This is a genomic window from Planococcus sp. SSTMD024 (assembly GCF_041320495.1).
Lineage (GTDB): Bacteria > Bacillota > Bacilli > Bacillales_A > Planococcaceae > Planococcus.
Map to the genome: position 1 here is coordinate 230,687 of NZ_JBGGNS010000021.1, position 57,671 is coordinate 288,357.

Consider the following 57,671-nt stretch of genomic DNA (forward strand, 5'->3'; position numbering starts at 1 on the left):
GGGACATCGCGCAGCCCAAACCTTGCCATTCCAACCATTTCACCCCTGGAATTGTGTCTAACACAGGGACACAACCAGCCTACATCATCGTCGCAAACCACAATCCGAGCGTCGTTCCGATATAGTTGCCGATCACATAGCCAATCGTCCCAACCACCAAAATCGGTCCGATCAGTTCGCGCCAGCCTTTCGCAATCGCCATCGCAGCGGCTGTTGTCGGGCCACCGACGTTTGCGTTAACGACCAATAAAATCTCTTCCAGATCGTATTTCAACAATTTCCCCGCCGTCAGCGATACCGTCAAGTTGACGATCACGATGACTGCGACAAAGACGAGCAACAGTGGCGCGTTCTGGACAATCAACGGAATCGACGCCGGGATGCCGATGACCACGAAGAACAAATAAATCAGGAAGGTCCCGATTTCCTGGCTACCGTTGATGCCGTCAAAATAACGCGGGAACAACGCGAGCGCCAGGAATGTCAAAGTCGTCAGCACCAAATACTGGTCGCCGATCAAGCCACTGAGCAAGTTCCAACCGAATGCGACTTCTTCACCGGATGGAATGATGCCCGCGAAAAATTCGGCAATCTTCGTCGCGACCACCACAAGGAAAAACGCCGTCCCGATTGACATCGCCATATCTTTCAACGAAATGTCCTGGCGTTTCCAGAAGTTTTCGGCATTGGTTTTGCCGCCATTCGATGCAGCTTCCCGCTCCACTTGAGTTACATGCGGATGCGGGTAAGTTTTCCGGAAAAAGCCGAATGTCGGAATCGCCATCAAGGTAATGAACACGAGCGCCATCATCAAGTTATCCGCCACCACCGCAGCGGACACCAGATCTTCCGGCGCTTCAAATTTCGCGGTCATCGCGGCAAAGTTGACGCCGCCTCCGACATACGAGGCACTCATCATGCCGCCGATGCGGTCGAGAAACGGAATCGTGTCTTTCAATAGGAAAAAGCTGAGGATCGTTCCGGCGACTGTCCCGATCGAACTGATCAGGAAAATCAGCAGCATGCGCCCGCTTTCTTTCCAGATTTTCTTGAAGTTCACGTGGAACAACAACAGCGGAATCGCAAGCGGCACGATAAACGCCCACACCGCGTCATATGCAGGCGACGCCGTTGGGATAATGCCGGTATTCGATAAGATGATAGCAGAAACGAGTGCAATGACGGCACCGGAAAGTTTCCCCGCCCAGCTGTACTTCTGCTCGAGCACAATGCTCATCGCCGCCACGATCACGATGATGCCCCAAAGCGTCAGCAGATCATCTGCCTGGATCAATGAATTCTCCATATGTATGCTCCCTTCACTCGCTGCAGCTCAAGACTTCCTGAATCGTGCGCAAGCTGTGTTTAGATTAAACTCTTCATCTTCCAGTATCCTATTATTGTCAGACTATGTCGAGTAGTCTTGCAATTTCACCTACATTTCTGCGTCACGCAAAAAGCCGCACCGGAAACTCAGGGGTTCCCGGTGCGGCTTTTTTGATTGAATTGTGTGGCACACAGGGACATCGCGCAGCCCAAACCTTGCCATTCCAACAATCTCGCCCCTGGAATTGTGTCCAACACAGGGACACTACACACGTACAACGGACAGCTACAGCTACAGCTCCAAGCCCAGCGCAATCCGAATATGCGCCAGATGATGCTCTTCGTGCCAGGACAGTTTCGCCAAGTTTTCAGCCACGCGAATCTCTCCGTCCGTTTCATGGGTAAAGACGCGGTCCAATTGCGCCCCCGTCACGTAGTTCCCGAGCGCCACGACCCGTTCGTTCAATCCTTCGAGCATGCGGATCGAACTCTCCACCGGCAGCCGGTTGTCCGGAAGCTGCGTCCATTTTTCTTGGTCGAATCCCGGCACGGTCGGGTTGTAATCCGTCAGCGCCAGTTTCAGGCGCTGATACATCGCCACTTGCGAATCCGCGATATGGTGCACCAGCTGCCGCACCGTCCAGCTGCCTTCCCGGTAGGTTTTCGCCAAATCCTCATCGTCCAAAGAATCCACCACTTCGCGAAGACGCACAGTGTAGCTATTGATTTCTCCGAGCCACGTGTCGACGTCTTCAGCCGTTACCTGCTCCGGAACCTCTAATTGCCCAATCGGAAATTTCACATCCATCTGCCCATCCCCTTTTCCATTTTTAGTTATTGAATCTCGTCCTCACGCTCAATATAGCAATGCGGGAGAGCTTTTGTAAACATGCCACGGATATTCCGGCTTCCGCGCAAGACAGCCCGTTGACCCATTCATTCCCTATAATATTCCGCGCTTTCCGTATCCCCCAATTCCACCGGGGTAATCGTGATGCTGCCGCCTTCTTTGATCAGCCCATCCTCGCCAAATTCCGTTCCCGGCTCCAAGGTGACGGTGAAGGCCGGTTTGCTTGGATCCCCTCGCACCACAAGCGTATAAATGCCGAATTGTTCCGTGTTCCGGATGTTGTAATAATACAGCTCACCATCTTTTGCATACACCAACTCGTTATTGTCCGACATGAAATAGTTTTCGGGATTGCCCTGTTCCATCCATTTGCCGATCAGGCTGACCGCGACATTTTGATAGCTGACGTAATCGCTGCTTCTGAAATTATAAATTTGATGGTCGACGGTGCCGTAATCGCTCGTTTTATACGTCAAAGCCGCAATATCTTCGGCGGTCCACTGGATTTTATAGCCTTCATCTTCCACTGCTTTGTATGCCGAACTGCCTTCCAGGACATCCACTTCCCTGCCGAACAAGAGGCCCCTGCGCTCCAGCCGGGCGGTCTCTTTCTTCATCTTCGGGTATTCTTTCAGAATCACTTCATGCTCCCCGTTTTCCGATTCTGCAATCAGCACATTCGCATCGCCCATGTAATAGAAGAACGTCGTATTCGCCGTAGCCAAGCCGATCGCGATCAGCGCGAATCCCCATTTCACATAAGCGTTCGAAACTAGCCAAGCCACCCCGCCCAATACGAAAATGATGATGCCGTAGTTAATCAAATAAAACTGCCATTCATGAATAAGCCAGTAGCCTCTCGGTTCGGCAATCCCGATAAGCAAAGCTTGAAAAATCATCAGCAACATCCCCGCGGCAAGCGACGAACTTCCGAGTATCCTTTTTCTATTCATCTCGCGCCTCCCGCAATTCAAAATGCGCCATGATTTCCTCGTAAAGCGTATCACCCCTAGAAATGGGATCCCACGTCACACCGGAATTCACGCTCCGGAAAGCAAGCGTTTCTGCCTCACTGCCCACGTCGTCCCGCACGGCCGCAAAATAACCGGTTTGCCCGCCGTCAATGAAATCGATGTGCATTTCATCGTAGCCATTCTCAAGATCTTGCGTGGCGGTTCGCGAAATGCTGCCAACGCTCCATCCTTGCCCAAGGCTATCGGTTCTCAAGATGCTGATGTTTTCGGGCCCGCGCCCTCCGTAAACAATGGCAATTTTAGCGGGTGATAGGTACATATTGCTTCGTGAAATACCATCGAGATAATCGCTGATGCGCGCATACCCCAATTCGCGATCGTCCGGTACTGGAATCCAGCTCTCGCCTTCATTCACCGTGACGTAAAGTCCCGTTTCATAAATCACGTAATCCTGTGCCGTGTCGACCGGCAATGTTGTTTCCGCTGCCCCTTGCACGGGGTGGGACATGATTTTATCGACATCCGCCGTCACTTCCGGGAGCGGCGGTGCTTCCGCAACCGCGGGGCTCTTTATCACATACTCCGAATTGATGGTGGCGATGGTGTCCGTGCTCACTTTGAACGCCCCATAACTCAACACGAGCGCAGCCAAGCCAACTAAACCGATTTTCAATACCTTCATAGCATACCCTTTCCAAAAAGTAGTAATTCCATTTTAACATGCTTCCACAGCAGCAAACGCTTAAGCGTTGTTGTTCATGCGATTCAAGAAAAATACTGCGATTCCTAGAGTTCCATTTCTTTCTGATCGTGCGCAAAATCGTGCTAATATAAAAGCAAAATACGATTCGTTCTGCACTTTAACGAAAGGCGGCGATGAGGATGGTCGGGGAAAAGAAGCCACGGTTTGTTCTCGGTTTGATGACAGTCGCATCCATCGTCTCGGTCTCTCTCTTATTGCAAGCCACCGGTAACCCATACCTGAACAGCATCGTCATGCTGCTCGTGTTCTACATCGTCTTGCCCGTCTGGATCTGCAGCCATTACTTCCAAAAACGCGGCGTGACACTGCGCCAAGTCGTCTTTGTCCAAGGCATCGCCCGCTGGCTCTTGCCGATCGCCGGTCTCAGTTTGCTGATCATGGTGTTCTCCACGAGCATCTATTGGCTGTTACTGCGCGGGCTCATGGCAACCGCGCCCGTTCTGGCCGATCTCTTCCTCACGCCGCAGCCGCTCCCCGACGTGTTCTGGTATATAGCGGCAACGGGTTTTATCATCGCCATCATCGCGCCGATCGCAGAGGAGTTCGTCTTCCGCGGCGTCATCTTGAATCAGATGATGGGCCTATTCGGCTCGTGGAAAGGCATCGGCTTCACAAGCTTGATTTTCGCCGTCTTCCATCTCAATTTTTTCGGTGCGTTCCTGTTCGCGGTCATCGCTTCCCTCTTATATGTAAAGACCGGCAATCTGCTGGCGCCGATCTTGCTTCACCTCTTCAACAACACGCTCGCCGTTTACCAGGCATTCGCCAACACTTCGTTTATGGACTGGCTGACGGTGACGAGCGTCAACGAGCTGTACACGAAAGCCGCCCCAAACCTCATCGCTTTGATTGCCAGCACGGTGCTGCTGTTGTTCATTATCAGCTGGATGGCACGAGGCTTGGAAACGGCTGATTAGCCATCAGATAACTGGAATGGCCGATTCTCTAAGAGCACGCCCATCTCTTTTAATGATGAATTAAATAAAAAACGCCCCCGCAGTGCTGAACTGACTCCCGCCTAGGAGGTCAGTTCGTTTTCGGAATGGCGATTGTGTGGTGTATTCTCTTATAAATTGTTTCTAACACAGGGACATTTCGCTACCGAAAGGCTGCAACTACAAGGATTTCAGCACCCGAATTGTGTCTGACACAGGGACACGGCAAAACCCTCAACCTTTCCTCACAAAATAAACCTTCTCCCCCGGCAGCTCCAAACAATTCAACTGCCCGCCGTAAGCCGCGCCCCCGTCAATTCCGATGATCCGATTGTCGCCGAAATAAGGACTGCAATCTTCTGTTCCGCGCATCATGAACGTCGGCGTATGGCCGAAGACCACTTTTTTCTCGCCCGAATACCCTTGGTGGAATTCTTCGCGGATCCACATTAAAACGTAAGGGTCTGTTTCACGAACCGGGACGCCCGGCTGAACGCCGGCGTGCACGAAGATATAGTCATCCGTCTCATAGTAATAAGCCATTTCGTTCAAAAACTCGATATGCTGCCAAAATAGTGCTGTCTCCGGAAGCGCCATGTTCCGGAGGGAAGGATCGTAGCTTTGGAGCGTGGCCCACCCGCCATTTATCGACCAGTTCCCTTTCGCGCCAGGTTCGCCTCTAGCTGCCTCCAGCATCATCTGGTCGTGATTGCCGCGCAGCACAATGGCGCCTTGCCGTTTCAGTTCAATGACCCGCTCGAGCACCCCTTTCGAATCCGGCCCGCGGTCCACATAATCCCCGAGCAAGACCAACTGATCTTCCGCGGCATCGTACTCCACCTTCTCCAGCAGTTCATTAAACAAGTCCAGCTCTCCGTGAATATCGCTGATGGCCAAGATTCGTTTCATCCCGTGCACCTCCTGCTTCCGTTTTCCGAATACCCTTGAATCAAACAACTGTCCCCTCTAAGCGTACTTCCCTGTTGGCAATCAAATTCCTGCAAAAAGAATTCCTGTTCACGTTTACCAGCTTCATCCAATTCTTTACCCTTCGCATGAGCAGCGAAACCATGAATTGTGTCTGACACAGGGACCCTGAAACTCTACATCGCCTTTGCTAAAAGGATCCCGGCTCCCGAATTGTGCCTGACACAGGGACAACAACCACCGAACAACTAGGGGCTTTCGTTGCACCTCTCGGCCAGAACTGTTACTTTTAGAGTGACCGTTATATCTAAGTTTTGGGGGAAACAGATAATGAGCACAAAAAAAGAACAACTACTCGTCGCTGCAGAGCAGCTGTTTTACGAACACGGCTTTCACGCCATTGGCTTGAAGGCGATTGTCCAGGAAGCGGACGTGGCGCTGATGACTTTGTACAATCATTTCAATTCCAAAGACGAATTGATCTTGGAGGTCTTGACCCGCAGGTCGCAAGTCTATATGGACTACCTCGAGCAGGCTAAACATCAGGCACCGGGCTCGGCCGCAGAAAGGCTGGCTGTTGGCCATTTGAATTGGCTAAAACAGACGGCTGCCAATGGCTGCATGTTTTTGCGGGCGAAAGAAGAATTCGCAAGCGAACCGGGCCATCCGATTGTCCAATTGGTCACCTCGCATAAAGAAGAGATAAGAAAACTGTTTTTGGCAAGCGGGCTCACAGCCACTGAAGCGATTCGCTCATCCCTGCTCTTCGAAGGAGCCGTTGCCCAGGCTGAAATTTCTTCATTGGATGAAGTGGAAGATGCCTTGATGGCGTTGGTGCAACATCTATAAGTAAGCGGATCGCTTACTTTTTTTAACTCATAAATAGAGTGAACGCTCTATCCATAAAAAAAGGAATAAAGAATAACATAGAACACGGCTTTATTTTTTTACCCCAAAAGTATAATGACCGTTATATCTAAAAAGGAGTGAACCATTTTGTGGAAAATCGTTTTACCCGGCATCGCCATGATCGGTGTCACGTATGCATTCGCCAGATACAGTTTCGGCTTGTTCCTGCCGGAAATCAGCAGCAGCTTAAACCTGTCTGAAAGCCAGTCAGGGTTGATCGGGTCGGTCGCTTACGCCGCCTATACGCTGGCCTTGGTGACGGCCGCTATATTCATCCACAAAATGAGCGCCCGCCACGTCGTATTGTATTCAGGAGCGACCGCCTTTATCGGCATGCTCGGCATGGCGGCATCACAAGGCTTCTACACACTCGCCATCAGCGCGTTTGTCGCCGGGCTCGGCAGCGGCTGGGTATCGCCTGCGTTCAGCCAAGTCGTCGCGCAATCGCTTGAAAGCCGCGAGCGCGACAAAGGCAATACGTGGATCAATACCGGCACGAGCGTCGGAGTCGTCGCGAGCGGCCCTGTCGCACTGATATTTGCCGAACAGTGGCGCTGGGGCTATGTGCTGTTTGCGCTTCTGGCGTTCTTGACGCTGTGGTGGAATGCCCGCGCAATCAACCGACAGAAACAAGAGCCCACCAACCAATCCACAGGCAGCCAGTTCAACCTAGGCCTGCTCGGCCAAGCACGCTTTATGATTCTCGCCGCGATCGGCATCGGCTTCAGCTCCTCCATCTACTGGACCTTTTCACGGAGCTACCTGACCGAAGCGCAAGATTTCTCGACGAGCGGAAGCATGGTCTTCTGGATCGTCATGGGCGCCGCCGGCATCATCGGCGGCATTGCCGGGGCCATCATTCAACGCCTCGGGCTCGGCTGGTCTTACCGCCTGGGCGTCTTGGTCGCGACCGCCTCCCTCGTCACTTTGACCATTCAGCACTCCGCCGCGATTTTCCTGTCGGCAATCCTGTTCGGGATCTCGTTCATTTTCATGACCGGCTTGTTCATTGTCTGGGGCACGCGCCATTTTCCGGATACGCCATCCGTCGGCGTGAGCTTGTCGTTCTTCTCGCTCGGCATCGGCCAATCGATCGGTTCGGTCGCAGCGGGTGTGTTGATCGACAGCATGTCCTACCCGATTGCTTTCCTGTCCTTCGCGGCGATTGGCCTGCTGTTCATCTTCTGTAAAACGAATGCCCAGCCGGTTTCGAACCAGGAAACCGCTGCGCAGCCGAGTAAATCTGTTTAAGAAATGAACACGAGAAAGATGCCGACGGTGCATCTTTCCCCTGTTTCATTTGGAAGGAATCCATCGCTTTAAAGCGAAGTGATATGAACCATCACTATTCAAGAGGAAGGAGGCATTACATGGAGAACAACCAGTTACTCCGCATGGACAACGTCGGCATCGTCGTTGAATCGCTCGACGCCGCCATCGCATTTTTTAAGGAAATCGGCCTGCAGCTCGAAGGCCGCGGCATGGTCGAAGGCGAATGGGCGGGTCGCGTCACGGGGCTCGGCGACCAGAAAGTCGAAATCGCCATGATGGCGACGCCGGACGGACATAGCCGGATCGAACTGTCGCGCTTTCTCAAACCGCCTGTCATCGCCGATCACCGGACGGCCCCGGTCAATGCGCTCGGTTATTTGCGCGTCATGTTCGCAGTCAAAAATATCGACGACATGGTCGCCCGGCTCACAACACACGGCGCAAAGCTCGCCGGCGAAGTGGTGCAGTACGAAAACGCGTACCGGCTGTGCTATATCCGCGGGCCGGAAGGGATTCTCATTGGCCTTGCGGAACCGCTCGAGAATCAGTAGCACGTGGGCATTTTGTTGTTTTTGGCAATGAAGCGGGTATACATGAAGCAACTAATCATTCGGGAGGAATCCGCCATGAAGAAAATTTGCCTTCCGCTGCTTCTCGCATTCGGCTTATTTGCTGCACTTCCCCTGTCCTTTCATTCGGCAACTGCCGCAAGCCACGGACCGGCAACCGAAAAACAGCTGCCCAAAAACCTCGAGAACCTGATGGACATCGCCCCGGAACATCAATTCACGCTGCGTGAAGGCAGCAAACGCATTGAAGTCGAGCTGCTTCAATGGACGTTGAACGACTACGGATTGAAAACGGAAGTCGACGGCATCTTCGGGCCTCAGACCGACCGGAACGTCCGGCACTACCAGCAAGATAAAGGCCACGTCGTCGATGGCATCGTTGGCATGTATACGTGGGTCGCCATTTACGCCGAACACCAACCACCCCCAGACGGCACCGAACTTCCCACAAGACTGAAGAATTTAATGGCGATCGCACCGGAGCATCAATTCACGCTGCGTGAAGGCAGCCACCGCATTGAAGTAGAACTGCTGCAATGGACATTGAACGACTACGGGTTGAAGACGGAAGTCGATGGCATCTTCGGGCCCGAAACTAATCGGAATGTCCGGCAATACCAGGCGGATAAAGGATTGACCGTCGACGGCATAGTCGGCGTGAATACGTGGACGGCGCTTTACGGGGAACAGTAATTTTCTAAAAAAACACAAAAACCAAAAGACCCGCCCCTCCCTAAACGGATTGGCGGGTCTTTTGGTTGGTTGCAGAACCTGCTTTTTTTGAATGCAGTTCAGCACAAATCATATTCAAATAGCTACACCTCTGCTTTAGCCATTTATCTATTCATCAAAACTCCTCATGCGTCGCCGGATCCATATCAAACAACCTTCCATCCGGGCGGGACAACTCCGAAATCGCCGTCATTTCGCTGTCGCTTAATTCAAAATCGAAAATGGCCAGGTTTTCGCGCTGGCGCTCGGGCGAGGTGGAGCGTGGAATCGATACCGAGCCGATTTGATATTGCCAGCGCAGCACGACTTGCGCGATGGTTTTGTGATGGGCCTCGGCAATCTGGCGGATGGTATCGTTCGTTAGGATGTCCTTCGCCCTCGCGATCGGGCTCCACGACTGCGTTTGGATATGGAGATCCGTATGCACTTTGCGCTGGTGTGCCTGGTTGAAAAACGGATGCAATTCCACTTGGTTTACGCTCGGCGTGACGCCGGTTTCTTTGATGATGCGCTCCAAGTGCTCAGGCAGGAAATTGCTGACGCCAATCGAGCGGACGAGCCCCCATTTCTGTGCATCGATCAAGGCTTGCCACGCTTCCACGTACGTGTCTTGATTCGGCAACGGCCAGTGGATCAAATACAGGTCGAAATAATCTAGTTGGGCGCGGTACAGCGATTCCTGGATCGCCACCAAGGCTTTGTCGTATGTGTGGTAGCGCCCCGGCAACTTGGACGTCACCCACAGTTCGTCGCGGGGAATGCCGCTGCGCCGAATCCCTTCGCCGACCGCTCCTTCGTTTTCGTAATTATACGCCGTGTCAATCAAACGGTATCCCGCGTTGATGCCGCTGCTGACGGCGTTCGCTCCGGCATTGCCCCACAGTCCATATGTACCGAGCCCTGTCACCGGCAAAGTCGTGCCGTCGTTTAATGTCACTTCTGGAATTGCTTTTGCCATCTGCTTCCACTCCTCTCAAGTCTGTTTTCAGATTACTCTTGCATCTTCACGATTTCAAATTATTCGGCTCCCGAAATTCCACCCAATAACAAAAAGGGATCCGCTCCATTATCGAATGGAGCGGATCCCGAATTGTGTCTAACACAGGGGCGTTCAGATGGACCGGCGCCCCTGTATCAAGGTTCCTGCCCACGGAATTGTGCCTGACACAGGGACACTATCTATTCTTCTTCCCTTTTCCTTTCCCCTTCTCCACCACTTCCGCTTCAACGCTCACCGCATCGTAAATGGAGTTCGCGAGGAAACGGTAGCTGTGTTCGGTATGGGCACGGAACGCGAGAGAGTTGGCGAACAAGGTAAACGTCGTCTCTCCCTCTTCAGCCGTGATGGCCATCGTTTGGCCTTGTGCCTGTTCATAGCCAGGCCACCAGCCGGCGAGGTAGAAATCGCCGCTGTCCTGGAAGCTCGCGAGCACGTCTGCGCCTTCAGGGACGCCAGAAATCCACGAACCGGTCGTGACGTAGAGATTTTCTTGCTGCTCATAGCCGGCCGTCAGCGGATGTTCCGCGACATCGGCTTTCACGAGCCCTTCGTGTCTGCTTCCGGTGCTCGTATACGCAAAGCCTGGAAGCAAGCCGCTCTTGCTGACTGCGTTGAGTGCTGGTGCTCCGATTCCGACAAAGGTTTTGCCGGTGACTTGATCTGCATTAAATGAAGATCCATCGCTGACGATGACATCCGCCTCTGCAGCGTCCGTCAGTTCAAAGCCAAGCTGGCGCAACGAGAAGTTCAATTGCGCAGAACCGGTTGCCGCAACGCTCGGCTGCTCCAATACTTCGGTTTCAGCGTTTTTGCCGTTGCCGAATACTTGCGTTTCAAAATAATAATCATCGGCATACGGGCGAAGGTCGTTCGTCGCAACGACGAAATCGCCGGCTTCCGCTTTGCCTTCGCTTTCCGTCAGCACTTCTACTGTCTTGCCGTCAGCAAGCAGCGCGTTGACGACGCGGATTGCATCGTTCGTCGAGTTCTCGAGAATTTGTTTCGGCGGGTTTCCTTTTACGGTGCTTGCCGGAACAACCGCTTCTTCAAGTTCCTGAGTTTTTCCGTCAAACACATTTTCAACACGCACTTCTTCCAGATCAAAGCCTCTCAAATCGGAGAAGTTGACGACGATCGGGTCATACATCGCATCCCAATCAGAGACATTATCGCCTTCATACAACATAGCGTTCGCCAAGCCGCGTTTCGCCTGGTCCATCGGCACGATGAATGTGCCTTTCGGATAGGTCACACCGTCCACCTCGACAGGTTTCACGGTCTTCTCGACTTCCACGCCGTTGCGGATTAAATACTCCGCCATCTCATACGCTTCCAACGCATTCTTCTGGTTCTTGTCATCTGTCGGAATCACGTAATACTCCGGGAAGAAGTTGTCATTGTCCCCGCGATCGCGGCCGATCACTTCACCTGCCGCATTGACGTAATATTCATCGACGGCACGGTTATCTTCCCCGTCCACGCCGCGTTTGAAAATCTCCAATTGCTCTTTGTACAATTGGTCTTTATTGTCGTGCACATAATTCGCCGCACCAAGGCCACTTCCGACAAGTGCGTTATAGCCGTCCTGGCTCAATGTCGGCACTTCGATCGTATGGCCGAGCGCCCCGTGGAGCATCGCATAAATCGCCGTATAGGCCGGCGTCATATCATCCCAACCGGAACCATAGCCGTCTTTGGCAATGAAATAAGACGTCAGCTCGGAATTCGCGATGCCCGCCTGGCCCATCGCATTCGCTTGATCCATCATATTGTTGATCAATAAATCGTATTCAAAGTTCGGGTTATGCGGCGGTGTTGCCGGTTCGATCAAGAACCCGTCCACATAGCCGTGGAAATCCACAAATGAGAGCGGCGTCCATTTCGACAGCACTTCATTCACTTGCTGCGTTTCCACTTGCGTTTGGTACGCATTGTCGCGGTTCAAGTCAAAGCCCTCGGCATTTGCGCGCGTATTGGCCACTCTGCCGTCCGGGTTGCTCGTGAACATATAGAGGAAAATCGCATCGTCCAGCACTTCGTCCACGTTCAAGTTCTCTTCGAATTCCGTGTCGCCGTCTGTATTCATGAATTTCACTTCGTCTTCCAACGCGAATTTCTCCAACAACTCGACTTGCACATCCACGCCTTCCACTTCGTCCGGATGGATATTATTGAACCAGATCGGCACTTGGTAATCGCCCATCGTATCGTTCTCAAGTTTTTCAATCAAGCTTTCCGGATCTTCAAGCGCTGTCGGCAAGGTTTCATTCAAATACTGATCGACCGCTGCCTCGTCACGGGCCAAAATGACGAAATGAATATCGCGCCCTTCCACCGTTTTGCCGACGGTCTGGTACTCAAGGTAGCGATCGTTGTCCGCATCTTGTTCAGCGGCTTCAAAAATCTCATCGATTGCCGGTTTTAATTCATCGTAAAACTTGAACTCATCGTAGACATTCAACTCGACAGTCGCCGCCGCTTTGTCGCCGCTTGCCGCATCAACTAGCGCCAGTTCATAGTCGCCGATGAATTGCTGGTATTGCGTGCGGATCGTCCGGTTGGACAAATCGTCCGTCCCGTACAACAGACCGAATTCCAGCACCGCGGTGATTTGGTTCGTGCCTTCCACAAAAGAAGGCTCTTCCACGACGGTGATGAACGGGTCGCCGTTGTAGCTTTGGCCTTCTGTCCATTGCTGCCATTCAGACAACGGCTTTCCGCCAAACTGGAATTCGACATCTTCCAAATCGACCCCTTCGCCTAAATCAGCCGACACTTCGACAGTGCGCACTTCGGTCAGTGAAAAGACCGAACGGCTCACTTCAAGCGCAGTCGCTTGTTCAGTCGCACTGGCCCCCGTTTCATTTGCGGCCATTGTCGGCACAAATGCTGACAACACCAGCATTACCGAGAGCCATCCTGCAAAAACTTTTTTCATCCATCCAACATCCCTTCACCTTGAAATTTTTATTACTAGATCCTAATATAACAGAATATTTCGTAATCCGAAGTAGGTAAATGGATTAATTCTTAAAAATAGGACTTTATTCCAGTTTATGAAACATCTATTTTAAAGTTGGTATCTAGGTAACAAATAATTGTGTGATACACAGGGACGCCGCAACATACAAACTCTTCCACAACAAGATTTTCATCCAGAGAATTGTGTCGTGCACAGGGACACGAACCAAAACTTTATGCAAAATTAGGAATTCCTGTACAATTAAAGAAAGTACATCTAATTAGCGAGGAGCATACATATGGAAATAAGTACATTTAAACTGATTGAAACGACCATCGAAGACATCCAACAAGCGTTCCGCGACCAAAAACTGACCTCTGTCGAATTGGTCCAAGCCTATCTCGAGCGGATCGAGAAGTTCGACCAAAACGGACCGAAAATCAATTCCGTCCGGGCCGTTAATCCAGACGCACTGAAAATCGCAGCCGAGCTGGATGAAAATCGGGGACAGGACGGCCAAGGACCGCTTTACGGCATTCCCGTGTTGCTGAAAGACAATATCGAAACGACAGACCCGATGCCGACCACTGGAACACAATTTCGCTAAAGATGATGCTTTCGTGGCGAAGCAACTGCGAAACGCCGGCGCCATCATTCTCGGCAAAGTGAATTTGAGCGAATGGGCGTATTTCATGTCGCAAGATGGTCCGAGCGGCTATAGCTCACTCGCTGGCCAGGTGAAAAATCCGTACGGAATTGATGTTTTCAAACCGGAAGACGTCGGCGGTTCGAGTTCGGGAACGGGTGCTGCGATCGCGTCGAACTTCGCGGTAGTCGGCGTCGGCACGGAAACCTCGGGGTCGATCCTCAGCCCATCGAGTGCTAATTCCATCATCGGTATCAAACCGACCGTCGGGCTCATCAGCCGCTCGCGCATCATCCCGATTGCTGAAAGCCAGGATACCGCCGGACCGATGGCACGCACCGTGGCGGATGCAGCGATTCTCTTAGGCGCGATGACCGGCGTCGATGAACAAGATCCGGCGACACTGGGGAGCGCAGCATGCGCACTCACCGATTACACGCCGCACCTGAAAAAAGACGGCTTAAAAGGCGCACGCATCGGCGTCGACTTGTCGTTTTTGAACAACGAAGCACCGGAAGAACGCGCCATTATGGACGCGGCGATCGAGCAAATCAAAGCACTCGGCGCCACGGTCGTCGAACTGACGATTCCCCAGCAGGAGTTTGAATCGGACGTCTTATGGTATGAATTCAAGCGCGGCGTCAACGATTACCTCGCCACGCCCCCAGACGACGTGCCGGTCAAATCACTTGCCGACGTCATCGCCTTCAACAAGCAAGACCCCGAGCGCCGCATGAAATTCGGCCAGGCGGAACTGGAGAAAGCGCAGAGCTTGAGCGACGATCCAAACGACGCGACTTACCTGGAGCACCGCGAAATCGACTGGCGCACTTCCACGAAAGAAGGCGTCGACCTCGTCATGAAAGAACACCAACTCGACGCACTGTTATTCCAAAACAACCGCGGCGCAGCGATGCCGGCCAAAGCGGGCTATCCGTCCATCACGGTGCCGGCCGGCTACACAGAAGACGGCCACCCAATTGGCGTGACCTTCAGCGCGCAGGCATTCAGCGAAGCGCGTTTGATCGAACTGGCTTATTCCTATGAGCAAGCGACAAAGAAACGTATTGTGCCGGATTTGGAAGCGCACTGAATCTAATGAACACAAAAAAACACCCTCTACTGAGCGCTCGGCGTGTTGCCGGCGTTTCAGTGGAGGGTGTTTTTATGATGAATTGTGTCTTGCACAGGGGCGTCGCGTTACACAAAACCCTCTACAGCAAGGTTCTTGTCCGCAGAATTGTGTGGTGCACAGGGACATTCACTTTCTTCGCGGCACATACGCATACGCCTGATCGTCTTCCGTCACTTCCACCAACACTTCCGAAGGAATCTCCTGCTCTGCCTTCTGTTGCTGGTTGATCTTCACAGGCGCCAGTTCTTTCAGGCTCTCCAAATTGCGGTACTTCAAGGCTTTCAGCCCGAAGTTAATTTTCACTTTATAGTTTTCTTCAATGCTTTTCACTTTTTCTTCAATGCCCTGAATCAACGCATGATTCTCCGCCACGATCTCCGCCAAAGTCTGCGATTTCACGTCGGCTTCCTCGTAGTTCCGGATGGTCCGCAGGTACGGTTCGTAGCATTCCTGGATGAACTGCACATTGAGCAGCACGAGTTCTTGTTTGGCGTTGAAGCGCCCGATGAGTTGCTCGTACTCTTTTTTCACAGGGGCCTCCCCCCATTTCCGCAGCGTCTCGTGCTCTTTTAATCCTTCGACGCTCGCAGTTATCGCTTTCAAGTCTTTCGTCAGCACTTTCAAATCCTGCAGCGTCGCCGTGTAAAAGCCTTCGATTTCCGCATCTTCCACGCCGCCAAGCGTGATGCCGTTTCGCCGGAAGCGTTCGATGACTTCCTTGAAATAGCCGAAGCGCGCATCGATCTTCCCGGCGAAATCGTGTTCCCGGTGTTGGATCAGCGTCTCGAGTTTCTTCTCCATGCTCTTCAAGGAACTTTGGATTTCCACGAGTTGCTGCTGGCCGACCACCGTCGTCAACAGGCTCATGCTCGCATGGGCCACAAGCCCGGGATTCACCCGCTTCACCAACACCGCCTGCTCGTAAATCCCTTTTACGCCCTTCTTTTTCACCGCCGGCATATAGCCCTTGCCGTTGACCCGCTCAATGAGCGTCATGCTTTTATCTTTCAAGCCCTTGACCACCTCTGGGCTAAACTCGATGCGGAACGTCCGGCTTTGATGGAACACCATCGCTCCGTCTTTCAAGGTCTCAGCGATCACCGGAATCATATTCGCCGGGATCTCGATCCGCTTGTAGCCGCTCTTGACGAGTTCCGCATCCTCCACTTCCGACACGACCGGGTTCAAATGGCTATCGTCGTCTTCCGGCTCAGGTTCTTCAATTTCAACCGCTTCTTCCACGCTTTCGCTAGGTGTTTCTTCTATTTGAACAGATGCGTCTTGATTCTTTTTGAAATAAACAAAGACGCCCACTACTATCACTGCGATTGCCGCAATCAAGAGATAAATATATTCCATCAGCTACGCCTCATTTCTTTGGTATTTCATAGTTTACTAAAGAAATTAACGTGAAGGATAGAAAGACGCTTTCAAATCTCTTCACTACGAATAAATCCGCATGAAATCCAGCACCCATTTCTATCTAATCTGCGGACTGAGCCTACGGAAATGCTTAAAATGAAACTCAAAAAGCCGATGGATTTACCACTCCAACAACTGCTATTTCAGCGTTAAAAAATAGTGCTTTTTTGATGATTTAATAGAAATTAAGGTGTACAATACAGCTATATTTTAGTAGTGCAACGATCCCTGATCGAAGCGAGCTGACGAATCCCACATACGCTGACTATCTTTGCCGCACCCATGAAGCAGCGGAAAGTACATAACCGTTCAAAGCCTGTTCCTTTTTACCATACTCGATTTAAAAGGAGGGTACGCATATGAAACTTCAATGGCTCGTCTTGCTCGCGTTTGTGTTCGCCGTCTTGATTACCATTTTCGCTGTGGTCAATGTGGATACCGTGCCTGTTAATTTTGTCTTTGGCACAGCGGATTGGCCGCTTATCCTCGTCATCCTGGCTTCTGCGTTGATGGGCTTCCTGTTAAGCGGGTCAGTGGCGCTTGCCAAGATCTATTCGTTGCAGAAAGACATGAAAGCCATGCAAAAAGGCAAGCCCGTCAAACAGAAGAAAAACGTCTCTGCTTCGTGAATTTCCAGTGCTGGCCAAGAGAGACCGATGTGGAACAGGCCGCTCAATCTAGCAACAGCCCCTTTATCAAAGGGGCTCTTTTTGATGGAAACACAAACGCCGTGTCCGATAAGCTCTAGGCTTGCCGGATACGGCGTTTTCATCGTGCACTACTCGTTAGGCGATTCATTGATGAACCGCCGTGATCTCTTCCATCAACCCCACCCAGTCGTCCCGCGTGAAGTCATACAACTCCAGCTCCGTCTTTCTCAGAACCACATGGACGCTGTCGAATTTCTCGTCCGACCGGAACCGCCACCAGCTTTTCGCCGTCGACGTTTTCGTGCCGGGTTCAAAGTACGTCAAGGTGATTTCCGGGTCGACGATGTCTTCCACCCGGTCGATGTCCAATAGATTATGCGGGAAATCAATATAAAGGCCGAGCGCCGATTTGTGGGGCGTGATGGACCCGATTTTATACGCCGAGTGCGCGTCCTTTTTTTCAATCGTGCCGCTCCACGGAACCGGGTTATCGCTCAAGATCAATATCCGCCCGTCCTCGCTTGTCTCAACCCGGCAATTCGGCAGGCTGTTAAAGACGCCTGTCATCTCGCTCATTTTTTGTTCTACCATTCTGTTCATTTCGCTATCCATCCTTTCAACTCATCCATCATTTATGAATGCTGCCCTTTTTCCTAACCAAGGCCACATCGTTCATTTCTGATCCACTACCTATCATTCTATCACGCACTCTTCTTTCCCCCGTGTTTAAGTTTAATTTCCCTGAAAGGGCTCAATCCTCCAGCCCATTTCTATCAATAAAATAGAATGAATTTGTTCCTTTATTTCTAACATCAACCCGCTCAACAGGGATGGGTTTTCAAATCGTTTAAAGGGTATGGTCATAGAAAGGAGTAAGCAATTTTTCTTAAGGTAAACAGAAAGGACGTGATCACCAGATGACTTACGTTTTACTATTGGTCGGATTCGCGCTGTTGATCAAAGGCGCCGATTTTTTCGTAGAAGGAGCGTCAAAAATAGCGCAAAGTCTGAGGGTTTCGCCGTTGTTGATCGGCTTGACCGTTGTCGCGTTCGGCACCAGCGCCCCGGAAGCTTCCGTCAGCTTTATTGCCGCTTTTGAAGGAAGCAGCGAGGTCGCGATCGGGAACGTCGTCGGGAGCAACATCTTCAACATCACGCTCATCTTAGGTGCCACCGCGCTCGTTTTTCCGTTGCTCGTCCAAAGCGACACCATCCGAAAAGAAATCCCGTTCGCCTTGCTCAGCGCCGTGGCGCTGCTCGTGTTGATCAGCGACCGGCAGCTCCAGTCTTTGGACACTAACCTTATCACCCGAACGGAAGGCATCGTCCTGTTGCTGTTCTTTGCCATCTTTCTCTACTATATCTTCGAAGTGGCTCGGAAAGACCGCCGGAATAATGAAGACACTCACGCTGACGCCGCGAAAAAACACTGGGCCAAAAATTCGCTATTAACGATTGGCGGGCTTGCCGGCATCATCTTCGGCGGCAGCCTCGTCGTCAACAACAGCATCCAGATCGCCCTCTCCCTCGGGATGAGCGAAACCTTGGTCGGCTTGACGATCGTCGCGGTGGGAACGTCCCTTCCCGAGCTGGTCACGTCGGTCACCGCCGCGCTGAAAAAGCAAGTCGACATCGCTTTAGGAAACATCATCGGCAGCAATATCTTCAACATCTTCTTCGTGTTGGGCACTTCAGCCACGATCCATCCACTGATCGTCGACTCGAAGATCTTTACGGACATCTTTCTGATGATCGCCGTGACCATTTTGTTGATGGTGCTCTCCAGAACGAAGTACACAGTTTCGAGAATCGAAGGCGGGCTCCTGGCCGCCATCTACATCGCCTATTTAGTCTTTATCATTGTAAGGAATTAACCGGGACACACCAAAAGGAGCAGCGCCTAATTTTGGCGCTTTTTCTTCCAGGATGTCGAGAAAGTTAAAAGCCGTATTTTCCGAAGCTTATCGCTCGCTTTCCGCGGGCGGGAATCGAGCCTCCTCAGCCGCTATCTCGGCTTGCGGGGTCTCTCAAACCCGCTTCCCCGCAGGAGTCGAGCGAACGCTTCTCCAAATACTGAGATAATTCGTTGTTTTTTAATTGTGGAATAGCGTCACACTTTTTTCATTTATTGAATATTATAGACTTCTTCAACACTCTGAAAAGAGCAGCGCCTAGTTCTGGCACTGCTCTTTTTTGTGTGACTTCCCTCATTATAAAAGCGAAAAAACAATCTTGCAAAAGGCACATCTGCCCCTTGCAAGATCGTCTTTTTTAATTATAAGAACAATAAGCCCAGTCCAATGACCACGCCGCTCACGACCAACACGATGACGCAAAAGCCCATGATGTCTTTCGCTTTGAGCCCGGCGATGGCGAGTGCCGGCAAGGCCCAGAACGGCTGGATCATGTTCGTCCAGGCATCGCCCCAGGCCACGGCCATGGCGACTTTCGCCGGGTCGCTGCCGAGCATTTCCGCCGCTTCCAGCATGATCGGCGCTTGCACCGCCCATTGCCCGCCGCCGGACGGAACGAAAAAGTTCACGAGACCGGCGCTTAAGAACGCGAACAGCGGGAAGGTGGTTGCCGTGGAGATGTTGACGAACGCTTCTGAAATGACCGCCGCGAGTCCCGATGCCGTCATCATGCCCATGATCCCTGCGTAAAACGGGAACTGAACGATGATGGCGCCTGCGCCTTTGACCGCTTCTTGAACGGCGGTCAAATACTTGCGCGGTGTGCCGTGGAACAGGATGCCGAGGAATAGGAACATGAAATTCACCAAGTCGAGCGTTAACGCAAAACCGTTATTGGCGAAATAATAGACGATAAAGGCGATGCCCAACCCGCCGATGACCATCGACAAGATCCAGCTGTTCTCCAACCGTTCCGCTGGAGTCATGTCCGCTTTTGGCGGCAGTTCTTCCACTGGCGGGTCGACCAACACGGCGGGGTCGACTGTCACGGTGTCCTCTTTTCTTGGCATCATCAAAAGGTTCAACAAGGGCACGATGATGACCAAGGCCGCAATGATAAGCAAGTTGTAGCTGGAAAAAATCGTTTCTGCCGTCGGAATCACGCCAATCCTGTCGATGAACGGATGGCCTTCCGTGGCGATGGATAACGGGATCGACCCCGAAAACCCGGCGTGCCAAATTATAAATCCGGAATAAGCACTCGCAATGAGCAAACGGTAATCGACGTTCCCGACGCGTTTCGCCAATTCTTTGGCGAACAAGGCCCCGATGACCAAGCCGAAGCCCCAGTTGATCCAGCTTGCTGCGAGCGACACAACCGTCACCCACAGAATGGCACTGCCCGGTGACTTCGCAAAACTCGCAAGCTTCCCGAGCCCCTTTTTAAAAATCGGGCTGCTCGCCAATACAAAACCTGTCACGAGCACGAGCACCATTTGCATCGAGAACGCCAAAAGCGCCCAGAACCCTTCCCCCCAGAACGCCACCATCTGCACAGGCGACGAATCCGTTAAGCCCAAGCCTAGCCCGAATACCACGACCGTCAAAATGATGACGAACAAAAACGGATCGGGTAAATAGCGTTCCATTAACCGATTCGAAAAGCGTGTAATCCCTTTCATTTTCAAACTCCCCTTTGTTCAAATTTTCACTCCGCTCCCAATGCTACCTTATTTTCCCCTGCCCGTCTGTGAAACATAGAAAAAAAGAGCGAGCACAATCCACTGCTCACTCTTTTCAACATGCGCGTCACGGTTCCATTTTCAATAACTCGATCAAGCGAATCACGTCTTCGTCTTCCCCTGCTTCAATCGCCACCAGCTCCGTATTGTCGATCAGCTCAGCGTAGAATTCCTCGCCAGCCGGGTATTCGCCGTCCCACCGTAGCGGTACATTGTAGACATTCACCGTGCCGTCCCCGTTGCCGCTATAAGTGACGACGCCATCCACCAAGCGCGATCCCGCGAGTTGAGTCACATCTTCCGGATAAGCGCCGCTCGTTCCATCGTCCGGATTAAGTGGTGTCCCAGCAGGGATTTTTTTGACGTATAAGCCGTCGATGTCCTGGTTGGGCCCCAGCTGCAGCCACACCCGGGCGTATTCGATTTGCTCGCTTGAATAGGAAGACAAGGCGCCTTGATCTTGTTCGGCTGCCGGTTCTTCCGGCTCAGTCGCTTGAGTCCCTTCTTGCTCTTCAGTTACGGGCGTGCTGTCTTCTTTTTCTGTAGTGTTTTCTGCTGCTTGTTCATTCACCGCATTTTCTTCCGGCACGTCGTTCGCCTCGTCTCCGCAGCCAGCGAGCAACAAGATCGCACTGCCCGCAATAATGGTCTTCGTAATCGTGTTCATGGTTCTCGCTCCTTTCGCTCGTCCCTGTGCACCACACAACTTATACACAGTTTATAACGCTGCATAAAAAAATGAATCGATACGTAAAGTATAGCTCCAAAGAAGGCATCCGTGTATAGGGAATAAATTGTCGTGTATTGTCAGAATCGTTTAGAATTGTGTCGCACACAGGGACATTTTCTCACCCGATTATCAACAGCTGCATTAGGGTACATTCAAGTAGAATCGATCTGACTAGGAGCTGAGCTTGTGGAATTCCATACAATGACAGGAAAAACAGCGATTATCACAGGGGCCAATAGCGGGCTCGGGCTGGAAACCGCTAAAACCTTCGCCCGGCTAGGCGCACGGGTCATCTTGGCTGTCCGGGATACCGAAAAAGGAAAAAACGCTGAACAAGAAATCTTAGAAGAAACGCCTCAGGCAACTGTCGAGGTTATGCACCTCGACTTGTCCGATTTGGAGAGCGTACGAAACTTTGCTGAAACGTTCACCAGCCGCTTCGACTCGCTCGATTTGCTGATCAACAACGCCGGCGTCATGACGCCGCCTTATGCGAAGACAAAAGACGGCTTTGAGCTGCAGTTCGGCAGCAACCACCTCGGGCATTTTGCCTTGACGGGCTTGCTCCTGCCTTTGCTGCTCCGCACAGAGAATTCGCGTGTGGTGACACTCAGCAGCCTCGCCCACCGAAATGCATCCATTGATTTTGACAACCTGGACGGCTCCAAAGGCTATAAAGCGATGAAATTTTATGGCCAAAGCAAATTGGCGAATTTGATGTTTGCCACGGAACTTGATAAGCGGTTGAAGCAACACGGGCTATCGACGCTGAGCATCGCATGCCATCCCGGGATTTCTTCGACCAACCTGTTCAAGCTCGGCGGCCGGGAAATGCCCCGCATTTTCAAAGGGCTCATGAACCGCTACTTGCAGCCTGCCGCGATGGGCGCACTTCCGACCGTCTATGCCGCAACCGACCCTCGCATCACTGGCGGCGAATACATCGGGCCGGACGGCAAAGGCCAACGGAGAGGCTATCCCGCTTTAGAGAAACCGGACCCGGCAGTGAACGACGAGGCCACCCGCCAGAAACTGTGGGACGTGTCACAAGAGCTGACCGGCGTCACGTTTGATTTCACTTAATATGGTTTTTGAACGGAACTTATTCAAGGCACGAAAAACGGGCGTATGCGGGATCCTTCCGGGGAAATCCGCATACGTTTTTTCTGGCATTTCGTTTATTGCGCCCGCTTATGCTTGAAACCCTTCAATTAAGGATATAGTAGCTGTACAAGATTATTTCGCTCGGTATCACGTACTTCGCACTTTTTCTATCCTCAATTTTATTTTCACATGATCCATCGGAAGACGTGATACTCATTAGGAGGCCTATATCATGAACCCACAAATCTTAATCGTCGGAGCGGGCCCCACTGGCCTGGCTCTGGCCTATAGCCTGGCGCGCCAAGGCGTGCCGTTTCGGATCATCGATAAAAACGCAGGAACCGGCACCGCCTCGCGTGCGCTCGCTGTGCATGCGCGCATCTTGGAGCAGTACGAGCAATTCGGCCTCGCCGAACGCAACATCAAGCAGGGGCATCCGATTTTGTCGCTCGATGTCAGCGACGGCCAAAAAGTGCGGACCAGAATAAAATTTCATGAACTCGGCAAAGGGCAAAGCCCGTTCCCGTTCATCCTGAGTTTGCCGCAAGACGATCACGAAGAAATCCTCGTCGACGAACTAAGCAAAATCGGCGTCGAAGTGGAATGGAACACCGAGTTGATTTCGTTTGAAGACACGGGCCAAGGCGTGAACACCGTTTTGCAGCAGCAAGGGCAACTGGAAGAAACCGTGGAATTCGCCTATTTATGCGGATGCGACGGCGCCGGCAGCATGATCCGGAAAGGGCTCGAATTCGACTTTCCAGGCGGCACGTACAAGCAATTGTTCTTTGTCGCCGACATCGAAACCGAACAGCCGGTCGACGACATGGAAAAGATGGACATGTACATGGACGATGACGGCTTCATGCTCTACATGTCTGTCCGCAACGCCTACACGAAACGCATACTCGGCATCGTGCCCGAGGAATTCTACGAACGCAGCGAGGTCACCTACGAAGAGATCAACGATTACGTTGTAAATAAAATCCGTGTGAACGCCGCCAAGGTCAATTGGTTCTCGACCTACCGCGTCCATAACCGCGTCAGCGAGCGATTCCAAAAAGGGCGCATCTTCATCCTGGGCGACGCCGGCCATTTGCACAGCCCGACCGGCGGACAAGGCATGAACACCGGCATCGGGGACGCCATCAACCTCGGCTGGAAACTCGCGGCGGTCGTTCAAGGAAAAGCCGCTCCCACGATACTGGGCACCTACGAACAAGAGCGCATTGCCTTTGCACGCCGCTTGATCGCAACGACCGACAAAGCGTTCCAAACGATCGTCAATCAAAAACTGCCGGGGACTTTACTCCGGGAGTATGCCGTCCCTTATGTCTTGCCGTCCGTATTCAAATTTCCGTTCGCCTCAAAAAACGCATTTCGGATCTTATCTCAAATCCATATCAATTACCGCAGCAGTCTCCTGAGCAAAGGCAAAGCCGGAAAAATCTTCGCCGGCATGCGCTTGCCGTGGATTGAAACCGCAGATGGCGATAACTTCGCGCCGCTGCGCTCCGTCGATTGGCAAATCCATATCTACGGCAAAGCGACTCCTGAACTCATTGATTTTGCCCGCTCGCGTTCTATTGATCTCCGTGAATTCCCTTGGGAAGCAAAAATGAAAAACGCCGGATTCAAGCGAGACGCACTGTACCTGATCCGTCCGGATGGCCACGTGGCGCTTGCGACTGAGGGGCAATGGCTGCGTGTGTTAAAGATGTATTTGGAGTCTTTTGGGATCGAAGCGTTTGGAGCAAAGTGAGATCGAGACAACAATGAAAACACACAAAATAAGCCGTATCCATTAACCATAGAGGTTTCTGGATACGGCTTATTTTGCATGCAATTGCAGCCCACACCCTGTATCGATTTCGACACAAGGCGATGATTTATGTGAATCAAGCATTTAATTTGAAGCGCTTTGCCTTGCCATACATACTTTTTCTGGCTGATAGGTCCTTCAAGTCGGCAATGATGACCTTCGGGCTTGAAGGGCCCAATATGGTCGATATATAACTCACTTTAAATGTATAAGTAGCTTTTAACCGGAAGTTTCGATATTCAGGCGAATCTTCCGTCGTCGTCCAGTAAAAAACATTGCCCTCTGCATCTATTAAAGAGACTACCCGATGTTCGTCGTTTGTAAAGCATGACAAAAACTCAAGATCCCTCGTATATTCCATACCTTTTTCGAATCCGTTCACTTCTTTAATCGCTAGCACCATCGAAATCCACCTCATCCCATAGTGATATGCTTTTAATATACCAGAACAAATGTTTGATTACTAGTGAAAAGCTCAAAAAAATAGAATATTTAGTTAAAAAATGATAAAGGAACAAATGAAACTAGTTCACACCCTTTATGGCATATTAAACAAGCTCTTGCGTGAGACACTGGAAAAGCGCATACTTAAGAGTCGAAAAAATGATTAGGAGTTCGGTACATATGGAAAACCAGGCAACAACACTTAAACAGATCACCCCTCAATACGATCCATGGGAAGCGTATATGGATATCGAAGACCACGGGAAATTGACGCTTTCCAGCATCGAATTCACCACAACTTATTTATGCAATATGCGCTGTGAACATTGTGCGGTCGGCTATATGCTCGCGCACAAGGATCCGGATGCGCTGCCGATCGAGCTGCTCTTTTCGCGACTCGATGAAATCCCTCATTTGCGGACCATCAGTTTGACGGGCGGAGAGCCGATGTTCTCGAAAAAATCGGTCGCCAATTACGTCTTGCCCCTCCTGAAATACGCCCATGCACGCGGCATCCGCACCCAGATGAACTCGAACCTGACGATGCCGCTGGATCGCTATATGGAAATCGCCCCTTATTTGGATGTCCTGCACATTTCCCATAACTGGGGCACCATCGATGATTTTGTCGATGGCGGATTTGCCAATATGGAACGTAAGCCTTCCAGAGAGCGGCGGGCTGAACAATTCCAGCGCATGATCGACAACAGCCGTGCACTGGCAGAAGCAGGCGTTATGGTCTCAGCGGAAACGATGCTGAACAAGCGGACATTGCCTCACCTGAAGAGCATACACAAGCAAATCATTGAAGAAATGAAATGTGCGCGCCACGAAGTGCATCCGATGTACCCAAGCGATTTCGCCAGCCAATTGGAAGTGCTGTCGCTCGATGAAACGAGAACAGCGATCCACGAATTACTAGATGTCCGCGATGAAAATGTCTGGATGCTCTTTGGCACCTTGCCGTTTTACCCGTGCAGCCAAAACGACGAAGACATTCAACTCCTAAACCGCATCCACGCAAGCAAAAACGTCACCGTCCGAAACGACCCGGACGGACGCTCGCGGCTCAATGTGAACATCTTCACCGGCGAAGTCATCGTCACCGATTTCGGCGACACACCCGCGATGGGCAACATCCAGCACGATTCCCTGCCAGCGATGCTTGACCGCTGGCTGGAGCGGCCATTAGCCAAAACAATCGCCTGCCACTGCCCAGCGGCCAAATGCCTCGGACCGAATTTATTAGTGAAAGACGCCTACTACCCGGACATCGATTTCACCGTCCAAAAATCGAATATTACCGTTTAAATGAAAAGCCCGATCCGGTGTGGAAACTTCCCACCGGATCGGGTTTTTGCGTTTAAAGAGAGTTGAGATATCCTAAAGGAGGCTAGGGGAAATGAATCCGTAATGGAATCATTCTTCTAACCTCCTTAAGTTTAAAAGTAAGAAATTTATTGGGATTCGTTACAATAAATTCTTCGCTTTTCCCCAAGTCTAATTGGTTTGCTTACCAGAATACCGTACAATTCCTAAACAATTTGTACGGGTGAATAAAAAGAAAAAGCAATACTTATTACCTTGACTCAGCAAATGTAAATATATAGGTATAAATTATAATATATTATCAAAATCGTTTAAAGTTATGTTGTTTTATAAGACGCGTTTCCTTTTTTCTTTTAGCTTTCAATTTTGCCCGAATTTTATTGGCAATAAGAATTAGTAGACTGATACCAAAGGCTATTAATATTATCATTAATTTTTTATCGCTTTTTCGCCGATCCATATAATCATCATAAAAAAACTTTTTATTACAATCAGCATAGTTCCTATAATCTTCATTTAGTTCTTTTACTTTTGTATCATAACTTTTAAAAAGATACACTACTCTTTTAATCCAATATTCAATTATATTAGCCATTATTTTCATCTCCCTTCTTCAAAGAAATTAAAAAATAACTTTCGCCTACAACTTGAATTTCACTGCATAATAGTTGTAATGAATGCCGAACATTTCAAAAACTCTTCATTCTTGTCAGGCATTACGAGTCGTGTCAGCAATTTTTTAAGAAGAACCTGCTTAATTGGTTCGTCTCATTCGGGTCCAACAACCATACTAGGATTTTCAATCAATGAAATATAACTTTAAGTTTTAATTTCTTTGATGTCGTTCTCAGTGAGCATTATAACTACCTAGTCAAAAATATATAATGTAGCCAAGTCATTTTTTGACTGGTCTGCTATCTCTGCTATCTGCTCAGCATTATAATTTAATACCTCGATATTAAGTAATTCGAATAGATAATCAGCAAATTCATCTTTTGCATTTAGATTGGCTTCAGGATTTTTTTGTTGATGATTTATCTTTCTATTAATTGCTGCTGTAAATAAATCAGCTACTTGTATAAGTCTACTCATTTTAGAATCCAATGAATGAAAAGCATTTAATTTCACCTTTTCATCATAATGTATTTTAAAGTTATCAATTAAAGATTGCTTTATTTGATTTATCCGAAGTGCACTCTCACCATCTTCTTTATCCTTAAAGTAAGCTACTTGTTTAGGCAATTGAATTCTTCCACTTTCGCTTTCATGTTCCATCCCAATTCTAACTAACTGATAAAACAATTCTGTATTTAAATCATCTATAGAAATATTAAGTTTAGTTTGATTTACTGCTATAGCTTTATACCCTACCATGTGACCATTACTAATAGCGAAGTTTACAAAATCTTTATAAGTTTGAAGATTGTTGCCGTTATTTTTTAATTTATTGAAATGAAATTCGTCAGGAAACGAAATATCTTCTTGCTTTCTTTGTTGCGACCATTCAACTAAATCACTGTTAAGTTCTCCTTCGTTTGCTAGAATCCATACACTACCTACAATTGCAAACTCATCGTTTTTTCCACTTTCATCCGCATATATTGAAATATAATCAACTGCGGGTTTAGTTGCTATTTGAATTTCTTTCTGGATTTCCTCATTGTCCCTTCTAAATCTTCTAACTTTCTTATCACCTTGGAATAACCGGTATTCATTTTGAATTTTAGCGCGTACTCTTGCTATAGAGGTTAATCGTTCGAGTTCAAATAATTTCTCAAAACTTACAGATCCTCCTCGATGTTCTTGAAATATCTCCCAATACTTAATCATAAGAGCAACATCTGAATTTCTTGTTTCAGGATATTTATTTAATATAGTTGCAATTTTAGTTATCAAATGTTTAGTATTTCCTTGTTGTACAGCAATCCAAAGCTCTTCCCCTTTTTTTATACGCTCTGCCTCTTTCTCTTCATCTACTAAAATAATCTCTTCTTCGTTTATTACTTCATTATCCATTTCTGCCAAGACTTCTTCTAATCCTTTATTCATAAAACCACTCCCATTTCAGATATACACCTAAAGTAATGTCATAGTAGTTCATTTTTTAGTTTCTACTAACCAAGGGGCAACCAACTATATTTCTTGCAAACTTGTACTAAGTTATACAAAAGGCAAATGTGTCTCATTGGTAGTTCTCGCTGCTACCATACCTCGCTGATAGAAAGTTGAACTAAGATCTGCATAATGGGTAGTAGCTGGAAGTCTTGTTTTATTCAATGCATGTACGTGCATGAAGGATAATGCATATACATCGCTTATAACTTGCTCAAAACTTAACGCACTCGTTTTTTGAACTACTTTAATCGGAAGTGCCATACCGATTTGTTCTCGTGGATTCGTTGCACACAATAATGCCTCTTTACCTCTAAAGTAATAAGTGCCTTGACGTGTTTCCATTTTATTATCTTTCGAGTCGTAATAAGCCATTCGACGTTTAGGGGATTTAATCACTTCTACAATGTCGAATTGAATTCCTTTTGCTCCCAGCACCTCTGAGATTAGCTCCGTGTTTTCTCTCCAAAAACCATCACGATGAATAGTTACATGTTTAGGCAATACATCAAATTGAACTCTATATTTATGAAGCACTTCATTAAGTGTATCTCTTAGAAGTTCATCACTAACTTTTTCTCCCGCATTTGCTCCCCCAACTGCTGATTGCTTTATTAATCGTCCATCATTCCCTATAACGTTAATTATGCCTGCTGTGCTACGGCCTTTTTCGTGGCTGACATCAAGCCCAATAAAACAGTCAGAATTTGTTTTTTTATTCAAAACCCAAGGCTGCATTCCGCTCTTCACATACAAGCCTAATAATATATTGTAGAAAGTATAAGACAGGTTTCTATCATTTTGAACGCTTAACGCTATCCGTTTAACGGCTTCATCATCTTTAATATTAAATGAAAGTTCCTTATTACTGGATAACATCTTGTGAAACTCTTTTAATCGGTCAACAGAAATAACTTGTGAAGAAATATCCCAGTTTCCTCCGAATTGTTTTTTAAAAGGTTCATATAGTTCAAGATGAGGCACACTCAGTACAGCTAAAACAGTCGTATTTTCAAATACTGCTTCATGCTCTTTTATCTGCCAGTCAAAATTCTTGAAAAAGTCCTGGTTCAACTTGCCACTTATACTCCTTGTTTGGTTACTAATATCAATTTTAACTCCATGTTTTCTAGCAATTTCTCTTAAGATGCAGAAGTACTTATATACAAAAACCTTATCTATTGATTCATTTAGTGCTGTTTCATCTACAAAGAGACTTACTGTCATTTCCCCGCCTTTATAAATTTTTCCGTTCTTTAATCCATAAACCGGCCACTTTTGCGGCTTATCAAATAAGACAGTCGAATCTTCCAATTTATTTATTTCATAACCATTATTTTTCGCTAAAAATGGTTCAGGAGAAAAGGTTAAGTACTTTACGCTGTTTAAAATATTCAACGAATCTTCCATTGTCTGCTTCATGCGAAATAAAGGTTTAAGCTTAATCACTTTATTTACTGCTGAAATTTCATTTGCCTTCATTGATTTGTAACTGCACACAGGTTTTAAAAACTGTGCTGCCATCACAATTATTTTGCCATCTCGCGTTTTCACATGAGCAACTTTTGTACTTTTCGAGAGTTGACCGATTTTAAACTTTTGACCTTTTTGGTCAAAATATTCAACGATGGATTGATTCATTAAAGGAGAATTATCATAAACTCCATAATCAGCCAAATGATCAAAAAAGTATGTGTAATTGCTATAAGGATTTGAGGTATCTACTAATTCCAGTTGATCTTTTATTACCTCATTGCGTTCAATCATTTGTTGAAGGGTAATAGTATACTCAAATTTATGAGTAAGATTAAATCCAATATGTATCTTATTGTCGATAATATTTACATGAATAGATAACGCAGGGTAAACGAGTACTTCACCAGCTTTTTCCCCTTGTTTTTTCTGCAAATCATATCCCACCTGCTTTAAGTCAAGGCGATGGGTTCCCGCCTTTAATAAACTCGCTTTGATAAGTTGTTCTAACAAACCACACTCAAAATTACTATGTTCATCAATAATGCGGTAGTCATATGACTTTGCTTCATAACCTGCCATATTCTTGATCTCAGCAATAGCCATAATACTGCTTTCCCGATAGATTATGACATTGTTTCTATTCTTCCATTTAAGTGTTCTGCAAATTTCTGAGACTCCTTTATATCGATCATCTTGATTTTCTAAAGGAAATTTATAAATGTGGACTTTAATGGTGTTTGCTTTTTCGTTTGCAACTGCTTCTGTTATATAAGCTTCCATATTCTCGCCTCTTTTACTATTATTTACCTTAATATACGATTTAAAAGTCAGAAAGTTTCATTAACTACTCGAAAGTTTAATACTATATAAGATTTCGCACTTCATATTCTTGAGTTTCTAAATACAACTCTACTAATTGAAGAAAGACAAGCTCGAGAACCACTCGTGCCATAAAATAGAACCACCTCGGACAAAATTTAGAACCACTTCGGACATGCGAGAACCACTCATAAGAATAAGAAGGCCGCCTAACGGCGGCTTTTTATGCTTATGACTGAATCCCAAGTCTTTCGCGCATGGAAATCTTGCCATCAATCAAAATGGAATGAGAACTGTGAATGACACGGTCAAGGATGGCATCTGCGAGCGTGGCTTCTCCGATCTGTTCATACCAACCGCTAGGTTCAAACTGAGAACAGAAAATGGTTGAGGCGTTTTGATACCTGGCTTCGACGATCTCTAGCACATCACGGGCTTCATGCTCTGTCAGAGAGACAAGCAACCATTCGTCCAAAATTAGTAAGTTTACCTTTCGGTAAGCTTTCATGTGTTTCTGATAGGTTCCGTTCAATCGTGCCAGGGCAAGCTCATCGAGTAAGTCGGGCAGGCGGATGTACTTGGCTGTATAGCCATTTCGACAAGCGCTGATTCCAAGTGCGCATGCCAAATAGGATTTTCCGTTGCCAGATGTGCCTTTTAGGATGACGTTCTGCTTCTCGCCAATGTAATTGCAGCTGGCTAAACGCAAGATGGTCGTGCGATCGAGCTTGCGGTCTTCGTGGTACTGGATGTCTTCAACACAAGCATCGGGCATACGTAAATTCGCAGACCGGATCAGCCGATCCAATTTATTGTTCTTTCGGCGGATGTACTCACTATCGATCAATAAATTAAAACGGTCTTCGAACGACAGTTCCTGGTATTGCGGATCTTTCATCTGTTCATAATACGTATCGGCAATCGCGCTCAAGCGCATCTCGTTTAGTTTGGTGATCGTGGATTCAATGGTCATTGGTCTTTCCTCCCGTAATAGTCTGCCCCTCTGACAAACCCATGCTCTTTTGAAAGGCTAACAGTTTTCTTTTGTGACAGAGTCGTCGCTTTGACTTCACGCTCTGTTTTTAGAATTGTTTTGATCGTATTCAAGCTCACCCTTGGAGAGAAGGTTAGTGACTTTTCACAAGCCACTTCGAGTTCACGTTCGCTATACTGCGCAACGAGTTTAGACAGCCCTTGGCACAGTTTTAATGCCTGCTTTTCATTGGTGCCATTGGCTAAAATCGTGCGCACTGCTTTTTCCGTAGAGGGTCCGACGGACTCTCCCCATTCAATAAGATGCTTTGGCGTAAACAGAAGAAATTGCTGATGTTTAGCGGGCAGATATTCGAACACCGTAGACGTTTGTCCATCCTTTCCAAACAATCGCTTGTGGGAGGCAATCCGGAAGTTGTTGAAGAATACCTCCACCATCGTTCGGGTGATACGGATTTCTACCACATGTTTAATGTATTCATAGGGCACGGAATAATACATTTTATCTTCTACGATATGATAATCTGGTTGTACGGTGGCTTTCTTCCAGTGAGCCATTTCGTATCGGGAAGCAGGTAAGGACAGAAGCGCAAACTTCTCCTCTTCCAAGAAGGCAGAGAGCCGGCTTCCCTTTTTCTTTTGAAATTCTTTTTGATTGAATTCATCCAATTTAAGCCGAACGGCTTCGTTCAGTTCTTGTAATGAAAAGAATACTTGGCTCCTTAAAGAAGCGATAATCCACGTGGTGATGGTACCGACGGTTCCTTCGACACTTGGTTTATCCTTTGGTTTCCTGATGCGCGCGGGGATAATAACCGTCTGGTAATGCTCTGCTAGCTCTTGATACGTTCGGTTAATCACAGGGTCACTATAAGACGGTTTATCAACGCCGGTTTTCAAGTTGTCTGGGACCACGGTCTGGGTGACGCCCCCGAAGAATTCAAAGGCATGGATATGCCCGGTGATCCAATTCAGGGAATTCATAGAATAGAATCCTTCGACATACGAGTAGGAGCTGCACGACAAAGTAGCCGCAAAAAGAAAGACCTCGTGCACTTCACCGGTCGTTTGATCTCGGACGCTCATAGTAGAACCTGCCCAATCAACTTCCAGAGTTTCAGCCGGCTTCCGCTTGATGCGCATGGTAGCTTTGGTTGCCGTGACGAACTTGCTGTATTCCCGGCAGAATTGACGGTAGCTGTAGGGAATCTGATTTCCATTGCGGCAGACGATCACATACTCATGCCAGAGTAGCGAGAGCGTCACGCCCGTTTTTGCCATTTCTTTATGGACGTAGTCCATGTCAGGCAAGTGCCTTTCGTCTTTCACATGCTTCTCGGGAAACAGAAGCTTCTGAAGTTCTTTGTCTCCGAAATCCTCCGACAAGGGCCAGGAAATCCCTTTCCTTTCTGCTTGCTCCAGCACTTCCGTGATGGTGTTGCGTGAACACTTACAGCTTGCTGCGATTCCCCGTTTAGATACTTGTTGAGAATTCAGCCGGAGAATCTCCCGATATTTGATCATAAAAAACCTCCTATACCATCAATTTGCGAAATATTCCGCAAACTAATTATATAGGAGTGGTTCTCGCATGTCTTAAGTGGTTCTATTTCTTGTCCGAAGTGGTTCTAAAATATGGCACAGGTGGTTCTGTTAAGTGGCTGTATGCAACTAATATTAGAATATATTTCTTGGTATCTCTAAACAGAGAGAAACAATTTCCAAACATTTTCTACAAATGTAAACGCCGTGTCAACGCCGGTTTAATTTTCCCCATTATAGTCGGAATAAAATTCCCACTTCAGCTGCTTTGCAGATGTAGTTATTGGCTAGAGTATAATGTATTATTCAAATCCTTCTATATTGTCCCTTATATAGCGTTAGAATTTAAAACACCCTTCACTAAAATGTCAGCATGTGGATGCCGGCAGCTCAGTAGAGGGTGTTTTCGGTATAGTTTTAACTATTAATTTTTCTGTGGCACATACGCCTTGTCATCTTCCATCACTTCAACCGGCAATTCCGACAGAACCTCTTGCCCTGCTAGTTGCTGCAGACTGATTTTTTTCGGCACCAGTTGTTTCAAGCTCACCAAGTTGCAGTATTCCAGAGCCTTGATGCCGATATTAATTTTCACTTTAGAATTCTTTTCGATGTATTTCGCTTTCTTTTTAATAGCCACAATCAAGGCATGGTTCTCCCCCACGATCTACGCCAAAGTCCGCGATTTCAAATCAGCTTCCTCGTAGTTCCGAAATATCCGAAGATACGGCTCGTAGCACTCTTCGATAAACTGTACATTGAGTAGCACGAGTTCCTGCTTGACGCTGAACTCACTAACGAGCACTCGCTCATTTAAACTTATAACCTATTCCTTCAACATTTGTGCAAGGAATTAAATCACATGCTCTGTAATCCCAATTATGTAGATAGAAGCTTTTGACGACTTTATAGATTAGAATCTACATGATTATAATCAGGAAATTTATTGAAATAACTGTCGACTATTTTGATAATTTCTGTTTTCCGTTCTCTTCTTGTTCTATTTCCTTGTTTTATATTAAATCCGGGTAAAGTAAGATTCAAATGGTTTCTTACTGCAATTAAAAATTCCGGTGCTTCTTTATCCAAAGAATATCGATTATCGAAAATTGTGTAATGAAAATCAATCGGATACTCATAATAAGCTAATAACATCAAAAATGCTGCCTGCATCTCATAGTCAGAATTGTAATTTCTTGAACTCAAAATTTTATAGTATTCTTCCCAGTTTTCATAAATAAAATCTACTAGTTTTATAAATTTTCTGGGGTTTTGTAAATTCAATTCCTCAGAAAATAGATTAAACAACTTCCAATACGAGCTATTTATATCATTTAAACTATGGACCATGTATTCTATATCTGCTCCTTCGTTTTCTTCTAAACTAGCTAATTCAGAAATGTAACCATTGATTTTTTCATCCTCTAATACAGTTATCCACTTATTTTGATTAGTGTAAATGAAGGCCTCTAAATTATTATTAAGTGCTTTGTAACTAGTATTATCTATATCAAAGACGCTTTTTAAAACATTTGTCGTAAGCGTTCTAAGTTGATAATCCGTTTGTATATAATACTTCTTTTGAAAAATCTTTTGCAGATAATATTCAGGATTTTTAAACCCTTCGCTTGTTAACGCTTCATTTATTGCCTTATCATCCATTGCAATAACAAAATGTATTCCTGGTAAATTTAATACTGCATTCATCATTTGAAAAACTACTAAAATTTCTTTCGGAAATACCCTATCTAACTCATCTATAATCACAACTATCTTTTCTTCTGACCCATAGAAAATCCGATTTAGTTCCTTACTCAAATCATTCTTTCTTTTTGATAAAGGTTTATCAAAAAGTAATTGACTAATTCCTTGAGAAGTTTTTTCAGCACTGTTTGCTAAAATACTCAATCCATTTGGATCTATACCTTGAGCAGCAGCTCCAGCATAGGCAGCTGCTTTGGTCGCAGAGGGAATGATTTTCTTCGCATATTCTATGAACTTAGATTTCAAATTGTCATAACCATCATCAATAGAATAATATATCTCTTCAAATAGATTCTTAATTAGGGAGTCTCTATCAGTTATCATCCATGGGTTGAATCGAATTACATTCACATTGCTATCCCTTAAATCTTTTTCAATGAAATTTAGCATGGTCGATTTTCCTGAACCCCAGGAACCGTTTACAGAAATTGCGCATGGAAAATGTGAAGGGAATTTTTTTATGAATTTGGAGATTTCTTTAGACTTTGGCTCAAAATTTAATTTATCGTGATGACTTTCAGTCAGAGGCAAATGATTTAAAATTGTCATATTAGCTCCTTCATAATAAATGAGTATCATTCTATTTGTGCAAGTCGCTTATTTTTCACCATCAAGATTTTTTGATATTTTATAACTCAAATAAAAACTATAGGAAATACCTAAAGCTTTAGATTTGCTAGTATTTTTAATAGTTTAGTTTAAGGCACAAAGTCTGCATCAACTATGAAATTTAGGAAATACTTGCTCACTCTCAAATTCTCCTAATCGAATTTGCCTAATAATACTTTCTCGAAACTTTCTTAACTGATTCTTAGAATATCTTTCTGTTTGATACACAATAACACTTCTATTAAATAGAAACTGATGTGGTACCTCACCGATAACTTCACCAGTTTTTATGTTATAAGTATACTGAGCTATATTTTTATCTTTGAAAACCTCCTTAGCAATAGGATTCTTAGCATAAGGGTTATGAAATATCATAAGTCCATCTGTTAAATCTTCTTGGTAAGTAGTTTTTTCTGCTAAACCACTTATTGGTTGAGTACCGAAATCATTATATTTGTCATAACTAACTACTGTAACTCGTGGATCATCACTCAATATTCTTGCTTTCCCTACTGTAGCAGTTTTACTGAAAATTACAGCACTGACGTGAGAATAATCAGGTTTAGTAAAGTAGCCAAGAGGAATTTTAGCTCCATTAGATTTTTCGATTTCTTCGATTAAAACTCCATCAATAATTTCACGATCGTATTCATCCCAATCGATAGCTATATATCTATCAAAACCATATAGAACCCTAAATATGGGTTGAGTATTTTGAGTGAAAAAGTATGGGGAATCAAACGGTGCAATAGCAATTAGAAAAGGTTTATCTTTAACATGCTCAAGTTTATTATAACTTTCATATTTTTTCGACTTTCCAACAAATGCATTCGCAAGCCTTATAGTAGCATTTTCCTCTATTTTTCCTTCAAGCCATTCTTCTATTTCTTCTTTGGAATATTTCCTTTCCCATTCAGGTGTCATTCCATTTGCATTAAGTGCAACTGTTGCTTCTATGCAAAAATCGTTTTCTCCTTCAATATTAAAGTCTGGTCTATCGTAAGAAAAATTCACTTTTAAACCTAATTCCTTAAAAACTGCAAAAAGGTATAACTCCCAAAAAGAAGAATTAAATGTAGTTTGAAATTCTCTTATAAATTTATTATCTCTGTCTAAAAATCCTGTAGCCCACTTTTCAATTTCCCTTCTTAGAAAAGGTATTTCATCTTCTATTAAGACTTTGAAGTTTGGATGTAACTCTACCTTTTTTAGCTCTGTACTGAATAAATCTATACTAATATCTCTCATTAAGTTATTTGCCTCCCAACTAATCATTCTTTTATTCTCAACTCTATTTGTGACACGCTAGAGTATAGTTCATTAACTAATAGCACTAGAGCTTCATTCAATTCATATCGCACAATTTTCCCTTCGTATCCTAAACTATGGTTGTGATCAGTAGTACTATCTAGGTTATCGAATCTAGGATTTTCTTGAATTGACGCTATAAATATAAGTTGAGGATTATAAAGATGTCAATGCCGGTTTATTTATCCCCGTTATAGCCGGAACAAAACTCCCCACTTCAGCTACTTTACAGATTCCGCAAGTAATTAAATTCTTTAAAATACTCTAGTTATGAGATTCTTTCTAGTTAATATAAGGTCTTGCACCTCACGTTCAGTTCTTTCAAATTGTCATTTTCCTTTTATCTGGTTTTTAAAGATCAACTTGAATAAACTTTAAAACAGGATTGTAACTTTTATTTAGTAAAATTAGTTTGGCAAAAAGAAATATTTCAACATTCCACTTTTAGCAGCTTCTAGATTCTCTCTAATCGAACACAGAAATGAATACTTAATTGCTCGAATAAAGACTAAAGCCGTATCTATTAACTTTTCAGGTTAAAAGATACGGCTTCTGCTCTATGCCATTGTAGTTAAACTTAGTTGGACAATAGGCAACAAGTTATTGTCTACACATTCCTATACTCTCTATTTTTTCTCCCCTATTGCAGAAATTAAAATTTTCTTTTTACAATTTTCCAAAGACTTCAATGTATGTCTATAATCTCTTCTTTCTTTACTGACTAAATCGATTAGAGTATTGCAAATACTTAAAGCTTGGTTTTTTTGTTGACTATTCCAACGACTTAAGTTTTTAAGAATAGAACTTTCAATTAAGTAAAATTGTTTATATACATAATAAGTTTGAGTTCTATTTTTGTTTATTGCGGCTCTCCAGTATTTTACAGCTTCTTTTAAATCTTTTACAGACTCATTACTTCTATCTTCATCAATATTTCTTTCTAATATAAACCTTCCATATTGAGTATCAATTTGATACGTATTAAAATTTTTCGCTTTTTCCGCAAGTTTATACGCATTATCAAAATAAACTTCTGCTCTATCATATTTGTTTGCATCAATACAAGCCATTCCGTATTGCATCCAAAAAAATATATTGCTATTAAATACTTTTAATTTCTCGAGTCTATCAAAATAATTTAGAACCTGCTGATTAATAGCCTTGTTATCAGTAACTCTAGTTTGTACAAGTATTTCTCTAACATTAGAAATAGAAATAAGTTTTTCACGTATTATTTTACAACTTCCGTCAGACAATTTTACAGCTTCTACCACCATTTTTTCAATAATATCTACCATGCTCATATTCAAATTTTTAGAAACCAAAATATGTTTGGATAAAATTGAAGATTTCATTTTAATTATATTATTATCTATATCAACAATCTCATTTAAATTTTTATCTCTTTTTAACGTAGCTATATTTAGCTGATGGCCTAATAATGATATGATTTCGTCAAACCTTAAGTCCAAAGTACAAGAATTATTAACGATTACCGCCAATAAAATATCTTTTTTTATCTTATCATTTAGGATTGGTTCAATTACATCATTGATTTTTTTTTCAATAATTTTAGATTTCATAATAAACAACAATACATTTAACATACTTGAATTACATTGGGTTCTAATTATTTTCGCAGTTTCTTCAATCGAAGAGTCGAAAACTCCAGTAAAATTTCTATCTATCAAGTACTTACTTAATCTTATTATTTCCTTCTCGGTTAATGAATTTATATCGTATTCATTGATAATCTGATCCTTTGCTATTTTCTCTTCTAAACGAAAATAAACAGATTGGTTAATAAATGATCTACTTGTTAAAATCAACTTTGTTTCAACAGTAGTCATATGCAAAATCTTATAAACTACCCCTAGATGGTTATGATAATTGTCTATGAAAACTACTTTATCTCCTTCCATTCTATTTATCTTTTCAATTTCTAATTCCCATTCTCCATCAAGATCTATAAACTCAAATACTTCATATTTTCCCGTTAATTTATGAGCTAACATTTTCGAAACACATGTTTTACCATTTCCTAAATGAGAGTGTATAATCCCTACTCTCATTTTTGGATTCATGAGATCACCAGCGATAGTCCCAAGAACATCTCTTTGAATTAAATAATCATTATTTTCTTTATTTATATTCAAAAGTAAATCTTCAATTTCTCCATGAATTAGTAAACTCCATATATCAGTTTCATCCAATTCTTTATATGTGTAGTTATAACTATTATTTATTATAGAAAAAGACTTCAATTCTTCATTACTTTGTTTTGGAATATAACTCTGGTTAACTTTCAATACTTCTTCCAACAAACCTTCTGCTCCTATATTATGTATATCTCCTATTAATTCCTTCCTAGCACTATCTATTTTAGAATATCTATCACCATTTTTATCAATAAACATTATTTTCTTCTTGACTTCATCAGGCATATACAAAACACGTTGTATATCTAAATCATATTTGAGAGAAGCCCCAATAATTATTATAGCTTTTGAATTTCTTACATCATGATCAAAGGCTTTTTTTGATTCACTGGCTAAAAAACTATCTACCAAATAACTTCTAGTCGTTAATTTAAAATCATTTTCCAATTCATCACTACTAACAGATCGTGCATATCCGTTTAAGTGGACTACACAATTTTTATTTAAAATGTCATTTTGCTTCGAATTCATAGTATACGTGTTAATTTTGAAATCATATGCAAACTCCACTGTGTCATCATAGTTCGTAGTATAAATTCTTTTCCAGGGAAGTTTCGCTATTTCTTTTTGATAATTAGTTATTTCTTTTGTATAGAATAAGTTTTGTATCTCTCTTATTAAATTACTTTTTCTATTCTCTAGTTCCCTCTCATTAGGAGCGCTCTGCAAATACAAGTCTGTAACTTCATCCAAAGTCCCTACTTCATCTAAATTCATTTCTTCTGAAAGTAGATTACTAAAATCAACAGCATCAGCCATTTTTTTATTTGAAATATTAGTTGCATCTCTTGAGAATCCCGCACCTAAAAATAATAAAGCATTTCCATCAAGTATGTGTTTTATTGCCTCTTCTAACAACATTGGATTTCCACCTCTTTAAATTTGATAATATGTCTACTATGATAACTGGTGAATTCATCTGAATGTCTTTTCGCTTTTTAAACCTCTTTTTTTAAGCTGAAGATATAAAAGACTCAAAGAAAATTTAAAAAAATAATAATATTGGAATTATTAAGTTTTTTTACTTTTCGTAAAATCCCCCCAACAATTATTATTACTAAATGACTCATCTGATAGTAGGCATTTTTTATGAACTTCAATACAAATCCTTCTCCAGAAGTAATCTCCGAAAATTATTAAAAACTATTTCTTCAAAACCAGGGATTACTTGATTGAAATCCGAGTAAATATTTTTAATATGTTGAGGATAAACTACTTTTTTATTATTGAGTGCAAATGGTCCATCTGTTTCAAATAAAATTCTTTCCTTTGGAATTCTTTGAATGAGCTTACAACCATTTTTACTACCCAGCATTTTTGAATTAACCGAAAAATAATATCCCATGTCAATAATCTTATCCGCTGTAGTCAGTTTTCCACTATACCAATGGAATATTGCATGCTTTACTTCGTTTTCTTTTAAGGTTTTTAATACTATGTCTTCTGTGCCTTTACTATGAATAGAATAAACTCTTCCTTGATTAAAATTTTTTGACGTAATAAATTTAAAGGCATCTTTTTGTCTTTCAATTATCATTTCCGTTTCATTTTGGAAATCAAGGCCTACTTCCCCAATATACTTTGTTTTTTTAACAAGCTTTTGAAACATTGCCTTATCCAATTCATATTCACTAGCTACTTGTGGATGGTAGCCTAGACATAGACGCACATATTTGAAATTATTAAAAGCATTCAAGTGCTTATTAAAAATTTCAGGCAAGTTAGTTACAAACAATGTATAAATCTTTAACGACTCATATTGTAATGCAATTTTCATCGGATCAGAATAAAAATCGATATGCACATGCGTATCAATATGGGTCATATTTTTTCAAATACCTTTCAAATTCCCAATGAAATCTCCTGAACATTTTTTGGTTCTCCTTTAAATAATCCTGATCCGTATAAAAACCTTCTTTTATACGCGTTTCAATATTTATAGTCCCTTTAGAAATATATTCACAATATTTCTCGAAATAATTTAAATTACTTAAAAATTCTTTTCTATGCAAATCATCTTTTACTTCATTAATTTTTGTTTTGTATTCAATGAAATACTTACTATCATAAATTTCATTATCATAGGCTGCCATTGAAATTTTTCTTAATAAACAAGGAATACAGACTCCACATTGTCCTTTGTGCGGTTTAAAGTTTGATCTTCCTGCTCCACAAGTGAACGAATCTTTTATTTGATTTTTAAAAGGTATATCCATTTCTTCTATATTTTCTCCCTTAGTCTTAAAAATAAAAGGATGATGTAATTTCACTTTCAACTCTACTTTTTCCAGTATAGATCTGTACATATACAAAGTGCGAGGATGAGTCGTCTTTGTAGTAAATCTATTATTAATTTCTGGATTTAACGACAAAATTCCATTTTCATACAAATATACTTCTGAGCTATTGTTAAAAATACATTTGGACACAGCAAGTGCAAAGTATAGCAATGATCTTGTAGCTTGAGTTAAATGGTTCTTTTTTTGAACTGGTTTAGGAATTAAAGTAACTTCAATATCCTTAAAAATACTCAAATAAAAATCTCTTAGTATTTCTTGGTGTGTTTTTTCTTCACTTTTATTAATAACTCCAAGATAATCACTTTTGATATTATCCCTATAATTTCTATAAGCACCAGTAAGTGAATCTAAACCACCTGAAAAAAGTGTAACCGGATTATTAGTAGGAAGTGCTAATTTATTATTAGGAATAGTGTCGAATAAAGATTGCTCTCTTTGGCTGAATGAAATGATGAAGTTTTCTGCTGAAACCCATTGTACTAGCTGATTAACTTCTTTTACGATCAAAGTCCATCTCTCATAATTAAAAACTGGAATTATCACATTGATTTCTTTTCTAGAAGTAACAGTTACGTCTGCCACGTAAATGCTCCCCATAACTGTAACTAAGTCTATTACTTTTTGGTGTTCGATATTATTGTAGTCATAGGGAAAACTATCCAATAAAGAAAGATGTAGGTCTTCATTGTTCTTCTGTGCAACAATCATATTAAAATTCCCCAAAGCTGGCATTTTGAGTTTCTATTACAATTCTATCCAATACACTATTTAGAGGCACTCTCTTATCTACAAAGTTATTTACTAAGTCATAGATAGACTCATTTACGATTTGATTAGTTAAGTTAAGAATTAAGTTATTGATTTTTTCGTAAGGTAAATCTTCATACACGTCTTTTAGAGTATCATAAAGCTGCTTGAGTAAAATTTGATGTATTAAATGGAAAAAAAGTATATGGGCGAATGAATACACATCAAAATCATCCTTTTTCAACATTTTAGTCATAGCAATCTTATAAGCTTTTTCTAGTATGGATTTATTAAAGAATTCCTCATTTTCTATTTCATTTATAATCATATTAATAAATTCTTCTTGAGTTAATGGATCTTCCAAAACTTCTTTTTTTGACTTCCCCTTATACCCCTTACCTGATAAATTCAAAAAGCTGTTTTTTATAGTTATAAAAGATTTTTGAATATCTTCTTCATTGGCTAACTGTGAAAGTAATTCTTTTTTTGTAAGAATTTTCTTAGATAATTCCGGTGCAGATACATTCAATTCCTCATATGGTTTTCCCTCTAATAATTCTTTTACTTTTTTCTCAATATTCCGCTTTGAAGTTCCCACTATTATCATCTCCTATATTTACTACTTATAAAACCATCACTTCTATCTTGTAAGTAGTTTGAATAACGGTTGATAGAGCTAAATTCAGATGTATAAAATTAAAAATTTTCATTTGATATTACCAGCGCTTTTCTTGGAGTTTCAGAAGCTTCTCCCTCAACTCACTATCACTAGCATAAACATAAAGTCCCTTTATCCCCCTCTTCATCAACACATTAATCGAATTCAATATGATCTGTTCTTTCGCTCTTTCAACATCCTGAATCCCTTCTTTTCCTCTGAAAGCTTCGGTATCGCTATATTTTTCAGAAAGGATCTTCAAACAACCATTTTGCTCATCATAAGTAATTGATGGCCCCAATATCACTCCTACATAATTCAGATCAAAGCCTTGAATCGTATAGATGGATCCCGCTTCTTTAATTGTATCTCGCTCTTCTGCCCATGTTTTTTTAGCATCGGTTGAATTCCACGGAATTTCAAGGCTATCTTCTCTAATGTAGTACTGCTCGCCATCTTTCTTATGTTCATAATCGAATGTCGACACCACTCTTGAAAGTCCATAAATACTATCTTTCTCCACTATGGCATCATGCATGTCCTTGGCAGAATCGAATATTTGAAAATCATAGTGTTTATCTTTTGGTAACTTCAGAATTCGCTTCTCTACAAAATTATCGATCCAGTCGATCACGTCGTCTCCAGCATTCATGCGGAACTGCTCTTTTAAAATATAGGGCTCTTCCGTTTGATGATCCGGCACAACACTCTTCAGCCGCTCCTCGTTCCAATAGCTTTTCAGCTTTAAGACTTGTTTTTCGTCGTAGACGACGATGACGACTTTGCTGTGCTTGATGATTTCTTCCAATTGATTGTTTTCATTGAATCCATTGAACGCATCCGCTCTGCTCAGCAATAAATGCGCTTCGTCGACTAACACAATGTCCGCTTTTTCTGCCGCTTTCTTTTGTTTATTAATGAAACTTGTCGGCTTATCAAAGTTATTCTTTTTAAGGAACTTTACATTGGCAGCGATGTTTTTATACGTTTTCAGCATCTCTGAATGGTTGACGAGCAAGTGATTCTTCGTCTGATGAAGATTGGAGTTTTTATCAGCTGCCAGCTCTTGAATGCTGTTGAACACAGAACTGAGGACCACGCTCTTTCCTACACCGGCTTCGCCCTTCACCATGAATACAAAAGTTTCCTCGTCATGAATATGCTGTTCGCAGACTTCTATAATTTTGGTCTTAAGCTCGAGCTGCGTCATCGTCAGCTCTTTAAAAGGAGAAAGTTTGAAGATGTCCCTGTTCTTAATTACGTGAGCTGGGTTATTTACCATTTCCATTTTCAATAATTCAGTCCATATGTCATTGAAAATCTCTTTATCGTAGAATTTCTTGTTGTGGTAGTTGTGCGTGACGCTTTGTGCCGTCTGGCTCTTGTTCTGTAGCTTGTAGCGATTGTCGCCTAAGAAATAATTTATAAGCTTGGTTTCGATATTGTATGTAGCCGACCGATGAAATTGTTCGTGGAAGATGAGTGTCATTTCCTCTAAATTCTTTCTCTCGATATTATTCAAATGAGCCTTCATCCGATTTTTGAAAGCTACCGTTTCCCCGATATAGACCTCTGTATTGTTGTTGAGAAAATAAACAACTGGATAGTCAAAGTAAGTATCGTTCTCGATACTTTCCAAAGTAGATTTATTGAATTTCCAGTTTTCTAGTTTTGTTATCCCCATGAGTATGTAGCCTCTCTTTGCTGCGATTAATATGTTCCAACTGATTCTTGAGAGCGGTTAAATAGCGATTTTGTTATTGATAATCATACGGATGACCGTTATCTGCTCTAGTTGTAAAATCCTGTATCTTACTTATTTTCAGTTTAGCATTATTTAACTAATCTGAGGATACTTTTCGCAATATTACTACAAATATTGATAGATTATTAGCTTGGAATCAGAAATAGACAAATTACTGAATGGAACTACTTAGTTTTGATAGTATTAGCTCCCTTACTTCATCGAAATTCTTGCTATTTGGGCTCTTAATTTCCATTTATTTCTCAAATAGATGCCTTTCCTTTGATTATTAACGATATAATATACTTACTAGTTGGTTTATTTAGGAAGTTAACTAAGTACAAGGGGGCTTTTCAATGCAGACGAAATGGTATCATTCTATTTGGTTTATCGGTTTGCTGTTTTCACAATGGTATTTAATATTGCCGTTGATTCCAGCGATTATCTTAACGAAACAGAGACAGAAAGAAGAAGCGAAACATCATCAGCAATGGGCTGATAGTGGTTTCGGTGATCTATTGATATTAAACGAACGGAAAGAAGCAATTCAAAAAGATATTCAAACACTGACTGATGAAAAAGAAAAGACGATTGCAGACTTAGAAAAGAAAAAAGACAAGTTACTAGAAAAACTAAAAGTGGCCGAAGACTTGGAGGCTATCCGCAAAGCGATTGATGATGAAAAAGTGAATATGGAGAAATTTGCTCAAGACAAGGCTCGCTTTGCTGAGCAGTTAAAAATGTTGTTGAAAGAAATAGAGGAGAAGAAAGAAGAAATTATTGTTTTAGATGACGAAATCCTTAATCAGGAGTTCGGTTTCTACTCACCAAAATACAACCTTGAAAACTCACAAGTTTATAAACAGCGCTTGGAACACTTACGCAATCAGCAAAAGCAGATGGCTAAGGAGAAACGCGCTACCCACCACTCTGATGATTGGACACTAAGCGGAAGCAAGACCGAAGGACGTAAAATGAATAACGAGAACATTAAAATGACCATTTACTCCTTCAATACTGATTGCGACAGTGCAATCTCCAAAGCTAAATTCAACAATATCGATTCCATTGAGAAACGGATTCGTGGTTCCTACACCAAGTTGAATAAAATGAACGCGAAAAATAAGATTGAAATCAAAGGGGAATATTTAGAGTTGAAGTTAGCTGAACTTTATCTCGCTTATGAATACGAACAGATTAAAGAGGAAGAACGTGAGGAACAGCGCAGAATCAAAGAAGAAATGCGCGAGGAACAAAAAGCTTTGAAGGAAATCGAAGCATTGAAGAAGAAAATCGAGAAAGAAGAAACTCACTTCACACAGGAAATTGGTTCGTTGAAGTCACGCCTCGAGTTGGCCTCTGGTGATGAGAAAGCTGATATTCAGCATAAGATTTTGGAACTGGAAGCGAAACTGGCGCTTGTCGAAAAAGACAAAGAAGATGTCCTCAACCGCGAACAGAACACACGAGCTGGATATGTCTACATCATCTCCAATATCGGATCGTTCGGAGAGCATGTGTATAAAATCGGCATGACGCGCCGCTTGGAACCTATGGACCGCGTGAAGGAACTGGGCGATGCATCTGTCCCATTCACCTTCGATGTTCATGCCATGATTTTCTCTGAAGATGCGCCAACATTGGAGAATGCGCTGCACAAGGCTTTCCATCATAAACGCTTGAACAAAGTGAACGAACGCAAAGAGTTCTTCAGAGTATCTCTGGAAGAAATATCTGATGTTGTGATTCAAAACCATAACAAGGTCGTCGAATTTACCAAACTTGCGGAAGCCGAGCATTATCGAGAAACGCTGATGCTCGAAAAGACTTTGGAACAAGTGGCGAACTGAGTTTAAAGTATAAATAAAGCATAATAAAAAGGCCTGTAGCTACGCAGGCCTTTTTATTATGCTTTATTCTATTCCTCACCCATCTCTTCAAGTGCTTCCGGATAGGTGATCGTATTGAACACTTCCCCGCTCTTCGCGTCTTCCATGTCGATCACGACTTCATAGCTGTCAGGGGCGTTGCCGTCGAATAGTTGATACAAGGATCCAACGACGCCGAGCGTCATCGTTGCGATGCCGTCGAAGCTGTTTTCATAGGCTTCGCGGTCGACTTGGACGGTGAATTGGTCATAGTTATCAGATGTTTCGATTGCCTGGATGGACGGATAGTCACCTGATTCGGTGATGGCGGTGCTTGCTTCTTCGACGCTTGCTGCGACTTCTTGCATCATGTCGTCATGCTGGTCTTTCGATATTTTGTAGGTGATGGAGCCGTCGTCATGGACGGTCGCTTGTTCTGCCGTGTCGACGTCCGCTGCGATCTGTTCGGGATCCTGACCTTCGAAGAATGCGGAAGGAATAGTCACTTCGACATTGAAGAGCCCTTCGTTGACGCTGACGCCGCCTTTTTCTTCTTCTGATGGCGGCTCTTCTGTGTCTTGCGTCTCGGTCATTGTGTCTCTTGCGCTGCCGGATTCTTTAAACGGTTCCGTTTGGGGTTCCCTGTCGGTCGAGCAAGCGGTAAGTGCCAGGCCGCTTGCGGCGATGATCGTCGCAAAATTCTTCATACAACATCCCTCTCCGTTTGTGATTTCTCAGCTTATTCCTCCGTGCTAAAGAACACATTGTCCCAATTGCCGTTTTCAAAGACCAAGAGGATCGGATCGTCTTTTTTCACCATATGAGCCACCTTGCCTTCCAATGTGCCGCCCTCGTAAATCTCTCCATTCAATCGACATCCGGTCATACCGCGAGCCGTCTCTGCCGAAGTAAACAAAATCCATGGCATCCATCTACCAGGCATCGTCTTCTGTCTCAGCTCCAATGAGTTTCGCCGTCACGTCCGTGAATTCAGAGGGCCCCTTGTGTCATCCACTGTTCTTCCAAACGATCAATAAATGTTAAGTTGTTAATGCCAAATTATACTAGATAAAACATATAATTACCAATTAAATGGTTTATATCAAAGAAATTATCTATACCTAGCAAAAAGTTAATACATCAGTTAAAGCGGTGAATACCTGCGGCAACTTTCTCACTTATTTTCGTCCATCGGTTAGATAGGTGAGAAAGGTTTTTTAAGGACATAGAAAAAAGCCTGCGGTTGCACAGGCTTTTTTTGGGGTGATATTTCGTTAGTTACAAAATTCCATGGGAAATTCTCACACTAACCGTGAGCCCCGATCAATCTTCCTCTTCCTCTTCACCGTCTTCTGTGTCGGTCATTATGTCATCGGCTCCGTCGTTTTCTTCGAGTGGCTCGGTTTCCGGTTCGCTGTCGCCTGAGCATGCGGACAATGCCAGTCCACTTGCGAAGATGATCGCTGCGAATTTTTTCATTTCTACCAGTCCTCTCTATTTAGGGTTTTGAGGTTCATACCTCTGTGCTAAATATCGTAGGCGTTTAGTGTCATTTACCAAGCTGTTCCTGGTTACCAAATAAATGGGTGTTACTCCCTGCCTACCCGTCTATCGCAAGCAGTTAACATATTCAGCCGATATTTAAGTAACTTTTTTGGACGCATTTCCGTCTATCTGCCAAAGGAGTGGCGCCATGAAACACTTGAGTTTGCTCATTGCGTTTTCAAGCATCTTCCTATTCGGCTGCATGCAACAACCGCAGATCACTGAATCCGAAGCCACCGCAATCATCGAAGAGCTTCACACAAATTCATTTGGAGATGCGGAGGTCTTGTCCATTGAGTACAATTGGGGCCGTTACGCGGTGGAGTGGGAAAACAGAGGGAATTGTGAATGGGGCATCGATTATGTCGATGGGGATGACGGCCAGGTGGAAATGAAACAAGCGTCGATCTGTTAGCGATCGGCGCTTGTTTTTTGATATCTATTAATAGCCTTGTTCCAGTATTTCCATGAACTCTTCTTCAGAATCCGCACCTACTTCATCCATGGCATTCAAGCCATCCGGTCCTTCCAGTGCCGGGTCGGCGCCGTGTTCGACGAGTAGTTTGGCGCTCTCGTATTCGCCGTACATGACGGCCGTCCCTAATACTGTCGAGTAATAATCGGACGAGTTAACGTCCGCTCCTGCATCTAATAAGGCATTAATCACGTCCAGATCCCCCGCATACATGGAGTACATCAAAGCATCGGAACCATCCGCATCTTTGGCGAGGATATCTTCCCCGTCAGCGAGGGCTTGTTCGACTCCGGCCAAATCACCTTCGCCAGCAGCTGCCATCAGCGGCGTTTGTCCTTCGACTGCATACATTTCATCGTAGAATGCATCTTCAAATCCGAGTAAGAACGGCCCAGCAAAAGCGGCTGTGGTCGCGAATAGGCCAATGACTCCGGCATACGCCAAACTCATGACGACAGCGAGTACCGCTGCCCCAATCGCGATCCGGCCATGTTTCGGCTGGTAGAATGTCACATCGGCCTTGCTGAAGTGGTCGATCGATTGGATGCGCTTTGGCAAACGAGGATGCGTCGACAGCACTTCGGCAAGCCAGACGAATGCATTCGATTCCGTCGTGATTTGTTCGCGGTAAGCGTCTTCGTTTACTTCTAGATAAGTTTTCTTGCCAATGCCAAGAAGTGTCAATGCACGTTTTGCAGCGGCAGCATCTTGGATTTCGTAAGCGGCGTGGCGGTCGCATGTGTATTCACACGAGCGGCTGTGCGCCGTGCTCAAAAATGGGATGAACCCGGCCGGCAGAATCAACAGGTTTTTCCAGACGTGGCGGCGTTTTACGTGAGCCAGTTCGTGGGCGATGATAAAGTCCAGTTCCGTTTGCCCTTGCTCGCGCGCCAGTTCGAACACTTCCGAATACAACACGACCATGTCGCGGCCGAAGAAACGCGTCGCAAACGCATTGAGCGCCCCTTCGGATTGGATAACGAATACTTCCGGGACTTTGTCGAGTTCCATTTGCGCTGACAAGGCCTGTACGCGTTCGTAGACATCCGGAAATTGGCGCTCGTGGATGCGCACGCCGTTTCCGCGGATCGACCCAAGCATCACCGCATTGGCGAACAGCAAAAATGCAAAAATCGTCAACGCAATGCCGACGCCAATAATGGAGACGGCCGCCAATACGTAAATCAACACGCTGAAAATTACGCTAAGAATAAAATAAATGCTCTCTCTATCTGATTGAATGTTCGTCTTGCTCATCATTTTCTCCCTCTCGATTTGGAATATCTTACATATAATAGCACTTACTGCTCATTTGGAGAATAGAATTTTTTAGTGCAGGATAAATTATTTTTATGGCGGGAGTGAACTGGTCCTTCAAGCTTTCGCGTAGAGATAAATGTATATTAAAAAACGCCGATCTCCAGTAGATTGGCGTTTTTTTGGATGGATTATTTTTTGTTTTGTGCTCGTTTCTTTTTCAGCCAGGCAATCAGTAAAATGTACAAGGCAGAAAGAACGAGGGCGATCGGAATCAGCCATAATATGTATTCAACATAAGAAATGCCGGTTCTTTGATAAACGATTGTCCCAAGCCACGTGACGAGGAATACTAAGGGGAAAAAGAGTATCGGGTCTTTCTTCTTCGAAAAAATCGGCTCTGTCAGATGTTCTTTGATTTCAGGCCAGCTCAAATGCGTTCACCTGCTCTCTGTTGTTTCTTGCGGCGCTTGTTCTGGACGATGGACCGCAGCACCCCATACACGATGAAGCCGGCAATCAAGGAGCCGATAAAGAAGACCCACCCCGGTTCGCCGCCGAGCATGTAGCTCACCAAAAACGCGATGGCGCCGTATGCTACGGCCCAGGAAATGGCCTTTACTGCGCGGTTAGTCATTTGGGGTTACCCTCCAAGCTGTTTTGTGTCTTCTTCTCTTTTTCTAGTCGCTTCTTCTCCATACGTGGCAAGATGAATACAACAAGAAGAAATCCAGCGATGACGGAACTGATGACCAGATTCCAAACGGGCTTTCCTTCTATGATGTAACCCATAATAAAGGCGACTACGCCATATGTAGGTATCACCCATAAAGCATTTTTTAATCGGTTATTCATTTTTTCTCCTCCCAGCTCTACTCCCCTGTTACCCTTAGGGAATACCTGAAAAACTTTCCACTAAGCCAGCTGAATAATCTTCAAACAGAACTTCAATAATTGGAAATTTGTGTTAAACTGATACCAACTAAACAGAACCTCACCTTAGATTGGCATCCCCCAGAAGGAGGCTATTCGATATGGAATTTCTTGCAGCCGTTGGCATTTTGCTCGTCTCTTTGCTTCTCGCCTATCAGCTCGGCAAAGATTATTCACGCAAAGGCAAATACATCATTTGGGGCATCACGACGATGTTTGTCATCTGTCCGTTGTTCTCCTGGCTCGTCAGCATGGGCTACGCTTACTATGAACAAAGCGGTTGGGCTGCAGTGGCGATGCTCGCCATACTTTACCCCAGCACGTTTATCATCGGCTTGGTGTTATTGCTGATGGGGATCTTCCGCAAGAAAGATGCTGTTCGCAGAATTTAAGTCTCTATACAAAAACGCGCTCCGCCAAAAGGCAGAGCGCGTTTCTTTTATGCATTTTCCTGTTTCAAGCTTTCGATGATGTTGTCGTTCTTGATCTTGGCGATCGAGTACAGCATCGCTGCGCCGACAATCAGGAAGATGACGACGATGACGAAGGCGATACTGCCCCATGGCACCGCAAACCCGTAACTGAAGGTCTGGTTAAGTGCGTAGTGCATCGCGAACATCGCCGCGAAACTGATCGGCAAGCCGTACGCGAGCGCTTTGACGCCGTAGAACAGACTTTCGTAGCGGATCATTTTATTGAATCCGTTCGGGGTCATGCCGACCGAGCGCAGCATGGCGAATTCCCGTTTACGGAGTTGGATGCTCGTCGAGATGGTGTTGAAGATGTTCGCGATGGAAATGAGCGAGATCAAGGTGATGAACCCGTACGTGAACACTTGCATAAGCAAGACGAGTTGTTCCTGTTGCTGGCGCTGCTGGAAGACGTTCGAGACATTGATGCCCGCTTCGTTGATTTCCAAAATCTCCGCTTCTGTCTTCATCGGGTCGCTTGTCGCAAGTGAGATGACCGGATACGTATCAGCAGCAATGAAGCCGAGTTCATCCAGTGCATCCATCGGGACGATCAAATCGAGGCTGCCTGGATAAGCGGTGGATACACCGGCCGGGGCTTCGTCCGTCAATGCCGCGATTTCGACATTGGCGAGCACTTCCGGTTCAACCTCTTCGCCCATTTCATTGATGGAACTGCCGAGAAGTTCGATTGTCTCGCCCGGTTCCGCTTTAATGGTCTTCGTTTCATCGATCGTGCCGGACATGCCGTTCTGGTAGACCACTTCGTCGATGACGATGGCGCGCGGCGTTAGCTGGCCGAAGCTCGCCGGCTCCACGCCGACTTGTTGTGCGTATTGCTCGAAGTTTTCATTGTCCAGGGCATACACCGAGATGTTATAGAGGTAACGGCCCTCAATGAGGTGAGCTTCACCCCGTTCGATTTGTTCGGTCAACACGTCCGGCAAGCGGTCTTGTGTGATGTGCGCCTCTCCTCCCGCCTGGCGGATCAGGCCGGCTTCGGTCACATCAGGAAGGCTTGCGTATTGCTCGAGGCTGTCTTCGTTCAGTTCGCCGCCGTGCAATTGGATATCGTATTGCAGCTCGCTTTGCGACATGGCCAGTGAGGTTTTCAAGTTATTCGTGAAATAGGTCACCGTCAGGAACAAAACGATCGAGATGACCAGTGAAAACACCGTCGCCAAATAACGCTTGCGGTTGCGTTTCAAGTTCTTCAAGCCGATTTCCGCTTCCAGTCCGAACAGCTTGCGCACCCATTTTGAGGTTTTCACGGCTTTACCCGTCAGTTTGATGTCCTGCGTCTGGCGGATGGCGTCAATCGCGGAAATCTTCGACGCTTTTTGCGCCGGCACATAAGTCGAAATCAAGATGGTGAGTGCCGAGACGCCAATCGCGACCACGAGCATCATCGGCGTGACGACGACTTCCAGCTGCTGGTCGACATTGAGCGCGCCCTTAAGGAAGGTGTTGATGAATTGGAAGGTCACCCAAATGCCGCCGAGCCCTGCGAGTATGCCGAGCGGGATGCTGATGGCGCCGATGATGGCCCCTTCGAAAAACACCGAGTTGCGTTTCTGCCGTTTCGTTGCCCCGACGCTTGCGAGCATGCCGAGATGCCGTGCACGTTCGGAGACGCTGATGGCGAACGCGTTGTAGATGAGCGCCACCGAGCCGATGACGACAATGCCCATGATGATGCCGGCGAGCGAGAACAAGGTCGTCCGCAAATTATCATTTTGGGTCGTTCCGTATAGGCGCAGGAGGTCCGAATTGAAATCGACCGTGGGAATGCCTTGTTCTTCGGCAAACGCGTAGGCATCTTCGAATAAATCGTTGTCGACTTTCGAAGCGACGACATAGCCGTCGAAGGTCTCATCTGCTGCGGCTGTCGCGGTATCGGTCCATCCGACGACGCTTACCACCGGCAGCCAGGACACTTCCCAGCCCGGCCGTTCGATGATGCCGACGATGTCAAAAGTCTGCTCGTTTACATCGACCAGTTCTTCGTTGAGCGTGTCACCTGCGCCAAATTGCATCGGGTCGTACTCCGAGAGCTTGTTGCCCTCAAGGCTGTGGATGCGTTCCCCGACTCCTGCTGTCAAAGTATCGCCGACTTCGTACTTCTCCTCGGTACTAGTGTTCAAAGTTTCCGAGATGACGACTTCATTGGCGTTTTCAGGCAAGCGCCCTTCTGTGAGCGCAAGCGGGAAATGGTCGATTCCTTGTGCTTCGAAATTGCGAAAATAAAGATAGCGTTTTGCTTCGTTTTTGGAGTTGTCGAAAGCGGCAAACCCATTGCTTGTGACGATGAGCTGTTCGGTGTTATCGTCGTTTGCGATTGCTTCAAGCTGCTGAGTGGTCGCGTCTTGATACTCGATATGCCATTCGCCGTTTTCGTCGATGTCTTCCCGGATCAACAGATCGAGAAATGACACGCCGAGCGTTGCGACGGCCGTGATCATGGCGACGGAAATGATGGCGCCGATGATGGTGACAAGCGAGCGCCGTTTGTTTTCCTTCAAGTGGCGGACGGTGACTTTATTGACGATGTTCATGAGCGGATGACCTCGTCTTTGGCGATTTTGCCGTCTTCGATGGAAATGACACGGTCCGCCTGCAAGGCGATGCGCTCATCGTGCGTGATGACGATCAAAGTCTGCTTGAAGGTTTTGTTGAACATCTTCAGGAGCTCCATGATTTCTTCGCTGTTTTGGCTATCCAAGTTTCCGGTCGGTTCGTCCGCCAGCATGATCGCCGGGTTGCTGACGAGCGCGCGGCCGATCGAGACGCGCTGCTGCTGGCCGCCGGATAATTGGTTCGGCAAATGGTTGAGCCGTTGGTCGAGCCCGAGCGCCCCGGAGATCTTGCGGAATTGGTGTTTGTCGACGCGTTGTTCGTCGAGCAGCATCGGCAAGGTGATGTTTTCCTCGACCGTCAAAATCGGGATCAAGTTGTAGAACTGGTAGATCAAGCCGATTTGGCGGCGGCGGAAAATCGCGAGCTGCGTTTCGTCGAGCTGGTAGATGTCCGTGCCGTCGATTGACACATTGCCGCTGGTCGGGCGGTCGACGCCGCCGAGCAAGTGGAGCAACGTCGATTTGCCGGAACCGGATGGCCCGATGATGCAGATGAATTCGCCTTTGTTGACGCTAAACGACACATCGTCAAGTGCTTTGACCGCCATTTCATCCTTGCCGTATACTTTTGATAAGTTTTTTACTTCCATGATTGTCATGAGTGTACCCTCCGTTTGGTTGTTGTTTATGAATAAATTGAACATATTTTGGGAATTTCATTGCAAACGATATTCCGCAAAACGGCTTGCTTTCCTGGGGGCTTGCGCTGAACTAATTCGGACTAGCGCCCGAATGGATTTCAGCACTTCGTCGAAACGGAGTTGGAAAGCCACCTCCGTTTCTGCTCCCCAAGGAGTCTGCACCGTTTTGCTCCATATCTCTTTGAACCTTGCAATTAAAAATATGCCTGAGACGATTCTATACCGCTCCACTACTCTCTTTGAATCTGCTATGCAACTAAGTTATGTGTAAAATAAATTCACTTAAATTAAATAAGATGTTCTTTCACCAACTTCAAACCGTCTTACATAACTTTAGTATAGAGAGGGTTCATGACTGCCCGGTGACTCTTAGGTGACAATCCAGTCACTTAAGGAAAATTAGGTAAAGGTCTGTTCCAGCCCAATTGAAGTGGAAGGCAATTTCCAGATATTGATTTCATGTTACAATTTAATTATCAAAACTCCTATTAAGCTCAGTTTATTTGCACAGGTTTACAGTGAAACAACTCACCTATTATAGAGGAGGGGTAAAACGTGGATTTCTTATTGTGGTTCATGATTGGTTTCATCCTTATCGGATTGCTTGTGTTCCTTTTGATGAAAAAACCAATGGAGATGAAACTCGCGCATGTTAAAGCAAACCCGGACAGCGAGGAAGCTTCAAGAGATACCAAGCACATGATTTGGTGGGTGTGGAGCGTGACGGCTTGGGGCGTTGTCAGCATCGCGCTGGTCGTCTGGTGGTTTAACAGTACATCGGGACAAGCCAAAAATAGTGAACAGAAATTCCAGTGATGCGGAGTTTCTGTTTTTTCATTCCACAGAAAAAAGCAGGCGCTAGATCACCTGCTTGTAGAATTTGATATGGAAGCGGGTGCCATCACCCGGTGTGCTGGCGACTTCGATGTCGCCGCTTTGGCTGGTGATGATGCTATAGGCCATGGCGAGGCCGATGCCGACCGAATCGTCGCCGGCGTTTTCGCCTTTATAGAAACGCTTGAAAATATAGGGCAAGTCTTTTCGGGAAATGCCGCTGCCGTTGTCTTCGATGCGGATGCTGGTGTAGAGCGCGTTTTCGCTGTAGCGGATGGCCAGCTTGCCGCCTTCTTCGGTATGTTCGACACAGTTTTTCAAAATATTGATGAGCGCTTCTGTCGTCCAGTTGAGGTCGCCTGTAAACGCCGCATCTTCATCGCCTTCGATCTCGAGGTCCTGCATTTTAATGTCCACCGGAATGAGCAGTGGTTCGACCGCTTTTTCGATGAGCATGGATACCGGGATGCGGTCTTGTTTGAAATGAATCGTGCCGGCATCGATCTTCGACAGTTTGAGTAACGACGACACGAGCCAGTCCATGCGCTCGAGCTGCGTGTGGAGATTGCGGATGAATTCGGTGCGTTTCGCATCGTCCAACTCGCTGTCGCGCAAGAGATCCGCCATGACCATCATCGAGGTGAGCGGCGTTTTTAATTGGTGGGAAATATCCGAAATGGCGTTCGTCAGCTTGCCTTTGTCTTCAGTTAGAAGAGCGCCGTGTTCCGACAGCATTTTCGTCACTTTATAGAGTTGCGTTTTGAGAAGGCTCAGCTCGCCTTCGCGGTTGTCGCGCACATCAAGCTGGAAATCGCCGCCGCTGATTTGCTGCAGGAAGCCGGTCAAGCGTTCGATTTCCCGGTAGCGCCACCAAGTGAAGATGATGGCCGTTGCGCTGAGCGATAGCGAGACGCCAAGCACGAACCAAGCGGCCGTAGAAGAAACGAAAATGGCGGCCAGGACCGTGCCAAGTGCACTGATTGTAATAAGTGCAACGAGCAGCCAGCGGATTTCACGGTTGCGCAACATTCTTACTCACCCGCCTTATAGCCCATGCCGCGGACCGTTTTAATGAGCATTGGCTGTTGAGGATCGTCTTCGAGTTTTTCGCGCAAGCGTTTAATGTAGACCGTCAACGTGTTGTCGTTGACGAAATCGCCGCCGACGTCCCAGATGCGGTCGAGCAATTGCGCACGCGTCAGCACTTGGCCGAGGTGGTTCGCGAAAATGAGCAGCAAGCGGTATTCAAGCGCGGTCAAAAGAACTTCATTGCCCGCTTTATGGACTTTGCCGTCCGAGGTGTTGATGTGCACGTCACCCAGTTCGACGACCGTTTTCGGCTGCGCATGGCGCTGGTAGCGGCGCAGCACCGAATTGATGCGCGACAAGAGTTCACGGACGCGGAACGGTTTGGTGATGTAATCGTCCGCGCCCATATCGAGCCCCATGACGACATTCACTTCGTCGTCAAACGCCGTCAAAAAAATGACCGGGATGTCGCTTTTCTTTTTGACGAGCGCGCATAAGTCATAGCCGCTTCCGTCAGGCAATGACAGATCGAAGAGGCATAAATCGATTGCGGAGAGCTGCCCTTCGATCGCTGCGGTGGCGTCTTTTGCCGTGTGGCATAATACCGTGGTGAAGCCTTCTTGTTCGAGCGAATATGTCAGGCCGGAAGCGATCGTCCGGTCGTCTTCGACTACGAGTATGTTCATCTGTATTCCCCTATTCCTGTTGAAATGAAAAAAGCCGGTACCGGTAGATTGGTTATCATCTACGATACAGGCTTTCGGTTCGAGTGACTAGCGGCAGCCGGAATTCCCCAGAAAATCTTAAGAATTGCCTTTTGGTTTTTTCGTCTTTTTCGCGGCGTTTTCTGAGCTATAGATAATCCCGAGCGCCAAAAACGCGATGCCGAGTGCCGGTGACATATCACCCGTGAAACTTAAAATCAAAAAGATCAACCCGAGCATGAGAAAGACGTGCCCCGTCGATTTCATCGTCTCATTCCTTTCGTAGTTTTGCCGTGTCTTTCCGTGTAATGAAATATACGGCTATGCGTTGAAAAAGTTTCGCCACTTATAGAGGTCTGACGTCTACTGTATATTTTCTTGCATTAAACCTGCCGATGTAGTAAGCTGTTCAAAGTAAACACCCCCATAATCTATCTGTATAACCTTAAGAATACGGCTTAAGGGTCTCTACCAGGAACCGAAAAATCCTGATTACAGAAAGCGATCTTTCGTTTTCTGTAATCAGGATTTTTTTATTTTCTAATAAACCAACATAGATGTATGAAGTTCAAAGCCTTTAAAGATTTTTTGTGAAACAGGATTCTTTATTTCAACTATTCCGTAAAACCACTCCGCTTTCCTGCGGGCGAGCGCCAAGCCTCCTCAGAAGCTGCGCTTCTTGCGGGGTCTCGGCTGTCTCGCTTTCCCGCGGGAGTCTCCGTGGTTTTACTCCATAGCTTTTGTAATATTGGTAGAGAATCCATTCATCAAAGCCTGCGTCACACTAAAACTTGTATAGACGAAAGGAAGCGTATGTTATGAATTTGAAAGT

At 45.2% G+C, this 57,671-nt stretch carries 52 protein-coding genes, 1 pseudogene and 1 riboswitch (1 of these 54 cut by a window edge); of the genes and pseudogenes, 16 read left to right on the top strand and 37 right to left on the bottom strand.

The window, feature by feature from the left end; all coding sequences use genetic code 11:
• Positions 1-79 precede the first annotated feature (79 nt).
• The 4 genes from AB9R92_RS08185 to AB9R92_RS08200 all read right to left on the bottom strand — a co-directional run bounded on the left by AB9R92_RS08185 (position 80) and on the right by AB9R92_RS08200 (position 3,832).
• Positions 80-1,306, bottom strand: a complete 1,227-nt coding sequence (locus AB9R92_RS08185) for a DUF819 family protein (protein ID WP_370668970.1) — start codon at positions 1,304-1,306, stop codon at positions 80-82.
• 312 nt (positions 1,307-1,618) lie between these two features.
• Positions 1,619-2,134: a YfiT family bacillithiol transferase gene (locus AB9R92_RS08190; protein ID WP_370668971.1), complete on the bottom strand. Its 516-nt coding sequence runs from the start codon at positions 2,132-2,134 to the stop codon at positions 1,619-1,621.
• Positions 2,135-2,262: 128 nt separating this feature from the next.
• Complete coding sequence (locus AB9R92_RS08195; RefSeq protein WP_370668972.1) at positions 2,263-3,129, bottom strand: hypothetical protein; 867 nt, start codon at positions 3,127-3,129, stop codon at positions 2,263-2,265.
• A complete protein-coding gene (locus AB9R92_RS08200) occupies positions 3,122-3,832 on the bottom strand; it encodes a hypothetical protein (protein WP_370668973.1) in 711 nt (236 codons plus the stop codon). The genes AB9R92_RS08195 and AB9R92_RS08200 overlap by 8 nt, the downstream gene beginning before the upstream one ends.
• 200 nt (positions 3,833-4,032) lie before the next feature.
• On the opposite strand from AB9R92_RS08200, the gene AB9R92_RS08205 reads away from it, so the two are divergent.
• Positions 4,033-4,830, top strand: coding sequence for a CPBP family intramembrane glutamic endopeptidase (locus tag AB9R92_RS08205; protein WP_370668974.1), 798 nt, complete (start codon positions 4,033-4,035; stop codon positions 4,828-4,830).
• 252 nt (positions 4,831-5,082) lie between these two features.
• On the opposite strand, the gene AB9R92_RS08210 is transcribed toward AB9R92_RS08205, so the two are convergent.
• Positions 5,083-5,757: a metallophosphoesterase family protein gene (locus AB9R92_RS08210; RefSeq protein WP_370668975.1), complete on the bottom strand. Its 675-nt coding sequence runs from the start codon at positions 5,755-5,757 to the stop codon at positions 5,083-5,085.
• A 348-nt stretch (positions 5,758-6,105) separates the two neighbouring features.
• Here AB9R92_RS08210 and AB9R92_RS08215 point away from each other — a divergent pair, with 348 nt between their 5' ends.
• From AB9R92_RS08215 to AB9R92_RS08230, 4 genes are all read left to right on the top strand, one after another.
• Positions 6,106-6,624, top strand: a complete 519-nt coding sequence (locus tag AB9R92_RS08215) for a TetR/AcrR family transcriptional regulator (RefSeq protein ID WP_370668976.1) — start codon at positions 6,106-6,108, stop codon at positions 6,622-6,624.
• Positions 6,625-6,771: 147 nt separating this feature from the next.
• Complete coding sequence (locus AB9R92_RS08220; protein WP_370668977.1) at positions 6,772-7,935, top strand: MFS transporter; 1,164 nt, start codon at positions 6,772-6,774, stop codon at positions 7,933-7,935.
• A gap of 119 nt (positions 7,936-8,054) precedes the next feature.
• Positions 8,055-8,507, top strand: coding sequence for a VOC family protein (locus AB9R92_RS08225; RefSeq protein ID WP_370668978.1), 453 nt, complete (start codon positions 8,055-8,057; stop codon positions 8,505-8,507).
• 75 nt (positions 8,508-8,582) lie between these two features.
• Positions 8,583-9,218 (top strand): peptidoglycan-binding domain-containing protein, encoded by a 636-nt coding sequence (locus AB9R92_RS08230; RefSeq protein ID WP_370668979.1) that lies wholly within the window; start codon positions 8,583-8,585, stop codon positions 9,216-9,218.
• A gap of 154 nt (positions 9,219-9,372) precedes the next feature.
• Here the strand turns inward: AB9R92_RS08230 and AB9R92_RS08235 are convergent, their stop codons facing one another.
• Together AB9R92_RS08235 and AB9R92_RS08240 are read right to left on the bottom strand one after the other, a co-directional pair.
• Entirely contained in the window at positions 9,373-10,215 is an 843-nt protein-coding gene (locus tag AB9R92_RS08235) for an aldo/keto reductase (RefSeq protein ID WP_370668980.1), read from the bottom strand.
• 217 nt (positions 10,216-10,432) lie between these two features.
• Entirely contained in the window at positions 10,433-13,195 is a 2,763-nt protein-coding gene (locus AB9R92_RS08240; RefSeq protein WP_370668981.1) for a M14 family metallopeptidase, read from the bottom strand.
• A gap of 322 nt (positions 13,196-13,517) precedes the next feature.
• On the opposite strand from AB9R92_RS08240, the pseudogene AB9R92_RS08245 reads away from it, so the two are divergent.
• Positions 13,518-14,958 (top strand): annotated as a pseudogene (locus AB9R92_RS08245) (amidase family protein).
• Between the two features lie 168 nt (positions 14,959-15,126).
• On the opposite strand, the gene AB9R92_RS08250 reads toward AB9R92_RS08245, so the two are convergent.
• Positions 15,127-16,359: a DUF1572 domain-containing protein gene (locus AB9R92_RS08250; RefSeq protein WP_370668982.1), complete on the bottom strand. Its 1,233-nt coding sequence runs from the start codon at positions 16,357-16,359 to the stop codon at positions 15,127-15,129.
• A 422-nt stretch (positions 16,360-16,781) separates the two neighbouring features.
• Between AB9R92_RS08250 and AB9R92_RS08255 the strand changes: the two genes are divergently transcribed.
• Complete coding sequence (locus AB9R92_RS08255; RefSeq protein WP_370668983.1) at positions 16,782-17,051, top strand: LapA family protein; 270 nt, start codon at positions 16,782-16,784, stop codon at positions 17,049-17,051.
• A gap of 165 nt (positions 17,052-17,216) precedes the next feature.
• Here the strand turns inward: AB9R92_RS08255 and AB9R92_RS08260 are convergent, their stop codons facing one another.
• Entirely contained in the window at positions 17,217-17,672 is a 456-nt protein-coding gene (locus AB9R92_RS08260) for a hypothetical protein (RefSeq protein WP_370668984.1), read from the bottom strand.
• A gap of 317 nt (positions 17,673-17,989) precedes the next feature.
• Between AB9R92_RS08260 and AB9R92_RS08265 the strand changes: the two genes are divergently transcribed.
• Entirely contained in the window at positions 17,990-18,946 is a 957-nt protein-coding gene (locus AB9R92_RS08265; RefSeq protein ID WP_370668985.1) for a calcium/sodium antiporter, read from the top strand.
• 401 nt (positions 18,947-19,347) lie between these two features.
• Here the strand turns inward: AB9R92_RS08265 and AB9R92_RS08270 are convergent, their stop codons facing one another.
• Together AB9R92_RS08270 and AB9R92_RS08275 are read right to left on the bottom strand one after the other, a co-directional pair.
• Positions 19,348-20,667, bottom strand: coding sequence for a short-chain fatty acid transporter (locus AB9R92_RS08270; RefSeq protein ID WP_370668986.1), 1,320 nt, complete (start codon positions 20,665-20,667; stop codon positions 19,348-19,350).
• Between the two features lie 127 nt (positions 20,668-20,794).
• A complete protein-coding gene (locus tag AB9R92_RS08275) occupies positions 20,795-21,394 on the bottom strand; it encodes a hypothetical protein (RefSeq protein ID WP_370668987.1) in 600 nt (199 codons plus the stop codon).
• 264 nt (positions 21,395-21,658) lie between these two features.
• On the opposite strand from AB9R92_RS08275, the gene AB9R92_RS08280 reads away from it, so the two are divergent.
• Both AB9R92_RS08280 and AB9R92_RS08285 read left to right on the top strand, forming a co-directional pair.
• Positions 21,659-22,540 (top strand): oxidoreductase, encoded by an 882-nt coding sequence (locus AB9R92_RS08280; protein ID WP_370669101.1) that lies wholly within the window; start codon positions 21,659-21,661, stop codon positions 22,538-22,540.
• A gap of 253 nt (positions 22,541-22,793) precedes the next feature.
• Positions 22,794-24,323 carry an FAD-dependent monooxygenase gene (locus AB9R92_RS08285; protein WP_370668988.1) on the top strand — a complete coding sequence of 510 codons (1,530 nt, stop codon included), beginning with the start codon at positions 22,794-22,796 and terminating at the stop codon, positions 24,321-24,323.
• Between the two features lie 136 nt (positions 24,324-24,459).
• On the opposite strand, the gene AB9R92_RS08290 is transcribed toward AB9R92_RS08285, so the two are convergent.
• Positions 24,460-24,786, bottom strand: coding sequence for a hypothetical protein (locus AB9R92_RS08290; RefSeq protein ID WP_370668989.1), 327 nt, complete (start codon positions 24,784-24,786; stop codon positions 24,460-24,462).
• A gap of 221 nt (positions 24,787-25,007) precedes the next feature.
• Here AB9R92_RS08290 and yfkAB point away from each other — a divergent pair, with 221 nt between their 5' ends.
• Positions 25,008-26,138: a radical SAM/CxCxxxxC motif protein YfkAB gene (gene yfkAB / locus AB9R92_RS08295; protein ID WP_370668990.1), complete on the top strand. Its 1,131-nt coding sequence runs from the start codon at positions 25,008-25,010 to the stop codon at positions 26,136-26,138.
• A gap of 319 nt (positions 26,139-26,457) precedes the next feature.
• On the opposite strand, the gene AB9R92_RS08300 is transcribed toward yfkAB, so the two are convergent.
• The 13 genes from AB9R92_RS08300 to AB9R92_RS08360 all read right to left on the bottom strand — a co-directional run bounded on the left by AB9R92_RS08300 (position 26,458) and on the right by AB9R92_RS08360 (position 44,387).
• Positions 26,458-26,751 carry a hypothetical protein gene (locus AB9R92_RS08300; protein ID WP_370668991.1) on the bottom strand — a complete coding sequence of 98 codons (294 nt, stop codon included), beginning with the start codon at positions 26,749-26,751 and terminating at the stop codon, positions 26,458-26,460.
• Positions 26,752-27,023: 272 nt separating this feature from the next.
• Positions 27,024-28,205, bottom strand: coding sequence for a DUF3800 domain-containing protein (locus AB9R92_RS08305; RefSeq protein ID WP_370668992.1), 1,182 nt, complete (start codon positions 28,203-28,205; stop codon positions 27,024-27,026).
• Between the two features lie 111 nt (positions 28,206-28,316).
• On the bottom strand, positions 28,317-30,524 hold the full coding sequence (locus tag AB9R92_RS08310) for a Piwi domain-containing protein (RefSeq protein ID WP_370668993.1): 2,208 nt from the start codon (positions 30,522-30,524) through the stop codon (positions 28,317-28,319).
• Between the two features lie 268 nt (positions 30,525-30,792).
• Positions 30,793-31,536 (bottom strand): IS21-like element helper ATPase IstB, encoded by a 744-nt coding sequence (gene istB, locus AB9R92_RS08315; protein WP_370668994.1) that lies wholly within the window; start codon positions 31,534-31,536, stop codon positions 30,793-30,795.
• Positions 31,533-33,080, bottom strand: coding sequence for an IS21 family transposase (istA, locus tag AB9R92_RS08320; RefSeq protein ID WP_370668995.1), 1,548 nt, complete (start codon positions 33,078-33,080; stop codon positions 31,533-31,535). Before istA ends, istB begins: the two co-directional genes overlap by 4 nt.
• A gap of 442 nt (positions 33,081-33,522) precedes the next feature.
• The gene (locus AB9R92_RS08325) at positions 33,523-33,744 is read right to left on the bottom strand and encodes a hypothetical protein (protein WP_370668996.1); all 222 of its coding nucleotides are present in this window, start codon (positions 33,742-33,744) and stop codon (positions 33,523-33,525) included.
• A 260-nt stretch (positions 33,745-34,004) separates the two neighbouring features.
• The gene (locus AB9R92_RS08330) at positions 34,005-35,411 is read right to left on the bottom strand and encodes a KAP family P-loop NTPase fold protein (protein ID WP_370668997.1); all 1,407 of its coding nucleotides are present in this window, start codon (positions 35,409-35,411) and stop codon (positions 34,005-34,007) included.
• A gap of 168 nt (positions 35,412-35,579) precedes the next feature.
• Positions 35,580-36,719, bottom strand: coding sequence for a hypothetical protein (locus AB9R92_RS08335; protein WP_370668998.1), 1,140 nt, complete (start codon positions 36,717-36,719; stop codon positions 35,580-35,582).
• A gap of 686 nt (positions 36,720-37,405) precedes the next feature.
• A complete protein-coding gene (locus tag AB9R92_RS08340; protein ID WP_370668999.1) occupies positions 37,406-39,859 on the bottom strand; it encodes an SIR2 family protein in 2,454 nt (817 codons plus the stop codon).
• Positions 39,860-40,094: 235 nt separating this feature from the next.
• Positions 40,095-40,823, bottom strand: coding sequence for a TatD family hydrolase (locus AB9R92_RS08345; protein ID WP_370669000.1), 729 nt, complete (start codon positions 40,821-40,823; stop codon positions 40,095-40,097).
• A complete protein-coding gene (locus AB9R92_RS08350) occupies positions 40,810-42,006 on the bottom strand; it encodes an adenine nucleotide alpha hydrolase family protein (protein ID WP_370669001.1) in 1,197 nt (398 codons plus the stop codon). Before AB9R92_RS08350 ends, AB9R92_RS08345 begins: the two co-directional genes overlap by 14 nt.
• Before the next feature lies 1 nt (position 42,007).
• A complete protein-coding gene (locus AB9R92_RS08355) occupies positions 42,008-42,643 on the bottom strand; it encodes a hypothetical protein (RefSeq protein ID WP_370669002.1) in 636 nt (211 codons plus the stop codon).
• Positions 42,644-42,761: 118 nt separating this feature from the next.
• Complete coding sequence (locus tag AB9R92_RS08360) at positions 42,762-44,387, bottom strand: DUF2075 domain-containing protein (protein ID WP_370669003.1); 1,626 nt, start codon at positions 44,385-44,387, stop codon at positions 42,762-42,764.
• Positions 44,388-44,803: 416 nt separating this feature from the next.
• Between AB9R92_RS08360 and AB9R92_RS08365 the strand changes: the two genes are divergently transcribed.
• Positions 44,804-46,297, top strand: a complete 1,494-nt coding sequence (locus AB9R92_RS08365) for an SNIPE associated domain-containing protein (protein WP_370669004.1) — start codon at positions 44,804-44,806, stop codon at positions 46,295-46,297.
• A gap of 68 nt (positions 46,298-46,365) precedes the next feature.
• Here the strand turns inward: AB9R92_RS08365 and AB9R92_RS08370 are convergent, their stop codons facing one another.
• The 3 genes from AB9R92_RS08370 to AB9R92_RS08380 form a co-directional block, all read right to left on the bottom strand.
• Entirely contained in the window at positions 46,366-47,022 is a 657-nt protein-coding gene (locus tag AB9R92_RS08370; RefSeq protein ID WP_370669005.1) for a hypothetical protein, read from the bottom strand.
• Between the two features lie 32 nt (positions 47,023-47,054).
• Positions 47,055-47,231 (bottom strand): hypothetical protein, encoded by a 177-nt coding sequence (locus AB9R92_RS08375; protein ID WP_370669006.1) that lies wholly within the window; start codon positions 47,229-47,231, stop codon positions 47,055-47,057.
• A 407-nt stretch (positions 47,232-47,638) separates the two neighbouring features.
• Positions 47,639-47,794 carry a hypothetical protein gene (locus tag AB9R92_RS08380; protein ID WP_370669007.1) on the bottom strand — a complete coding sequence of 52 codons (156 nt, stop codon included), beginning with the start codon at positions 47,792-47,794 and terminating at the stop codon, positions 47,639-47,641.
• Positions 47,795-48,008: 214 nt separating this feature from the next.
• Between AB9R92_RS08380 and AB9R92_RS08385 the strand changes: the two genes are divergently transcribed.
• The gene (locus AB9R92_RS08385; RefSeq protein ID WP_370669008.1) at positions 48,009-48,275 is read left to right on the top strand and encodes a hypothetical protein; all 267 of its coding nucleotides are present in this window, start codon (positions 48,009-48,011) and stop codon (positions 48,273-48,275) included.
• 27 nt (positions 48,276-48,302) lie between these two features.
• On the opposite strand, the gene AB9R92_RS08390 is transcribed toward AB9R92_RS08385, so the two are convergent.
• The 4 genes from AB9R92_RS08390 to AB9R92_RS08405 form a co-directional block, all read right to left on the bottom strand.
• Positions 48,303-49,592 carry a M48 family metallopeptidase gene (locus AB9R92_RS08390; RefSeq protein WP_370669009.1) on the bottom strand — a complete coding sequence of 430 codons (1,290 nt, stop codon included), beginning with the start codon at positions 49,590-49,592 and terminating at the stop codon, positions 48,303-48,305.
• A 191-nt stretch (positions 49,593-49,783) separates the two neighbouring features.
• A complete protein-coding gene (locus AB9R92_RS08395) occupies positions 49,784-50,026 on the bottom strand; it encodes a hypothetical protein (RefSeq protein WP_370669010.1) in 243 nt (80 codons plus the stop codon).
• Positions 50,023-50,229: a hypothetical protein gene (locus AB9R92_RS08400; protein ID WP_370669011.1), complete on the bottom strand. Its 207-nt coding sequence runs from the start codon at positions 50,227-50,229 to the stop codon at positions 50,023-50,025. Before AB9R92_RS08400 ends, AB9R92_RS08395 begins: the two co-directional genes overlap by 4 nt.
• A complete protein-coding gene (locus tag AB9R92_RS08405) occupies positions 50,226-50,447 on the bottom strand; it encodes a hypothetical protein (protein WP_370669012.1) in 222 nt (73 codons plus the stop codon). The genes AB9R92_RS08400 and AB9R92_RS08405 overlap by 4 nt, the downstream gene beginning before the upstream one ends.
• Before the next feature lie 179 nt (positions 50,448-50,626).
• Here AB9R92_RS08405 and AB9R92_RS08410 point away from each other — a divergent pair, with 179 nt between their 5' ends.
• A complete protein-coding gene (locus AB9R92_RS08410; RefSeq protein WP_370669013.1) occupies positions 50,627-50,917 on the top strand; it encodes a hypothetical protein in 291 nt (96 codons plus the stop codon).
• A gap of 47 nt (positions 50,918-50,964) precedes the next feature.
• On the opposite strand, the gene AB9R92_RS08415 is transcribed toward AB9R92_RS08410, so the two are convergent.
• A complete protein-coding gene (locus tag AB9R92_RS08415) occupies positions 50,965-53,550 on the bottom strand; it encodes an ABC transporter permease (protein WP_370669014.1) in 2,586 nt (861 codons plus the stop codon).
• Positions 53,547-54,230 carry an ABC transporter ATP-binding protein gene (locus tag AB9R92_RS08420; protein ID WP_370669015.1) on the bottom strand — a complete coding sequence of 228 codons (684 nt, stop codon included), beginning with the start codon at positions 54,228-54,230 and terminating at the stop codon, positions 53,547-53,549. The genes AB9R92_RS08415 and AB9R92_RS08420 overlap by 4 nt, the downstream gene beginning before the upstream one ends.
• A 597-nt stretch (positions 54,231-54,827) precedes the next feature.
• Between AB9R92_RS08420 and AB9R92_RS08425 the strand changes: the two genes are divergently transcribed.
• Positions 54,828-55,088 (top strand): hypothetical protein, encoded by a 261-nt coding sequence (locus AB9R92_RS08425; protein ID WP_370669016.1) that lies wholly within the window; start codon positions 54,828-54,830, stop codon positions 55,086-55,088.
• Between the two features lie 42 nt (positions 55,089-55,130).
• On the opposite strand, the gene AB9R92_RS08430 is transcribed toward AB9R92_RS08425, so the two are convergent.
• From AB9R92_RS08430 to AB9R92_RS08440, 3 genes are all read right to left on the bottom strand, one after another.
• Complete coding sequence (locus tag AB9R92_RS08430) at positions 55,131-56,135, bottom strand: sensor histidine kinase (RefSeq protein ID WP_370669017.1); 1,005 nt, start codon at positions 56,133-56,135, stop codon at positions 55,131-55,133.
• 2 nt (positions 56,136-56,137) lie between these two features.
• Positions 56,138-56,821: a response regulator transcription factor gene (locus AB9R92_RS08435; RefSeq protein WP_370669018.1), complete on the bottom strand. Its 684-nt coding sequence runs from the start codon at positions 56,819-56,821 to the stop codon at positions 56,138-56,140.
• A gap of 117 nt (positions 56,822-56,938) precedes the next feature.
• Positions 56,939-57,106: a hypothetical protein gene (locus tag AB9R92_RS08440; protein WP_370669019.1), complete on the bottom strand. Its 168-nt coding sequence runs from the start codon at positions 57,104-57,106 to the stop codon at positions 56,939-56,941.
• 148 nt (positions 57,107-57,254) lie between these two features.
• Positions 57,255-57,354: riboswitch (purine riboswitch) on the top strand.
• Between the two features lie 303 nt (positions 57,355-57,657).
• Between AB9R92_RS08440 and AB9R92_RS08445 the strand changes: the two genes are divergently transcribed.
• Positions 57,658-57,671, top strand: the beginning of a protein-coding gene (locus AB9R92_RS08445; protein WP_370669020.1) for an MFS transporter. It continues 1,171 nt past the right edge of the window; only the first 14 of its 1,185 coding nucleotides appear in the window; its start codon is at positions 57,658-57,660; its stop codon lies beyond the right edge, outside the window.

What these genes read in the sequence shown, in the direction of transcription:
- AB9R92_RS08275 (WP_370668987.1), bottom strand. Translation starts at nt 21,394, where the DNA reads ATGAACACGATTACGAAGACCATTATTGCGGGCAGTGCGATCTTGTTG.
- AB9R92_RS08410 (WP_370669013.1), top strand. Translation starts at nt 50,627, where the DNA reads ATGGAATTTCTTGCAGCCGTTGGCATTTTGCTCGTCTCTTTGCTTCTC.
- AB9R92_RS08340 (WP_370668999.1), bottom strand. Translation starts at nt 39,859, where the DNA reads ATGTTGTTAGAAGAGGCAATAAAACACATACTTGATGGAAATGCTTTA.
- AB9R92_RS08300 (WP_370668991.1), bottom strand. Translation starts at nt 26,751, where the DNA reads ATGGCTAATATAATTGAATATTGGATTAAAAGAGTAGTGTATCTTTTT.
- AB9R92_RS08225 (WP_370668978.1), top strand. Translation starts at nt 8,055, where the DNA reads ATGGAGAACAACCAGTTACTCCGCATGGACAACGTCGGCATCGTCGTT.
- AB9R92_RS08285 (WP_370668988.1), top strand. Translation starts at nt 22,794, where the DNA reads ATGAACCCACAAATCTTAATCGTCGGAGCGGGCCCCACTGGCCTGGCT.
- AB9R92_RS08370 (WP_370669005.1), bottom strand. Translation starts at nt 47,022, where the DNA reads ATGAAGAATTTTGCGACGATCATCGCCGCAAGCGGCCTGGCACTTACC.
- AB9R92_RS08250 (WP_370668982.1), bottom strand. Translation starts at nt 16,359, where the DNA reads ATGGAATATATTTATCTCTTGATTGCGGCAATCGCAGTGATAGTAGTG.
- AB9R92_RS08350 (WP_370669001.1), bottom strand. Translation starts at nt 42,006, where the DNA reads ATGATTGTTGCACAGAAGAACAATGAAGACCTACATCTTTCTTTATTG.
- AB9R92_RS08385 (WP_370669008.1), top strand. Translation starts at nt 48,009, where the DNA reads ATGAAACACTTGAGTTTGCTCATTGCGTTTTCAAGCATCTTCCTATTC.
- AB9R92_RS08305 (WP_370668992.1), bottom strand. Translation starts at nt 28,205, where the DNA reads ATGAATAAAGGATTAGAAGAAGTCTTGGCAGAAATGGATAATGAAGTA.
- AB9R92_RS08310 (WP_370668993.1), bottom strand. Translation starts at nt 30,524, where the DNA reads ATGGAAGCTTATATAACAGAAGCAGTTGCAAACGAAAAAGCAAACACC.
- AB9R92_RS08265 (WP_370668985.1), top strand. Translation starts at nt 17,990, where the DNA reads ATGACTTACGTTTTACTATTGGTCGGATTCGCGCTGTTGATCAAAGGC.
- AB9R92_RS08205 (WP_370668974.1), top strand. Translation starts at nt 4,033, where the DNA reads ATGGTCGGGGAAAAGAAGCCACGGTTTGTTCTCGGTTTGATGACAGTC.
- AB9R92_RS08440 (WP_370669019.1), bottom strand. Translation starts at nt 57,106, where the DNA reads ATGAAATCGACGGGGCACGTCTTTCTCATGCTCGGGTTGATCTTTTTG.
- AB9R92_RS08230 (WP_370668979.1), top strand. Translation starts at nt 8,583, where the DNA reads ATGAAGAAAATTTGCCTTCCGCTGCTTCTCGCATTCGGCTTATTTGCT.
- AB9R92_RS08390 (WP_370669009.1), bottom strand. Translation starts at nt 49,592, where the DNA reads ATGAGCAAGACGAACATTCAATCAGATAGAGAGAGCATTTATTTTATT.
- AB9R92_RS08330 (WP_370668997.1), bottom strand. Translation starts at nt 35,411, where the DNA reads ATGACAATTTTAAATCATTTGCCTCTGACTGAAAGTCATCACGATAAA.
- AB9R92_RS08435 (WP_370669018.1), bottom strand. Translation starts at nt 56,821, where the DNA reads ATGAACATACTCGTAGTCGAAGACGACCGGACGATCGCTTCCGGCCTG.
- istA (WP_370668995.1), bottom strand. Translation starts at nt 33,080, where the DNA reads ATGATCAAATATCGGGAGATTCTCCGGCTGAATTCTCAACAAGTATCT.
- AB9R92_RS08190 (WP_370668971.1), bottom strand. Translation starts at nt 2,134, where the DNA reads ATGGATGTGAAATTTCCGATTGGGCAATTAGAGGTTCCGGAGCAGGTA.
- istB (WP_370668994.1), bottom strand. Translation starts at nt 31,536, where the DNA reads ATGACCATTGAATCCACGATCACCAAACTAAACGAGATGCGCTTGAGC.
- AB9R92_RS08345 (WP_370669000.1), bottom strand. Translation starts at nt 40,823, where the DNA reads ATGACCCATATTGATACGCATGTGCATATCGATTTTTATTCTGATCCG.
- AB9R92_RS08360 (WP_370669003.1), bottom strand. Translation starts at nt 44,387, where the DNA reads ATGGGGATAACAAAACTAGAAAACTGGAAATTCAATAAATCTACTTTG.
- AB9R92_RS08415 (WP_370669014.1), bottom strand. Translation starts at nt 53,550, where the DNA reads ATGAACATCGTCAATAAAGTCACCGTCCGCCACTTGAAGGAAAACAAA.
- yfkAB (WP_370668990.1), top strand. Translation starts at nt 25,008, where the DNA reads ATGGAAAACCAGGCAACAACACTTAAACAGATCACCCCTCAATACGAT.
- AB9R92_RS08255 (WP_370668983.1), top strand. Translation starts at nt 16,782, where the DNA reads ATGAAACTTCAATGGCTCGTCTTGCTCGCGTTTGTGTTCGCCGTCTTG.
- AB9R92_RS08430 (WP_370669017.1), bottom strand. Translation starts at nt 56,135, where the DNA reads ATGTTGCGCAACCGTGAAATCCGCTGGCTGCTCGTTGCACTTATTACA.
- AB9R92_RS08210 (WP_370668975.1), bottom strand. Translation starts at nt 5,757, where the DNA reads ATGAAACGAATCTTGGCCATCAGCGATATTCACGGAGAGCTGGACTTG.
- AB9R92_RS08200 (WP_370668973.1), bottom strand. Translation starts at nt 3,832, where the DNA reads ATGAAGGTATTGAAAATCGGTTTAGTTGGCTTGGCTGCGCTCGTGTTG.
- AB9R92_RS08420 (WP_370669015.1), bottom strand. Translation starts at nt 54,230, where the DNA reads ATGACAATCATGGAAGTAAAAAACTTATCAAAAGTATACGGCAAGGAT.
- AB9R92_RS08260 (WP_370668984.1), bottom strand. Translation starts at nt 17,672, where the DNA reads ATGAACAGAATGGTAGAACAAAAAATGAGCGAGATGACAGGCGTCTTT.
- AB9R92_RS08215 (WP_370668976.1), top strand. Translation starts at nt 6,106, where the DNA reads ATGAGCACAAAAAAAGAACAACTACTCGTCGCTGCAGAGCAGCTGTTT.
- AB9R92_RS08240 (WP_370668981.1), bottom strand. Translation starts at nt 13,195, where the DNA reads ATGAAAAAAGTTTTTGCAGGATGGCTCTCGGTAATGCTGGTGTTGTCA.
- AB9R92_RS08400 (WP_370669011.1), bottom strand. Translation starts at nt 50,229, where the DNA reads ATGACTAACCGCGCAGTAAAGGCCATTTCCTGGGCCGTAGCATACGGC.
- AB9R92_RS08185 (WP_370668970.1), bottom strand. Translation starts at nt 1,306, where the DNA reads ATGGAGAATTCATTGATCCAGGCAGATGATCTGCTGACGCTTTGGGGC.
- AB9R92_RS08280 (WP_370669101.1), top strand. Translation starts at nt 21,659, where the DNA reads ATGACAGGAAAAACAGCGATTATCACAGGGGCCAATAGCGGGCTCGGG.
- AB9R92_RS08195 (WP_370668972.1), bottom strand. Translation starts at nt 3,129, where the DNA reads ATGAATAGAAAAAGGATACTCGGAAGTTCGTCGCTTGCCGCGGGGATG.
- AB9R92_RS08365 (WP_370669004.1), top strand. Translation starts at nt 44,804, where the DNA reads ATGCAGACGAAATGGTATCATTCTATTTGGTTTATCGGTTTGCTGTTT.
- AB9R92_RS08270 (WP_370668986.1), bottom strand. Translation starts at nt 20,667, where the DNA reads ATGAAAGGGATTACACGCTTTTCGAATCGGTTAATGGAACGCTATTTA.
- AB9R92_RS08335 (WP_370668998.1), bottom strand. Translation starts at nt 36,719, where the DNA reads ATGAGAGATATTAGTATAGATTTATTCAGTACAGAGCTAAAAAAGGTA.
- AB9R92_RS08290 (WP_370668989.1), bottom strand. Translation starts at nt 24,786, where the DNA reads ATGGTGCTAGCGATTAAAGAAGTGAACGGATTCGAAAAAGGTATGGAA.
- AB9R92_RS08380 (WP_370669007.1), bottom strand. Translation starts at nt 47,794, where the DNA reads ATGAAAAAATTCGCAGCGATCATCTTCGCAAGTGGACTGGCATTGTCC.
- AB9R92_RS08235 (WP_370668980.1), bottom strand. Translation starts at nt 10,215, where the DNA reads ATGGCAAAAGCAATTCCAGAAGTGACATTAAACGACGGCACGACTTTG.
- AB9R92_RS08405 (WP_370669012.1), bottom strand. Translation starts at nt 50,447, where the DNA reads ATGAATAACCGATTAAAAAATGCTTTATGGGTGATACCTACATATGGC.